The sequence below is a fragment of the Klebsiella sp. S69 genome, from assembly GCF_016516145.1.
GTDB classification, from domain to species: domain Bacteria; phylum Pseudomonadota; class Gammaproteobacteria; order Enterobacterales; family Enterobacteriaceae; genus Klebsiella; species Klebsiella oxytoca.
Genome location: NZ_JACVUU010000032.1, coordinates 1 through 56,194, shown reverse-complemented (window position 1 = coordinate 56,194; position 56,194 = coordinate 1). Strand labels below are relative to the sequence as shown.

The window sequence follows — 56,194 nt, the reverse complement described above, 5'->3', positions numbered from 1 at the left end:
CAGGCCAGCTGGCTGACCGATCGTTACAATGGCTATCAGCAGCGTGATGTGTTCACCGCGGGTTATGGTCGGCAGATCATGAACGGTCCGGTACACAGCCTGCGTTTTGAATTCGGTCCCGGCGTGCGTTACGACGAGTATACCGATGGAGATAACGATACCCAGCCGCTGGGCTACGCTTCCGGCACTTATGCCTGGCAGATGACCGATAACGCCCGATTTACCCAGGGCGTTTCGGTATTCGGCGCTGAAGATACGACGCTGAACTCGGAAAGTGCATTGAATGTGGCGATCAATGCGCATTTTGCGCTCAAAGTGGCCTATAACCTGACGTGGAACTCGGAACCGCCATCCTCGGCGCCGGAACACACCGATCGTCGTACAACGCTATCGCTCGGATATAAAATGTAATATTTTCAGGCCGGATATTCCGGCCTGTTTGTTTTAAATTTGGCATAAAGTGGCATTATTATTTTTGGTCTCTTGTTTTGTTTTTTATAAAAAGAACCGGCCTTCATAATTTCCTCATAATTGTCTTTTTGCTGACAAATATGCAGTTAATTTGACACGAAAAGATAAATATTGGGTCGGACAAAAATGTGATCTGGATCTATACTGTGGAACACAGGCGGAGATAACGATTCCGTTCTATTACCTGAAACAAATAAGAGAATGACTATCATGAGAAATAGCAAAATCGCACTCGCGGCCGTGATGCTGTGCACGCTGTCTTTTGGCGCATTTGCCGCCGCTCCCGCACCGCAGCCGGGTAATAACGATCATACGCAAGTTGGCATTGCTAAAGCCACCGATGTCGAAGCGGGTTCCAACATTGCGCCGGGTTCACAATCAACCGGGCAGTCAATGAACGATGCTTTTGATGTTCATAAACTTGTTGCCGGGGAATGGTCCTGATATTTCATCACCATTTAACATCCCCCTTTAATTATTTCGTGAAGCAGCAAACCGGGTAATGTTGTACCGGTTTTGCTTTGCGCATTTTCGGTTAAACATTCACTATTTATGTGAAATCATAAATATCCTTTATGGGTCATCCCGTCCTGCTTTGCACATCTTGTTGCGAAAGAATTACGCTGCGTTAGTCGCGCCCCCTTTTTTTTCCATCAACAATAACCATTTAGTCTCATGTGACTTTAATCACGCAGTAATGATGTGTAAACTAACCGTCGGTGTTATCAACAGGCGGCTGCAGGTGGGTACGCGTCGGTGAACGAGCGTGCACATATTTTCGCAGAGTGAAGCGGGAACTGAGCCGGAACATGTTGATAATTATGATTATATTGTTTTGTATGTGCTCTTTCGTGTGGGGCACCACTGCAAATAAGGACATGAAATGCCTGTAATTACGCTTCCTGATGGCAGCCAACGCCATTTTGATCATGCGGTGAGCCCGATGGACGTCGCTTTGGATATTGGCCCCGGTCTGGCGAAAGCCACCATTGCGGGTCGTGTCAACGGCGAGCTGGTCGACGCCTGTGACTTAATTGAAAACGACGCGACGCTCTCTATCATCACCGCGAAAGATGAAGATGGTCTTGAGATTATTCGTCACTCCTGTGCGCACCTTTTAGGACACGCAATTAAACAGCTGTGGCCAAATACCAAAATGGCGATCGGCCCGGTTGTCGACAATGGTTTTTACTATGATGTCGATCTGGACCATACCCTGACCCAGGAAGATATCGACGCGCTCGAAAAGCGTATGCACGAGCTCGCCGAGAAAAACTACGACGTCATTAAGAAGAAAGTCAGCTGGCACGAAGCGCGTGAAACCTTCGTGAAGCGCGGCGAGAGCTATAAAGTCTCCATTCTTGATGAAAACATTGCTCATGATGACAAACCCGGTTTGTATCATCATGAAGAATATGTCGATATGTGCCGTGGACCGCATGTGCCGAATATGCGTTTCTGCCATCACTTCAAACTGATGAAGACCGCTGGCGCCTACTGGCGCGGCGATAGCAACAATAAAATGCTGCAGCGCATCTACGGGACCGCATGGGCAGATAAAAAAGCCTTAAATGCCTATCTGCAGCGTCTGGAAGAAGCCGCTAAGCGCGATCACCGTAAAATCGGCAAGCAGCTCGACCTGTATCATATGCAGGAAGAGGCGCCGGGTATGGTATTCTGGCATAACGATGGCTGGACTATCTTCCGCGAACTGGAAACTTTTGTGCGTTCTAAGCTGAAAGAGTACCAGTATCAGGAAGTTAAAGGTCCGTTTATGATGGACCGTGTGCTGTGGGAAAAAACCGGCCACTGGGACAACTATAAAGATGCGATGTTCACCACGTCTTCTGAGAATCGTGAATACTGCATCAAGCCGATGAACTGCCCGGGTCACGTACAGATCTTCAACCAGGGCCTGAAATCCTACCGCGATCTGCCGTTACGTATGGCTGAATTCGGTAGCTGCCATCGTAACGAACCGTCAGGCGCGCTGCATGGCCTGATGCGCGTACGTGGCTTTACTCAGGACGACGCCCATATCTTCTGTACTGAAGATCAGGTTCGCGATGAAGTGAACGCCTGTATTCGTATGGTCTACGATATGTACAGTACCTTTGGCTTCGAGAAAATCGTCGTCAAACTGTCGACTCGCCCGGAAAAACGCATCGGTAGCGATGAGACCTGGGATCGTGCTGAAGCGGATCTGGCCGTTGCGCTGGAAGAGAACAACATCCCGTTTGAGTATCAGCTGGGTGAAGGCGCGTTCTACGGTCCGAAAATTGAATTTACCCTGTATGACTGCCTCGATCGTGCATGGCAGTGCGGTACTGTACAGCTGGACTTCTCCCTGCCGCAGCGTTTAAGCGCCTCTTATGTGGGTGAAAATAACGAACGACAGGTTCCGGTAATGATTCACCGCGCAATTCTTGGTTCGCTGGAGCGCTTCATTGGTATCCTGACCGAAGAGTTTGCGGGCTTCTTTCCGAGCTGGCTTGCGCCGGTGCAGGTTGTGGTCATGAATATTACTGATTCTCAGGCTGAATACGTTAACGAATTGACGCGTAAACTACAAAATGCGGGCATTCGCGTAAAAGCAGACTTGAGAAATGAGAAGATAGGCTTTAAAATCCGCGAGCACACTTTACGTCGTGTCCCTTACATGTTGGTCTGTGGCGACAAAGAGGTAGAAGCCGGCAAAGTCGCCGTGCGTACCCGTCGTGGCAAAGACTTGGGCAGCCTGGACGTAAATGAAGTTATCGAGAAGCTGCAACAAGAGATTCGCAGCCGCAGTCTAAAACAACTGGAGGAATAAGGTATTAAAGGCGGAAAACGAGTTCAAACGGCACGTCCGAATCGTATTAATGGCGAGATTCGCGCCCTGGAAGTTCGCTTAACTGGTCTGGAAGGCGAAGCTTTGGGTATTGTGAGTCTGAGAGAAGCAATCGAAAAAGCTGAAGAAGCTGGAGTAGATTTAGTTGAAATCAGCCCTAACGCCGAACCGCCAGTTTGTCGTATCATGGACTACGGCAAGTTCCTTTATGAAAAGAGCAAGTCTTCTAAGGAACAGAAGAAAAAGCAAAAAGTTATCCAGGTTAAGGAAATTAAGTTCCGTCCTGGCACCGACGATGGCGATTATCAGGTAAAACTCCGCAGCCTGATTCGCTTTCTGGAAGATGGCGATAAGGCCAAGATCACGCTGCGTTTTCGCGGCCGTGAGATGGCCCACCAACAGATCGGTATGGAAGTGCTTACCCGCGTCCGTGACGATCTGAGTGAACTGGCAGTAGTCGAATCCTTCCCAACGAAGATCGAAGGCCGCCAGATGATCATGGTGCTCGCTCCTAAGAAGAAACAGTAAGGCCTTCAAGTAGCAATGTCTGTGGAGCCTGCGGGTTCCACAGCCGTTGTTCGCCTATGTTTCGTTTATTAACAATGCGAAGTGGAAGTTATTAAAATGCCAAAAATTAAGACCGTACGCGGTGCTGCTAAGCGCTTCAAAAAAACCGGTAAAGGTGGTTTTAAGCACAAGCACGCTAACCTGCGTCACATTCTGACCAAAAAAGCTACCAAGCGTAAACGTCACCTGCGTCCGAAAGCCATGGTTTCCAAAGGCGATCTGGGCCTGGTCATCGCGTGCCTGCCGTACGCATAAGTCGTTAACCCTTTTAACTTTTTAATTAGAATAGATACAGGAGAGCATATATGGCTCGCGTAAAACGTGGTGTAGTTGCCCGTGCACGTCACAAGAAAATTTTGAAACAAGCTAAAGGCTACTACGGTGCGCGTTCTCGCGTATACCGCGTTGCCTTCCAGGCTGTTATCAAAGCTGGTCAGTACGCTTATCGTGACCGTCGTCAGAAAAAGCGTCAGTTCCGTCAACTGTGGATTGCGCGTATCAACGCAGCAGCACGTCAGAACGGTATTTCTTACAGCAAATTCATCAACGGCCTGAAAAAAGCCTCTGTTGAAATCGACCGTAAGATCCTGGCTGACATCGCAGTATTCGACAAATTAGCGTTCACCGCGCTGGTCGAAAAAGCGAAAGCAGCTCTGGCATAAGCCAGTTGAAAGAGGGAGCTTGTCTCCCTCTTTTCGTTTCAAGACTATCAATACATTGACTTTTATTCGCGTAAGCTTTTCAATATCGTTCTTACGTTTTTACCAGACAAGGTAATGCAAGCATGAATGCTGCTATTTTCCGCTTCTTTTTTTACTTTAGCACCTGAACTCAGGAGGCTAGCGCGTGAAAGAAGAAACGGAAAACAGCGCCAAAAAGCCTCCCACTGTGGAGGCTTTTTTTGTATCTGAACTGGCTTGTTCTATTTCAAGCCCCAGACGAGTGGCTGGCCCTGGTCATTCTGACAACGGGCGGATTGCCCGCCGTATGCGGCTCGAAATAGTGAGAGCAAAATAATAACCATAACCGGTGTCTGCACCGACATAATGAGGAAAACCATGTCACATCTCGCAGAGCTGGTTGCCAGTGCGAAGGCAGCCATTAACGAGGCATCAGATGTTGCTGCGCTGGACAACGTCCGCGTGGAATACCTGGGTAAAAAAGGTCTCCTGACCCTTCAGATGACGACCCTGCGTGAGCTGCCTGCTGAAGAGCGTCCGGCAGCCGGTGCGGTTATCAACGAAGCGAAAGAGCAGGTCCAGCAGGCGCTTAACGCGCGCAAGTCAGCGCTCGAAAGCGCAGCGCTCAACGCGCGTCTGGCCTCGGAAACCATTGATGTCTCTCTGCCGGGGCGTCGTATCGAGAACGGTGGCCTGCATCCGGTGACCCGTACCATCGACCGTATTGAAAGTTTCTTCGGTGAGCTCGGTTTTACCGTCGCGACTGGCCCGGAGATCGAAGATGATTATCACAACTTCGATGCGCTGAATATTCCAGGCCACCACCCGGCACGCGCTGACCACGACACTTTCTGGTTTGATGCCACGCGCCTGCTGCGCACGCAAACATCAGGCGTACAGATCCGCACCATGGCTAATCAGCAGCCGCCAATCCGCATTATTGCCCCCGGCCGCGTGTATCGTAACGACTACGATCAGACGCATACCCCGATGTTCCATCAGATGGAAGGTCTGATCGTTGACACTAACATCAGCTTCACCAACCTGAAGGGAACGCTGCACGATTTCCTGCGTAACTTCTTTGAAGAAGACCTGCAGATTCGTTTTCGTCCGTCCTATTTCCCGTTCACTGAGCCGTCTGCAGAAGTTGACGTGATGGGTAAAAACGGTAAATGGCTGGAAGTGCTCGGCTGCGGTATGGTGCATCCAAACGTGCTGCGTAACGTGGGCATCGATCCGGAAATCTATTCCGGCTTTGCCTTCGGCATGGGTATGGAGCGCCTGACCATGCTGCGCTATGGCGTGACCGACTTACGCGCGTTCTTCGAAAACGATCTGCGTTTCCTCAAACAGTTTAAATAAGGGCAGGACAGAACAATGAAATTCAGTGAACTGTGGTTACGCGAGTGGGTTAACCCGGCCATCGATAGCGAAGCGCTGTCGGATCAGATAACGATGGCCGGCCTTGAGGTTGACGGCGTAGAGCCGGTGGCGGGCAGCTTTAACGGCGTTGTTGTTGGCGAAGTGGTTGAGTGCGCTCAGCACCCGAATGCTGATAAACTGCGCGTCACAAAAATTAACGTCGGCGGCGAACGTCTGCTGGACATCGTCTGCGGCGCGCCAAACTGCCGTCAGGGCCTGAAGGTTGCTGTTGCTACCATCGGCGCCGTTCTGCCGGGCGATTTTAAAATTAAAGCGGCAAAGCTGCGCGGCGAACCGTCGGAAGGCATGCTGTGCTCCTTCTCCGAACTGGGAATTTCCGACGATCACAGCGGTATTATCGAACTGCCTGCCGACGCGCCGCTGGGTACCGATATTCGTGAATACCTGAAGCTTGACGATAACACTATCGAAATCAGCGTCACGCCAAACCGTGCCGACTGCCTGGGAATTGTCGGCGTGGCCCGCGATGTTGCCGTGCTCAACAAGGCGCCTTTGAATGTCCCGGAAATGGCACCGGTTGCCGCCACCATCGACGATGTTCTGCCAATCCAGGTTGACGCGCCGGAAGCGTGTCCTCGCTATCTGGGGCGTGTGGTAAAAGGCATCAATGTCAAAGCGCCGACGCCGCTATGGATGAAAGAGAAGCTGCGCCGTTGCGGTATTCGCTCCATCGATGCCGTGGTTGACGTGACCAATTACGTTCTGCTTGAGCTCGGTCAACCGATGCACGCATTCGATAAAGACCGCATTGAAGGCGGAATCATCGTACGTATGGCGCATGAAGGTGAAACGCTGGTTCTGCTCGACGGCTCCGAGGCGAAGCTGGATAGCGATACTCTGGTTATCGCTGACCACCAGAAAGCCCTCGCCATGGGCGGTATTTTTGGCGGCGAGCACTCCGGCGTAAACGATGAAACGCAAAACGTTCTGCTGGAATGCGCGTTCTTTAGTCCGCTATCCATTACCGGCCGCGCCCGCCGCCATGGCCTGCATACCGACGCTTCGCACCGCTACGAGCGCGGCGTGGACTCCGCGTTGCAGTATCAGGCAATGGAGCGTGCTACCCGCCTGCTGATGGATATTTGCGGCGGTGAAGCGGGTCCGATTATTGACGTTACCAATGAAGCGACTCTGCCGAAGCCTGCGACCATCCGTCTGCGCCGCAGCAAACTGGATCGTCTGATTGGCCATCACATTGAAGATACGCAGGTTAGCGACATTCTGCGTCGTCTGGGCTGTGAAGTTACCGAAGGACAGGATGAGTGGCATGCCGTGGCGCCGAGCTGGCGTTTCGACATGGAGATCGAAGAAGACCTGGTCGAAGAGGTTGCCCGCGTCTATGGCTATAACAATATTCCTGATGAACCGGTACAAGCGGGCCTGATTATGGGCACCCACCGCGAAGCGGATCTGTCGCTTAAGCGCGTAAAAACGTTGCTTAATGACAAAGGCTACCAGGAAGTGATTACCTATAGCTTTGTCGATCCGAAAGTACAGCAGTGGATCCACGCCGGCGAGGAAGCGCTGATTCTGCCGAGCCCGATCTCCAGCGAAATGTCGGCGATGCGCCTCTCCTTGTGGACCGGTCTGTTAGCAACGGTGGTCTACAACCAGAATCGTCAGCAGAACCGCGTACGCATCTTTGAGAGCGGTTTACGCTTTGTGCCTGATACCCAGGCTCCGCTGGGTATTCGTCAGGATCTGATGCTGGCTGGCGTTATCTGCGGCAACCGCTATGAAGAACACTGGAACCTGGCAAAAGAGACCGTCGATTTCTATGATGTAAAAGGCGATCTTGAGTCTGTACTCGACCTGACCGGTAAGCTGTCCGACATCGAATTCCGTATCGAAGCTAATAATGCGCTTCATCCGGGCCAGTCGGCAGCGATTTATCTGAAAGGTGAACGTATTGGTTTTATTGGGGTTGTTCATCCCGAGCTGGAACGTAAACTGGATCTGAACGGTCGCACTCTGGTATTTGAACTGGAGTGGAACAAGCTTGCAGACCGCGTGGTGCCTCAGGCGCGTGAAGTTTCTCGCTTCCCGGCGAACCGTCGCGACATCGCCGTCGTTGTGGCAGAAAACGTTCCCGCTGCCGATGTTTTAGCCGAGTGTAAGAAAGTTGGCGTAAATCAGGTAGTTGGCGTAAACTTATTTGACGTGTACCGCGGCAAGGGCGTAGCGGAAGGTTTCAAGAGCCTCGCTATCAGCCTTATCCTCCAGGATACCAGCCGTACACTCGAAGAAGAGGAGATTGCCGCTACCGTCGCCAAATGTGTAGAGGCATTGAAAGAGCGATTCCAGGCATCATTGAGGGATTGAACCTATGGCGCTTACAAAAGCTGAAATGTCAGAATATCTGTTTGATAAGCTTGGGCTTAGCAAGCGGGATGCCAAAGAGCTGGTAGAGTTGTTTTTCGAAGAGGTCCGTCGCGCTCTGGAAAACGGGGAGCAGGTAAAGCTCTCCGGGTTCGGCAACTTCGATTTGCGTGATAAAAACCAACGCCCGGGCCGTAACCCGAAAACGGGAGAGGATATCCCTATTACAGCCCGGCGAGTGGTGACTTTCAGACCTGGCCAGAAGCTAAAAAGCCGCGTCGAAAATGCGTCACCCAGAGACAAATAATCTGAACTAACTAAAAAGGCCGCGATGCGGCCTTTTTTCTTTTCTTCGCCGAATACCGTAAAATCAATCACATCCTTTTCCCCGATGCAGAAATCTATGCTGACCTTTGCTCAAATTCAACGGCGCCGCAGCCGGCGCTGGCTTGCCGTATTAACCTTGCTGCTGCTGGCTACGTCGACCATTAGCCTGTGCGCGGGCGACCAGTGGATTGGCCCCGGCGAATGGTTTAGCGCCAAAGGTGAGCTGTTTATCTGGCAGATACGTCTGCCGCGCACCCTGGCCGTTCTGCTGGTGGGCGCCGCGCTGGCGCTTTCCGGGGCGATTATGCAGGCGCTGTTTGAAAACCCGCTGGCGGAGCCCGGCCTGCTGGGGGTCTCAAACGGCGCTGGAGTCGGCCTGATTGCTGCCGTATTGCTGGGAAAAGGGCTGCTTCCTGGTTGGGCGCTGGGGCTGTGTGCAATCGCGGGCGCGCTGGTCATAACCTTTATTTTGCTACGTTTTGCCCGGCGACATCTGTCTACCAGCCGTCTGCTGCTGGCGGGTGTGGCGCTCGGTATTATTTGTAGCGCGCTGATGACCTGGGCAGTCTATTTCTCTACCTCTTTCGATCTCCGCCAACTGATGTACTGGATGATGGGCGGATTTGGCGGCGTAGACTGGCAGCAGCTGTGGTTGATGCTGGCGCTGCTGCCGGTACTGGCCTGGGGATGCCTGCAATCGCAGCCGCTTAATTTGCTCGCGCTGGGGGAGGTTTCAGCGCGTCAACTGGGGCTTCCGCTGTGGTTATGGCGAAAGGTGCTGGTGGTCGCGACCGGTTGGCTGGTGGGCGTCAGCGTGGCGCTGGCCGGAGCGATTGGCTTTATCGGTCTGGTTATCCCGCATATTCTGCGTTTATGTGGTTTGAGCGATCACCGCGTACTGCTTCCGGCTTGTCTGCTGGCGGGCGCCAGCGCGCTGCTGGGGGCGGATATCGTCGCGCGGCTGGCGCTATCCGCGGCGGAGCTGCCTATTGGCGTAGTGACCGCCACCCTGGGGGCGCCGGTGTTTATCTGGTTATTGCTTAAATCAGGCCGCCCGCATTAACGGGCGGCCATACAGACAGGGGCTGGCTTGTTGCCGCCTCTGTATGCGGCCGATCCATTACCAGCCCTTAATCGCATCGCCTTTATAGACTTCCGCTGCCTTGTCGGCAACGGCTTGCGTCTGGAAGGCCTCTTTCAGTTCCTGAACTTTTTTACTGTCTTTATTATCTTCGCGCGCAACAATGGCGTTGACGTACGGAGAATCGGGCCCCTCCATAAATAACCCGTCGCGAGCGGCGGACAGACCAGCCTGCGCGGAGAAATTGGTATTAATAATCGACAGGGCGACGTTCGGATCGTCAAGCGTACGGGTCAGCTGCGGCGTGTCGACTTCCACAATCTTCAGCTGCTTAGGATTATCAATAATATCCAGCGTCGTCGGCAGGTAGCCTGTCCCGTCTTTCAGCTTGATTAAGCCCTGCGCCTGTAGCAACAGCAAACTGCGGCCCAGGGTGGTGGTTTCGTTAGAAATGGAGATCGTCGCGCCGTCAGGCAGTTCGCTAATGTTTTTGATTTTCTTCGAGTAAGCGGCGATCGGGAAGACGAAGGTTTTACCGACAATCGCAAACTTATAGCCGCGTTCTTTTGATTGCGCTTCAAGGTAAGGCAGCGTCTGGAAGGCGTTAGCATCAACGTCTTTATTGTTTAACGCTTCGTTCGGCAGGACGTAATCATTAAAAGAGATGACCTCCACGTCGAGGTTGTATTTCTCTTTAGCCACCTGTTCTACGACTTTCCAGATAGCCTCATCCGGCCCGGTATTGATCGCGACTTTAACTTTATTATCTTCATCCGGCGAGCAGGCCGATAACAGCGCGACGGAGGCCGCAATTAACACGGTGCTAAACATCTTTTTCATCAACAAAACTCTCTCAAATTAACAATTAACGAAATGCTATTACATCCATTCACCACTGTACACTGAATTGCTCTGTACCGGTGTTGAGATGAATTCATGTTGCGCGGCCTGTTACATCAAGAGACACTCCAGGGCGATTCCAGGTAGAATGCCCTGGTCTGAATCCGCTACAGTAGATAGAGATCACCTGAAGCAGTCACCGGTTTTATTCACTGAGGGAAGGCTATGCAACACGATATTCTTAATACTGAAGTCACCACTATCGATGGTGAGAAAACAACGCTTGCTCCGTGGGCAGGCAAAGTGCTGTTGATCGTTAACGTTGCGTCAAAATGCGGCCTGACGCCGCAGTATGAGCAACTGGAAGCGCTGCAAAAGGATTTAGAAAGCGAAGGTTTCAGCGTGCTGGGCTTTCCCTGCAACCAGTTTTTGGGGCAAGAGCCGGGCAGCGAAGAGGAGATTAAAACGTTCTGCAGTACAACTTACGGCGTGACCTTCCCGATGTTCAGCAAAATTGACGTCAACGGCGAACATCGCGCGCCGTTGTATCAAAAGCTGATTGCGGCGGCGCCTCAGGCCGTTGCTCCAGCAGGCAGCGGTTTCTATGAACGCATGGCCAGTAAAGGCCGCGCGCCGCTGTATGTCGACGACATTCTGTGGAACTTTGAAAAATTCCTGATTGGACGCGACGGCCAGGTTATCGGTCGTTTCTCTCCGGATATGACGCCGGATGACCCGCAGCTGGTGGCCGCTATTAAAGGAGCATTAGCGAAATAATGCCGTTTTTGATGCAGCTAAAGGATGTCGAAGAGCCAGGACGGCTGGCGCCGTTTTCAGCCGATATCAGACCGGGAGAGATTATTCATCTGGTGGGGCCAAACGGGGCGGGGAAAAGCACATTGCTGGCACGTATGGCGGGGCTCTCTACCGGCCCGGGGCAGGTAAGACTGAATGAACGTCTTCTGAATGACTGGCCAGCGCAGGAGCTGGCGCGTCATCGCGCCTACTTAAGCCAGCACCAGATGCCGCCTTTCGCCATGCCGGTCTGGCATTACCTGTCGCTGCATCTGCAGAACGAGGCGCAAAACGGACTCCTGACGGCCATTGCGCAGAAGCTGGGCTTAGGCGATAAGCTTGGACGTCAGGTGAATCACATCTCCGGTGGGGAGTGGCAGCGCGTGCGCCTGGCGGCGGTGATACTGCAGATTCATCGTCAGGCTAACGCGTCCGGTCAACTGCTACTGCTGGATGAACCGATGAACAGCCTGGACGTGGCGCAGCAGGCCGCGCTCGATCGACTGCTTAGCGAACTCTGCGCATCAGGCATTGCCATCGTCATGAGCAACCACGATCTTAATCATACTCTCCGGCACGCCCACAGCTCCTGGCTTATCTGTCAGGGGCAAACTATCGCCTGCGGCAGCACCGCGGAAGTGTTAAGCGAGGAGAATTTAACCGCTGCCTATGCCATGGAGTTTCAGCGGGTTGAGGTGGCGGGTCATCTTATGCTCGTTGCGTCACAGTAGCACGCAGTCAGCTTGCCAGCGAATTGATAAACAAGGTAAATTGTTCCGATAACCGGATAGGGAACAGAGGATTCGTCTGAGATGCGTTTCTGGCTCGTTTTGTGCGTTGCGTTATTTCTCGCGGGTTGTAGCAGTCACCGTGCACCGCCGCCAAATCCGCGGCTGGCTGATTCGATTACCGTCGTTGCCAACCTGAATGAGCAGTTAAGGAACTGGCGGGGAGCGCCGTATCGCTACGGCGGAATGTCGCCGCGCGGCGTTGATTGCTCGGGGTTCGTGCTGATGACGTTTCGCGATAAATTTGCGTTACAGCTGCCGCGCGAAACCCGCGACCAGGCGGAAATCGGCACTAAAATCGATAAAAGCGAACTGCTGCCCGGCGATCTGGTCTTCTTTAAAACCGGATCCGGCGAGAGCGGTCTGCACGTCGGTATTTACGACACGGATAACCAGTTTATTCATGCTTCCACCAGCCAGGGCGTCACGCGTTCATCGCTGGATAATGTCTACTGGCATAAAAATTTCTGGCAGGCGCGCAGGATCTAACGTTAGCTAATGAGCAGGGAGCCCCTGTCTCCCTGCTCATCATGGCAAAGCGGCTGAGAGATAGCGCTCCATGCTTGCCGATTCAGCTATCCCCCCCAAATTAGACCAGCCGATCCGCGTCTCTTCCCGGTACGCTACCGGGCGATGGCAGAAGCGTGCCAAATTCTCGTGCAGCTTATTATTGCAATAACCCCGCACTCGCCCCGTGTTAATAATTTGTTGAAGGCACTACACTGAAGGCAGGAGGAAACATGACCCTGTCTTTTACTACCCACTGGCGTGATGAACTGCCGGATTTTTACACTGCATTAGCCCCCACGCCGCTGGAGAACGCGCGCCTTGTCTGGCATAACGCGCCGCTGGCGCAAGAGCTGGGCATTCCCGAGTCGTTGTTTAACCTGGACAAGGGCGCTGGCGTATGGGGCGGCGAAGCGCTGCTGCCGGGGATGTCGCCGCTAGCGCAGGTCTACAGCGGCCACCAGTTCGGCTCGTGGGCCGGACAGCTCGGCGACGGGCGCGGTATTCTGCTTGGCGAACAGCAGTTGGCCGATGGCCGCCGCGTTGACTGGCACCTGAAGGGCGCCGGGCTGACACCCTATTCGCGCATGGGGGACGGGCGGGCGGTGCTGCGCTCAACGATCCGCGAAGGGCTGGCCTCGGAAGCGATGCATGCGCTGGGTATTCCCACCACCCGCGCTCTGGCAATGGTCGCCAGCGATACGCCGGTGTACCGCGAAACCGTCGAGCAAGGGGCAATGCTGATGCGCCTGGCGGAAAGCCACGTGCGTTTTGGCCATTTTGAGCACTTTTACTATCGCCGCGAGCCGCAAAAAGTACAGCTGCTGGCGGATTATGTGATTCGCCACCACTGGCCTCATCTGCAAAATGAAGCGGATAAATACATTGTGTGGTTCAGGGATGTTGTCACCCGAACCGCGGAGATGATTGCCAGCTGGCAAACGGTCGGCTTCGCCCACGGGGTGATGAATACCGATAATATGTCGATCCTCGGACTGACGATGGATTACGGCCCGTATGGCTTTCTTGATGATTTTCAGCCTGGCTTTATCTGCAATCATTCCGACTATCAGGGGCGCTATAGCTTTGATCATCAGCCGGCGGTAGGACTATGGAATCTGCAGCGCCTGGCGCAAGCGCTCTCGCCGTTTATCAGCGCGGAAGCGCTGAACGGCGCGCTGGATGACTACCAGCACGCGCTGCTGACGGCATATGGCCGGCGTATGCGCGACAAGCTGGGATTATTGACCCAGCAAAAAGGGGATAACGAGCTGCTGGACGGCCTGTTTTCTCTGATGGAGCGCGAGGGCAGCGACTATACGCGGACCTTCCGAATGCTAAGCCTTAGCGAGCAGGAGAGCGCCGCCACGCCGCTGCGCGACGAATTTATTGATCGTGAGAGGTTCGATAGCTGGTTTGCCGCTTATCGCGCGCGCTTGCGCGATGAACAGATTGACGATGCGCAAAGGCAGGCGCAAATGCGCAGCGTGAATCCGGCTATCGTGCTGCGCAACTGGCTGGCTCAACGAGCCATTGAGCAGGCAGAGCAGGGGGATATGCGTGAACTGGAACGTCTGCATAGCGCACTTTCTCAGCCCTTTGTCGATCGCACGGATGAGTATAGCCAGCGTCCTCCGGACTGGGGAAAGCGCCTTGAAGTGAGCTGCTCGAGCTAATCACCATTCTCCCTGCCTCTTCCGGCGGGGAGCATTATTTGGTCAGGATCAGCTTGCCCGAATGAGTCTGACGCAGCAGATAGCGCTGACCGCCATGTTCAATCACTACCCGTCCTTCGCTGCCTAATAATGTCCGGCTGCTTATCTCTTTGTCCGTCGGAACGGGATACGGGGCATTGTCTTTTGTTTTTTCTGCTGTGGCAGTGTTATCCATACGCGTCATAGCACTAAAAATAAAAATCAAGGCAACAATGATAATCATTATCAATAATGTTGTTTTTGACGGCAAGCTTTATTTAACGCATTACCAGATTTAGCAGGTGTCCGGCCGGACATTGGCGAGAAAAATCTCCCCGCCGCGATCGCGACGGGGAAGGGAGCTAGAGGCGGGTGGCGGTTGCGGCGGCTAATTCATCCAGCAGCCGTTCGCTGTCTTCCCAACTCAAGCAGGGATCGGTAATCGATTGTCCCCAGGTCAGCGGCTGGCCGGCAACGACCTTTTGCGTACCTTCCTTAAGGAAGCTTTCGGCCATGATCCCGGCGATTGCGTTCGAGCCCGAGCGGATCTGCTGACATATATCGGCGCAAACTTCCAGCTGACGGCGATGCTGTTTCTGGCAATTACCGTGGCTAAAATCCACCACCAGTTGTTCCGGCAGGTCGAACTCTGCCAGCGCTTCTCCGGCGGCGGCGATGTCGGCAGCGTGGTAATTCGGTTTTTTACCACCGCGCATAATAATATGGCCGTACGGATTCCCGCTGGTCTGATAGATGGTCATCTGGCCCTGCTTATCCGGCGACAGGAACATATGGCTGGCGCGGGAAGCGCGGATGGCATCAACGGCGATACGGGTATTACCATCGGTACCGTTTTTAAAGCCCACCGGGCATGAGAGCGCAGAGGCCATTTCGCGATGGATTTGGCTCTCGGTTGTACGCGCGCCGATAGCGCCCCAGCTAATCAAATCGGCAATAAACTGTCCGGTCACCATATCGAGAAACTCGGTAGCGGTGGGGACGCCGAGCTCGTTCACCTGCAGCAGCAGGCTACGCGCCAGTTCAAGGCCGTGATTCACCCGGTAGCTGCCGTTCAGGTCGGGGTCGGAGATCAGCCCCTTCCAGCCAACCACCGTACGGGGCTTCTCAAAATAGGTGCGCATCACGATTTCCAGCTGCGGCTGATAGCGTTCGCGCATACCCTGCAGTCTGCGCGCATACTCCATCGCCGCATCAGTATCGTGAATGGAACAGGGACCGATCACTACCAGCAGGCGGCGATCTTCACCGTTGAGAATTTTTTCGATTCGGCGGCGCGAAGCAGAAACGTGGGCGGCAACATCGGGGGACACGGGGTGCCGTTGCGCCAGTTCCGCGGGCGTTACCAGGCTTTCAATGCGCGCGGTACGCAATTCGTCTGTTTTATTCATTGGGGTCTCAAAAATCTGTTTCTTCCGCGGCGAAAATGCCGGGAAGTGATGCGCATCACGATAAACCAATCCCTGCTTATTGCAAGAGCAGGGCATGATCCTGTATAGGCCACGGGTGATAGCATAAACAAATTTTTGATATCGTACTAGTGTGTTAGTACATTCTGCGGCTTAGCCCCATAATATCCATGATTTTGGTGGCGATCTCTTCAACGGAGTAATTGGTACTGTTCAGGCAAGGGATTTTATTTTTGCGATACAGCGCTTCAACTTCGGTGACTTCCATCCGGCACTGGCGCATAGAAGCATAGCGGCTGTTTTCCCGTCGCTCTTCGCGGATGGCCGCCAGCCGCTCCGGATTGATAGTTAAGCCGAATAGTTTGTGCTGGAGCGGCTTAAGCGATGCCGGCAGAATCAGATTGTCCATATCATCGGCGATAAACGGGTAGTTGGCGGCGCGGATACCGTACTGCATCGCCAGGTACAGGCTGGTAGGCGTTTTCCCGCAGCGCGAAACGCCGAGGAGGATCACCTGGGCCTGATCGAGGTTGCGCAGCGAAATCCCGTCATCATGAGCAAGGGTGTAGTCGATAGCGGCGATACGCGCGTCGTATTTGTTCAGATTACCCGGGGTCAGGCCGTGGGTGCGGTGAGCGATTGGCGTCGGGTCCAGGCGTAGCTCCTGCTGCAGGGGGGCCACCAGCGCCTGAACAATATCCTGACAAAAGCCTTCGCTTTGCACGATGATATCGCGGATCTCCGGCAGCACGATGGAATAGAACACCAGCGGTCGAATACCGGTCTGCTGGAAGATGGCGTCAATTTGTTCCTTCACGGCGCGCGCGCGGCTGATATTTTCGACAAACGGTAGGGTTACGCTGCTGGTGGCTACCGGGAATTGCGACATGACCGCATGACCCAGAACTTCCGCCGTAATAGCGGTACCGTCGGAAATATAAAATACGTGGCGATCTACAGCACTTTCCATTTTGACCATCCGGTATAAAGAGTTTAATTAGCTGAAAGCAGATATTAAATTTAAGCATATCACTCCAGGCTTTGTCTCAAATTTAAAAAGTGAAACGCTATTTTTATTTTTAATGAAAAGGTTGGTTCATTTTTCGCAACTGCGTATCTTTTGTATCAAATTTCATCAGATTTTAGAAGAATCATTGGCTTAGCTATATCCGGAAAAGAATCCTAAAAACGAAAAAATAATTTGCTTGAACGATTCACCGTTTTTTTCAACGGCATAATTATGTCAGGATAAATCCCGTAGTCGATCGTGAATTATTTATCACTGGTATTAAATCACAAAAGGATTGTCTCGATGTCCAACAATGGCTCGTCACCGCTGGTGCTTTGGTATAACCAACTCGGCATGAATGATGTAGACAGGGTTGGGGGCAAAAATGCCTCCCTTGGTGAAATGATTACAAATCTGTCAGGTATGGGTGTGTCCGTACCGAACGGGTTTGCCACCACCGCTGATGCTTTTAATCAGTTTTTGGACCAAAGCGGCGTGAACCAGCGCATCTATGAACTGCTGGATGAAACCGACATTGACGACGTTTCCGCATTAGCGAAAGCGGGCGCGCAGATCCGTCAGTGGATCATTGATACGCCTTTCCAGAGCGAACTGGAAAATGCGATTCGCGACGCGTATACCCAGCTGTCCGCCGATGACGCTGAGGCCTCCTTTGCCGTGCGCTCCTCCGCAACGGCGGAAGATATGCCGGATGCCTCCTTCGCCGGTCAGCAAGAGACATTCCTTAACGTGCAGGGCTTTGACGCCGTGCTCGTCGCGGTGAAGCACGTGTTTGCTTCGCTGTTTAACGATCGCGCCATTTCCTATCGCGTGCATCAGGGTTACGATCACCGCGGCGTGGCTCTATCCGCCGGGGTGCAGCGGATGGTGCGCTCCGATCTGGCATCATCCGGCGTAATGTTCTCCATCGATACCGAATCCGGATTCGATCAGGTGGTGTTTATCACCTCCGCCTGGGGGCTTGGCGAGATGGTGGTGCAGGGGGCGGTGAACCCCGATGAGTTCTACGTCCATAAACCGACGCTGGAAGCGGGACGGCCGGCGATTGTTCGCCGCACCATGGGGTCGAAGAAGATCCGCATGGTTTATGCTCCAACTCAGGAGCACGGCAAGCAGGTGCGTATCGAAGACGTGCCGCAGGCGCAGCGCGACGTTTTCTCGTTGACCGACGCGGAAGTGCAGGAGCTGGCCCAGCAGGCGGTGCAAATCGAGAAGCACTACAACCGCCCGATGGATATCGAATGGGCGAAAGATGGCCATACCGGTAAGCTGTTTATCGTCCAGGCGCGTCCGGAAACCGTCCGTTCGCGCGGCCAGGTGATGGAGCGTTATACCCTCCATGCGCAAGGGCAGATTATTTCTGAAGGGCGCGCGATCGGCCACCGCATCGGCGCGGGTCCGGTGAAAGTCATTCATGATATCAGCGAAATGAACCGTATCGAGCCCGGCGACGTTCTCGTGACCGACATGACCGACCCGGACTGGGAACCAATCATGAAAAAAGCGGCGGCGATCGTCACCAACCGCGGCGGGCGGACCTGTCATGCGGCGATTATCGCGCGTGAGCTGGGGATCCCGGCGGTAGTGGGCTGCGGCAACGCCACCGATCGCATCCAGGAAAACCAGAATGTAACCGTCTCCTGCGCCGAGGGCGATACCGGCTACGTCTATGCCGAAATTCTTGACTTCAGCGTCAAGAGTTCCACCGTCGGCGATATGCCGGATCTGCCGCTGAAAATTATGATGAACGTCGGTAACCCGGACCGGGCTTTCGACTTTGCCTGCCTGCCGAACGAAGGCGTGGGCCTGGCGCGTCTGGAGTTTATTATCAACCGGATGATCGGCGTTCACCCGCGCGCGCTGCTGGAGTTTGACGATCAGGAACCGGGTCTGCAGAACGAAATCCGCGAGCTGATGAAAGGTTACGACTCGCCGAGAGAGTTTTACGTCGGTCGCCTGACCGAGGGTATTTCGACGCTTGGCGCGGCATTTTTCCCGAAACGGGTCATCGTGCGCCTTTCCGACTTCAAATCTAACGAATACGCCAACCTGGTCGGCGGCGAGCGTTATGAGCCGGAAGAAGAAAACCCGATGCTGGGCTTCCGCGGGGCCGGCCGCTATGTCTCCGAAAGCTTCCGTGACTGCTTCGCGCTGGAGTGTGAAGCAGTAAAACGCGTGCGTAACGATATGGGCCTGACCAACGTCGAAATCATGGTGCCGTTTGTTCGTACCGTCGCGCAGGCAAAAGCGGTGGTTGAAGAGCTGGCGCGCCAGGGCCTCAAGCGCGGCGAGAACGGCCTCAAGCTGATTATGATGTGTGAAATCCCATCGAATGCGCTGCTGGCTGAGCAGTTCCTCGAATACTTCGACGGTTTCTCCATTGGCTCCAACGATATGACGCAACTGGCGCTGGGTCTGGATCGCGACTCCGGCGTGGTCTCCGAGCTGTTCGATGAGCGTAACGACGCGGTGAAAGCGCTGCTGTCGATGGCTATCCGCGCGGCGAAGAAACAGGGTAAATACGTCGGTATCTGCGGGCAGGGTCCGTCAGACCATGAAGATTTTGCCGCCTGGCTGATGGAAGAGGGAATCGATAGCCTTTCCCTCAATCCGGATACCGTGGTGCAAACCTGGCTTGGCCTGGCGGAGCTGAATAAGTAAGTTTTTCGCTAAACAAAATGCGCAATCCCCGTCAGCAATGGCGGGGATTTTTTGTTTCAGCCGTCAGCGTACGGGCAAAAAAAAGCCCATCGTGGGAGATGGGCAAAGACTACACACAGCAATTCGTTGTTTCACTCAGGGGATTTCCATGCTTATAAATCAAGGCATTGATTTATAACCGTGAGCTAATACTAGGCACTGAGGCTTTTTGCGTCGATCGGATTCCTCTCAATAGTTAAATTAAGGTAAAGAATCTGCGAAGCAAATGTGGTTAGTGGGCAGAGGAATGCGGACTGTTGTGAGGAATATATTAGTGTTTCTTAATATTTGAGGGCGGTGTGCCCGACAGCGGTCAAGGCGCAATGGCAAAAGGCGGGTTTCCCCGCCCGTTGACTTATTTATCCTGCGAGGCTCGGGTATTGAGCTCGCTAAGCTCCTCAAGCACCAGATCGGGATCTTTCGGCGGCGGCGGCGCTTCGTTAACCCACGCGTCGTATAGTCGCCAGGAGACCGCCAGCAGAACCGGCCCGATAAACAGGCCAATCATGCCGAACGCCACCAGACCGCCGATAACGCCGGAAAGGATCAGAATCATCGGCAGGTCGGCGCCCATACGAATCAATAGCGGGCGGATAAAATTGTCCATGGTGCCCACTACGCAGCTCCACACCAGCAGTACGGTACCCCAGGTGGTATCGCCGCTCCAGTAGAGCCAGATAATTGACGGCACCAGAACCAGTAAAGGCCCCAGCTGGACAAGACAGGTAAAAATCATCACCACGGTGAGCAGCGCCGCGTAGGGCACGCCGCTGACCGCGAGACCAATACCGCCGAGCACCGCCTGGGCCAGGGCCGTCACGACCACTCCCAGCGCCACGGCGCGAATTGCCTGACCGGCGAGGATCACCGCCGCGTCGCCGCGTTTGGCGGCCAGACGGGTAGCGAAGTGGCGGAAACCATAGGCGACCTGTTCACCGCGCCAGTACAGCAGCGCGCTAAACAGTAGCATAAGACCGCAGTAGACCAGCAGCTTGCCGATATGCGCCGCCTGACCAACAAACCAGGTGGTGGTGGTGCCGAGATAAGGGCGAATTTTAGTCATAATCGCCGTGCCCCCCATCTCCAGCAAATTATGCCAGCCGGTGTACAGCTTATCGCCGATCAGCGGAACCGTATTCAGCCACGCCAGATCCGGCGGGGTAAAGTTGCCGCTGGTCACCACTTTTATTAATGGCACGCTGTTGTCCACCAGACTATTGACCAGTAGCGCAATAGGAATAACGAAGAGTAAAAAAAGCAGCAGCGTCATTACCAGTACGGCCAGAGAGCGTTTGCCGAAAAGCAGGCTCTGCAGACGCAAAAGTACCGGCCAGGTCGCGATGACCACCGTACCGGCCCATGCAAATGACAGAATAAATGGCTGAACGACCCACAGACAGGAAATAATAATCAGGGACAAAAACAGCACCGACAGCAGAACTTGCGGTATATCCCGGGGCTGATTGGGGTTAATCATAGTGAAATTTTACCTTTGCAGTCGCGTCAAAAGGCTGACGCAGCGTAATTCCATGTACTGATAATAATATCAATAAGTTCGCGCGCCTGATTTTGCCCTTAATTCTGGCGGGCGCATATGAAAAAAATGTGATAAAAAGTTGGGTGCGTCACGCAAACGATTAATCACTTACAACACAACATAGTCAGGCAGGGTCGAGCGTCATGATCCCACAGATTTCTCAAGCGCCAGGTGTCGTTCAACTGGTGCTGAATTTTTTGCAGGTACTGGAGCAACAGGGTTTTACCGGCGATACCGCCACCAGCTATGCCGACAGGCTAACGATGGCAACTGATAACAGTGTATATCAGCTGTTGCCGGATGCGATTTTATTCCCCCGTTCCACGGCAGACGTGGCTCTGCTGGCAAGACTGGCGGCGGAAGAGCGTTTTAAAACGCTGATCTTTACCCCGCGCGGAGGCGGCACCGGCACGAATGGCCAGGCGCTGAACGCCGGGATCATCGTCGATATGTCCCGCTATATGAACCGCATTATTGAAATCAACCCCGAAGAAGGGTGGGTGCGGGTGGAGGCGGGGGTCATTAAGGACCAGCTTAATCAGTTTCTTAAACCGTACGGCTACTTTTTTGCCCCGGAACTGTCGACCAGCAACCGCGCCACGCTTGGCGGGATGATCAACACCGACGCCTCCGGGCAGGGGTCGCTGGTCTACGGTAAAACCTCCGATCACGTACTCGGGGTGCGCTCGGTGCTGATCGGCGGCGATATTCTTGACACTCAGCCAATCCCGGCGGCGCTGGCGGAAACCCTGGGCGCAGAACAGTCGGCGATCGGGCGGATCTATCGCACGGTATATCAACGCTGCAAAGCGCAGCGGCAGCTGGTTATCGATAAATTCCCGAAACTTAACCGTTTCCTCACAGGTTACGATCTGCGCCACGTGTTCAACGACGACATGAGCGAATTTGATCTGACCCGAATCCTGACCGGTTCCGAAGGCACGCTGGCGTTTATTACCGAAGCGCGGCTGGATATCACCCGTTTGCCGAAAGTGCGCCGGCTGGTCAACGTTAAGTACGATTCCTTTAACTCTGCGCTGCGCAACGCGCCGTTTATGGTGGAAGCGAAGGCGCTTTCGGTCGAAACGGTCGACTCGAAGGTGCTCAATCTGGCGCGGGAGGATATTGTCTGGCATTCGGTTAGCGAGCTCATTACCGACGTTGCGGATAAGGAAATGCTGGGGCTGAATATCGTCGAGTTCGCCGGTGATGACGCCGAACTGATTGACGGCCAGGTGACGACCCTGTGTCAGCGCCTGGATGAACTGATAGCACGCAACGAGGCGGGCGTAATCGGCTGGCAGGTTTGTCACGAGCTGGACGGCGTCGAGCGCATCTATGCGATGCGGAAAAAAGCGGTTGGGCTGCTGGGGAATGCCAAAGGGGCCGCCAAACCGATACCTTTCGCCGAAGATACCTGCGTGCCGCCGGAACACCTGGCCGATTATATTGCTGAATTCCGTGAGCTGCTCGACGGCCACGGGCTGAGCTACGGTATGTTTGGTCATGTCGATGCCGGCGTGCTGCACGTGCGGCCGGCGCTGGATATGTGTGACCCGCAGCAAGAGATGCTGATGAAACGGATCTCCGATGACGTGGTCGCGTTAACCGCTAAGTACGGCGGTCTGCTGTGGGGGGAACACGGCAAGGGTTTTCGCGCTGAATACAGTCCGGCATTCTTCGGCGAAGAGCTGTTCGGCGAACTGCGCAAAATTAAAGCCGCGTTTGACCCGGATAACCGTCTGAACCCGGGTAAAATCTGTCCTCCGGAAGGCGTTGATGCGCCGATGATGAAGGTGGATGCGGTCAAGCGCGGGACATTCGATCGGCAGATCCCCATCGCCGTGCGCAGCTCGTGGCGCGGCGCGATGGAGTGTAACGGCAATGGCCTGTGCTTCAACTTTGATGCCAAAAGCCCGATGTGCCCGTCGATGAAGGTCAGCAACCACCGTATTCACTCGCCGAAAGGGCGGGCAACGCTGGTGCGTGAATGGCTGCGCCTGCTGGCGGACCGCGGCATCGACCCCAATCAGCTGGAAAAAGATCTGCCGGAAAAACGCGCCAGCCTGCGTACTCTGGTGGAGCGTACCCGCAATAGCTGGCACGCACGTAAAGGCGAGTACGATTTCTCCCATGAGGTTAAAGAGGCGATGTCCGGCTGTCTGGCCTGTAAAGCCTGCTCGACCCAGTGTCCGATTAAAATCGACGTTCCGGAGTTCCGTTCGCGTTTCCTGCAGCTTTACCATAGCCGCTATTTGCGCCCGGTTCGCGACCATCTGGTGGCGACGGTTGAATCCTACGCGCCGCTGATGGCGCATGCGCCTAAGACCTTCAACTTCTTTATCAATCAGCCGTGGATGCGCAAGCTATCGGAAAAGCATATTGGTATGGTTGATCTTCCGCTGCTTTCCGTCCCATCGTTGAAGCAGCAGATGGTCGGCCACCGTTCGGCGAATACCACCCTGGAACAGCTGGAAGCGCTGAGTCCTGAGCAGAGGGCGAAGAGGGTGCTGGTGGTTCAGGATCCCTTCACCAGCTATTACGATGCGCAGGTGGTTGCCGACTTTGTTCGCCTGATCGAGAAAGTGGGATACCAGCCGGTGCTGCTGCCGTTCTCTCCCAACGGCAAGGCGCAGCATATTAAGGGCTTCCTGACGCGATTCGCGCGCACCGCGCAGAAAACTGCCGACTTCCTTAACCGCGTGGCCCAGCTCGGCATGCCGATGGTGGGTGTCGATCCGGCGCTGGTGCTCTGCTATCGCGATGAATACAATCAGGTGCTGGGCGACAAGCGCGGCGATTTTCGCGTGATGCTGGTGCATGAATGGTTGCCGCAGGCGTTGACGGAAACCGCAGCGCAGGATCAAGGCGGCGAGTCGTGGTATCTGTTTGGTCACTGTACTGAGGTGACGGCGCTTCCCGCTTCTACCCGGCAGTGGGCGGATATCTTCGCACGCTTTGGCGCGAAGCTGGAAAACGTTAACGTGGGCTGCTGCGGCATGGCCGGGACCTACGGTCATGAAGTGAAGAATCACGCCAATTCGCTGGCCATCTACGCGCTCTCCTGGCAGCAGGCGATGCAGCGCCTGCCGCGCAACCGCTGTCTGGTCACCGGCTACTCCTGCCGTAGCCAGGTGAAGCGTATTGAAGGCAGCGGCGTACGCCATCCGCTGCAGGCGCTACTGGAGATTATGGGATGATTTGGAAACGTTACAGCACGCTGGAGCAACTGAATGCGATGGGCGACGGGAACATGGTCGGCCTGCTGGATATACGCTTCGAGGCCATGACCGACGAGACCATCGCCGCGACCATGCCGGTAGACAGCCGTACCCATCAGCCGTTTGGCCTGCTGCACGGCGGCGCATCGGTGGTATTAGCGGAAACGTTAGGTTCGGTGGCGGGCTATCTGTGCAGCGAAGGCGAACAGAAGGTGGTCGGTCTGGAGGTCAATGCCAACCATATTCGTTCGGTGCGCAGCGGGAGGGTTCGCGGCGTGTGCCGGGCGCTGCACGTCGGCTCCCGTCACCAGGTGTGGCAGATCGACATTACTGATGAGCAGGGGCGTCTTTGCTGTTCGTCGCGGTTGACCACAGCCGTAATTTAAGTCAATTAAGGGGGAAGATTTCCCCCTTAATACTTATTACCTGCCATCCTTCATCACCGCTGAACGTACCTACGCTATATCCGCTAGCTGCCGGTTTGCACTGTTATTTGTATTGAGATTTAACCAGGCCCAATGTTAACGCTTTATAAGAAAAGTCCTGGCTTAACTTTGCTGCTCACCAGGGATTATTAGCCTTCTACCTTTTATATTTTTTGGTCGCTTATTTGTGCGACATCTTTAGCGCGTAGACCATTATCTTTGATATGACAAGCTCATCCATGTTAAATATAAATTTATCAAACATCGTTAATATTTATGCTAATATTTTTAATACCAGAATTTACAAGGTAACAAGAGGACGGAGTTAGCTATGGGTATCATTTCATGGATCATTTTTGGGCTTATTGCCGGTATTTTAGCCAAGTGGATTATGCCGGGGAAAGACGGCGGCGGGTTTATCGTTACCGTAATTCTCGGTGTCATCGGTGCAGTTGTCGGGGGTTGGATTAGTACTTTCTTCGGCTTTGGCCGGGTCGACGGTTTTAATTTCGGCAGCTTTGTCGTCGCGGTGATTGGTGCGCTGGTCGTACTCTTCATCTACCGTAAGATCAGAAGCTAACCGCACCAGCAACGCCATAAAGTGCAGAGGCTGCCGCCATTGTCGGCAGCCTTTTTAATACTTCTAAAATGTCCGAGTGTTTAATTTCCCCTCTTTCATTCTATTACCACGATACGCGCTTACAGCGCGGGCATATCGGGGACCGGCACGACTTCAACGCGCACTTCATAATGTTTAGCTTTGCTGGCTGGAATCAGCGGCGTGAGTTTATTGATCGTTTCGACCGGATTATCGGTGGCTACGGTGGCGGAGAAAATAACCGGTTTTTTCGGCGGCACAGGGAAAGGCATTGGGCCATAACCCTGAGTCAGCTCGAAGGGGGGATGGCCAGCATTATGCGCCTCAGCCGCCGGTGAGGGCGTTTCGGCTTTCTCTGCATCGGCGGCGAACGCGCTGGTGACGGTAATCGAAACGACGGCGAAGAGCGCAATGATAGTTTTTTTCATTTTTGTTACCTCATAAGTATGTCGATAAAAGCTTAGAGGCAACGCTTTTGGCAAACAATCCCACGGTGGGCGAATCCTATGAATCTCCTTATTTCTTCACGAATGTGAAAGCCTGTCCGCGACGGTGAGGCTTACGAAATTTAAGGGGGAAATGGGGTTAATCGAGCAAAACGCTAATAATTAACAGGACGACCATACACATCGACATGACATCTGTTTCTATATCCATAGTTCAGTACAACACAGGTTCCCGATCGGTCGCCGTTGCGACATTGCGTGAAAAGATGAAGGAAATTTAGCAGCGCATTCTACAGGAGCCAGCCGGCACTGAATAAATCTTTATTTCTGTGAAATGACAGCACTTATAATGAAAACGAATAGGTTTCGTTGCATGAATGGATTCGCGTTAGTGAGGGGGCAAACAGCGTCTCAATTTGGCATATTGGTCGGGTGGCGCGTCAGGCGGCGCGGGAGCCAGAGGGGCAATGGGAGGCAAATGCCATCGTCCCGCCGGATACGCACGTGAAGAAAATATTAATACTGTTTATTGGCCGCCGCGCCTCGTTATGCGCAGCGCGGCATCAACCGATGCCACGGTGGACGCCGACGCGGCGAACAGGCGGCAGGACTTCGCTGGAAGCAGGGCTCCGCTTAGTCCACGCGTTTGCCTTTGGTCGCCTCTCCGCCGCCGAGTGCGGCTTGATTAATTTTATCTTCGTGGGTATTAATCAATTGCGTGAGCGCTATTTGCTCCTGAAATTTAGTCAGCAGAAGCTCAGCGTCGGATTTAAGAATATCTTCCGATGATTCAAGCACCGAGTTAATTGCTTTGGTCACATTCCCAACCAGCTCCGCGACCCCTCCTTCCTCGCCAATGGCAAGCATCAATGCGCTTATCAGCAGCGACTGGGCCTCAACCTGCGCAGCAAGCTGCTTGTTTTCTGCATCCATCGCTGAAATTTTCGCGATGATGCTGAGAATGACATTATTCATGATAATCCTTAAATCAATGAGTTAAACGCCGAAGATCACGCTGGTTATATTCGTTGCAGGATCAGCGAAATATCCATTGAAGATAAATATGCCAGAAAATATATCATCAGTGGTAGTGGGGTATTTTCATTATCGGTTGCAGGCGATCCGTCGCTATGGCTTTATCTCAATGTGCTGTCAGATGATTTTGCTGCCGGCACGCTGGCTTGTTGCGGCCTGAAGCGTGTAACTCATTGAATGTCCAGCAAGTAGATGAAAAGTGCTTTTTCCCGCGCCTATTTTATAAATCGGTATTTTCGATACATCTTTGCCATTGCCTGCAATTAAGTGCGCCAAACGTCAATATCTTATTATTTTTCAATATATTAAAACAGAAATTCGCAGGCTGAAAACGCCGAGCGCAGGGTCTATGCTTATAAAAAGCGCAAGAAATGAGCCAGCGGGGACAATACCCCTTCTCCGGATGGGTTGAAGTGATAATCATTATCACTAACATAGTGGGTATGCCCTGATGGCGTCAACCTATGAGGTAGAGCGATGGATTCACATGCAGGAACTTTTAATCCCGAAGATTTCAGCTGGCGCGGCCTGGCGATGACCCCAGCCGCCGCCGCCCATATTCGCGCACTGGTCAGCAAACAACCCGACAAGCAGGGGCTACGCCTGGGCGTTAAAACCAGCGGCTGCGCCGGCTTTGGCTACGTTCTCGAACTCATCGCTGAACCGGCGCAGGACGATCTGCTTTTTGAGCGCGATGGCGCGAAACTGTGGGCGCCACTGCAGGCCATGCCGTTTATCGATGGCACCGAGCTCGACTACGTCCGCGAAGGTTTAAACCAGATCTTTAAATTTCATAACCCCAAAGCGCAGCACGAATGCGGCTGCGGCGAAAGTTTTGGCGTTCAGGCGGAGTAACTATGTCTCGTAATACTGAAGCAACTGACGATGTCAAAACCTGGAGCGGCGGGCCACTCAACTATAAAGAGGGCTTTTTTACCCAGCTACAGACCGATGAGCTGGCGAAAGGCATAAATGAAGAGGTGGTTCGGGCGATTTCTGCACGCCGCAATGAACCAGAATGGATGCTGGAGTTTCGTCTGAACGCCTTCAAGGCCTGGCAGGCAATGGAAGAGCCGCACTGGCTGAAAGCGCACTACGACAAGCTGAATTATCAGGATTACAGCTATTACTCAGCGCCCTCCTGCGGCAACTGCGATGACGCCTGCGCTTCTGAGCCGGGAGCTCTACAGCAAACGGGGTCCAGTGCATTTCTGACCAGCGAAGTCGAAGAGGCGTTTAACCTTCTCGGCGTACCGGTTCGCGAAGGGCGGGAGGTGGCCGTCGACGCCATTTTTGACTCGGTTTCCGTGGCGACCACCTATCGCGAAAAGCTGGCGGAGCAGGGGATTATTTTCTGCTCCTTCGGCGAAGCGATTCACGATCACCCTGAACTGGTCAGGAAATACCTCGGCACCGTGGTACCGGGCAACGACAACTTCTTTGCCGCCCTTAACGCGGCGGTAGCCTCCGACGGCACCTTTATCTATGTGCCCAAAGGCGTGCGCTGCCCGATGGAGCTGTCGACCTATTTCCGCATCAACGCCGAGAAAACCGGCCAGTTCGAACGCACCATACTGGTCGCCGACGAAGGCAGCTACGTGAGCTATATCGAAGGCTGTTCGGCGCCGGTACGCGATAGCTACCAGCTGCACGCGGCGGTGGTGGAGGTGATCATTCATAAAGATGCCGAGGTGAAATACTCCACGGTGCAAAACTGGTTCCCCGGCGACAATAATACCGGCGGGATCCTTAATTTCGTGACCAAGCGCGCCCTGTGCGAAGGCGAGAATAGCAAAATGTCGTGGACCCAGTCGGAAACCGGCTCGGCGATCACCTGGAAGTATCCGAGCTGTATTCTGCGCGGCGATAACTCCATTGGCGAGTTCTTCTCGGTAGCGCTGACCAGCGGCCACCAGCAGGCGGACACCGGCACCAAGATGATCCATATCGGCAAAAACACCCGTTCGACGATTATCTCGAAGGGGATTTCAGCCGGCCACAGCCAGAACAGCTATCGCGGCCTGGTCAAAATTATGCCCACCGCGACCAACGCGCGCAACTTCACCCAGTGCGACTCCATGCTGATTGGCCCGGACAGCGGGGCGCATACCTTCCCGTATGTAGAATGCCGTAATAACAGCGCGCAGCTTGAGCACGAAGCGACCACCTCCCGTATCGGCGAAGATCAGCTGTTCTACTGTCTGCAGCGCGGAATCAGCGAAGACGATGCCATCTCGATGATCGTTAACGGTTTCTGTAAGGATGTCTTCTCAGAGCTGCCGCTGGAGTTTGCCGTAGAAGCGCAAAAATTACTGGCGATTAGCCTTGAACACAGCGTCGGCTGATAACAAAGGAAATAAGATGTTAAGTATAAAAAATTTGCAGGTCGCCGTTGAAGACAAAGAGATCCTGCGCGGACTGAATCTGGACGTTCGCCCCGGCGAAGTGCATGCCATTATGGGCCCGAACGGTTCCGGTAAAAGTACGCTCTCCGCCACGCTTGCCGGACGTGAAGACTATGAGGTGACCGGCGGCAGCGTGGAGTTTAAAGGCAAAGATCTGCTGGAACTCTCCCCTGAAGATCGCGCCGGCGAGGGCATCTTCATGGCCTTTCAGTATCCGGTTGAAATTCCCGGCGTCAGCAATCAGTTTTTCCTGCAAACCGCGCTGAACGCCGTGCGCAGCTACCGCGGCCAGGAGCAGCTTGACCGTTTTGACTTTCAGGACCTGATGGAGGACAAAATTAAGCTGCTGAAGATGCCGGAGGATCTGCTGACCCGCTCGGTTAACGTCGGCTTCTCTGGCGGCGAGAAAAAGCGCAACGATATCCTGCAGATGGCGGTGCTGGAACCGGAGCTGTGCATCCTGGACGAGTCGGACTCCGGGCTGGATATCGACGCCCTGAAGATTGTTTCCGACGGCGTCAACTCGCTGCGCGACGGCAAGCGCTCGTTTATTATCGTCACCCACTATCAGCGCATTCTCGACTATATCAAGCCGGATTACGTCCACGTGCTGTACCAGGGGCGGATTGTTAAATCCGGCGATTTTACTCTGGTCAAACAACTGGAGGAGCAGGGCTATGGCTGGCTTACCGAACAGCAGTAACGCGCTGCAGCAGTGGCACCATCTGTTTGAAGCGCAAAGCGAGCAGCGCAGCCCGCAGGCGCATCAGCATTTGCAACAGCTTCTGCGGCTGGGGCTGCCGACGCGTAAACATGAAAACTGGAAATATACCCCGCTGGATGCGTTACTGAACCATACTTTTGTCGCTGCGGAACCGCAGACGCTGACGGCGGCCCAACGCGACGCCCTGGGGCTGGCATTGGACGCATGGCGTCTGGTTTTTGTCGACGGCCAGTTTAACGAACGCCTGAGCGACGACCTGACCGCCAGCGGCTTTGAGGTGCGGGTAGATAACGACCGTCAGCCGCTGCCTGATGCCGTTCAGCCCGAAGTTTTTCTGCATTTGACCGAAAGCCTGGCGACCAGCGTCACCCATATCCGGGTCGGGCGCCACCAGCGACCGGAAAAGCCGCTGCTGATCGTGCACATGACGCGCGGGCTGCCGGGCGATGAAATGAACACCGCCCACTATCGCCACCATCTGGAGCTGGAGAGCGGCGCGCAGGCGACTATTATCGAACACTATCTGAGCCTCAACGACGCCGCCCATTTTACCGGCGCAAGGCTGACGATGTCCGTGGCGGATAACGCCCACCTGCAGCATATCAAGCTGGCGTTTGAAAATGCGCAAAGCTACCACTTTGCCCATAACGATCTGTCCCTCGGACGCGACGCCTCCGCCTTCAGCAGCAGTTTTCTGCTCGGCGCCTCGGTACTGCGCCACCACACCAGCACGCAGTTGAACGGTGAAAACAGCAACCTGCGGATTAACTCGCTGGCGATGCCGGTTAACAACGAAGTGTGCGACAGCCGCACCTGGCTCGATCATAAGGTCGGATACTGTAACAGCCGTCAGCTGCACAAAACCATCGTCAACGATAAAGGGCGCGCGGTGTTTAATGGACTGATCAACGTCGCCCAGCATGCGATTAAAACCGATGGCCAGATGACCAACAATAATTTGCTGCTTGGCCGCCTGTCCGAAGTGGATACCAAGCCGCAGCTGGAAATCTACGCTGATGACGTGAAGTGCAGCCACGGCGCGACCATCGGGCGCATTGATGATGAACAGCTGTTTTATTTGCGTTCGCGCGGCATTACGCAGCAGGCGGCGCAGCAGATGATTCTTTACGCCTTTGCCGCGGAGCTCACGGAAGCGATCGATGATGAGGCGCTCAGGCAGCAGATACTGGCGCGTATTGGCCAGCGTTTGCCGGGAGGTAAAGCATGACATTTTCTGTGGAACGCGTGCGCGCGGATTTTCCCGTGCTTAATCGCGAGGTGAACGGTCAGCCGCTGGCCTACCTTGATAGCGCCGCCAGCGCGCAGAAGCCGGAAGCGGTGATCAACGCTGAGGCGGAGTTTTACCGCCACGGCTATGCGGCGGTACACCGCGGCATTCATACCCTTAGCGCGGAAGCCACGGCGCGGATGGAGCAGGTGCGTCAGCAGGGGGCGACGTTCCTGAATGCCCGATCGGCAGAAGAGCTGGTGTTTGTTCGCGGTACCACGGAAGGCATTAATCTGGTAGCGAACAGCTGGGGCAATGCTAACGTCGGCGCAGGGGACAATATCATCGTCAGCGCGATGGAGCATCACGCCAATATCGTGCCGTGGCAGATGCTGTGCGCCAGGGTGGGCGCCGAACTGCGGGTTATCCCGCTGAATCAGGACGGTACGCTGCAGCTCGATGCCATCCCCGGCCTGTTTGATGAGCGCACCCGGCTGCTGGCAATCACCCAGGTGTCTAACGTGCTGGGAACCGAAAACCCGGTCGCCGCCCTGGTGGCTTTAGCCCATCAGCACGGCGCCAAAGTGCTGGTGGACGGCGCGCAGGCGGTGATGCACCATCCGGTGGACGTGCAGGCTCTGGACTGTGATTTCTACGCATTTTCCGCGCATAAGCTTTACGGCCCCACCGGTATCGGCATGCTCTACGTTAAGCAGGATATCCTGCAGGATATGGCGCCTTGGGAAGGAGGCGGGTCGATGATCGCCACGGTCAGCCTGACGCAAGGCACGACCTGGACAAAAGCGCCGTGGCGCTTCGAGGCGGGAACGCCGAACACCGGCGGTATCATCGGGCTGGGGGCTGCGCTGGATTACGTCAGCGCGCTGGGTCTGACGCAGATCGCGGAATATGAACAAACCCTGATGCGCTACGCGCTGCAGGCGCTGGAGAGCGTGGCGGATTTAACCCTTTATGGTCCGCAAAATCGGCTCGGGGTGATTGCCTTTAATCTCGGCAAGCATCATGCCTACGATGTCGGCAGCTTCCTGGATAACTACGGCATTGCGGTACGTACCGGGCACCATTGCGCCATGCCGCTCATGGAGTTCTACGGCGTCCCTGCCATGTGCCGGGCGTCGCTGGCGATGTACAATACCACGGAAGAGGTGGACCGGCTGGTAGCGGGCCTGCAGCGGATCCACAAATTGTTAAGCTAAAGGAAGCAACTATGGCGGCGTTACCTGATAAAGACAAACTGCTGCGCAACTTTAGCCGTTGCGCGAACTGGGAAGAGAAATATCTCTATATCATCGAACTGGGGCAGCGCCTTGCGCCGCTGAGCGCGGAAGAGCATAGCGCGCAGAACATCATTCAGGGCTGCCAGAGCCAGGTATGGATCGTGATGACGCAGGAGCAGAGCGGCGCAATTGCGCTTCGCGGCGATAGCGATGCCGCTATTGTGAAAGGGCTTATCGCGGTGGTGTTTATTCTTTACGATCGGATGACGGCGAAGGATATCCTCGCTTTTGATGTGCGCCCGTGGTTTGAAAAAATGGCCCTCACGCAGCACCTGACGCCTTCACGGTCGCAAGGACTGGAAGCGATGATACGCGCAATCCGCGCGAAGGCGGCAAATCTTAGCTAGAATTAAACAGTAGATTTCATTCTGTTATGCGCGACGGGAGGGGAACCTCCCGTTGTGCATAACAGGCCTGGCGTTTTATCAGCGAAAGAAGGAATCTCAGTATGAAACGCGCTTCTCTCATCACCATTGCCGTTCTGAGCGCCCTCAGCGCGTCACATGCAGCCTGGGCCGTCGATTACCCTCTTCCCCCTGCCAACAGTCGTTTGATTGGTGAGAACCAGTCCTGGACGGTACAGGAGGATGACCGCAACCTGCAGGCGATTGCCCGTCGTTTCGATACCGCAGCGATGCTGATCCTCGAAGCGAACGATACGATTGCCCCGGTGCAGCCTAAACCGGGTACCCAGGTGCTGATTCCCTCCCGGATGCTGCTGCCGGACGTGCCGCGGGAAGGGATCGTCGTCAACCTGGCCGAGCTGCGCCTGTACTACTTCCCGCCGGGAATGAATCAGGTGCAGGTTTATCCCCTCGGGATTGGTCAGCAGGGGCTGGAGACCCCGGAGATGACAACGCGAATAGGGCAGAAAATTCCGAACCCGACCTGGACGCCGACGGCAGGCATTCGCGCTCGCTCGCTGGAAAAAGGAATTAAGCTGCCGCCGGTCGTGCCCGCAGGACCGAATAACCCGCTGGGGCGTTATGCGCTGCGCCTTGCATACGGCAACGGGGAATATCTTATTCATGGCACCAGTGCGCCAGATAGCGTCGGACTACGCGTCAGCTCCGGCTGTATGCGCATGAATGCGGCGGATATTCAGGCGTTATTCAATCAGGTGAAAAGCGGGACGCCGGTGCGGATTATCAATCAGCCGGTCAAGTTCGCCGTGGAGCCGGACGGTAAGCGCTATGTTGAAGTTCATCGACCGTTGACGCCGGATGAGACCAGCAACCCGCAGACGATGGCCTATACGCTTCCTGCGGAGTTCCATCAATTCTCCGGCGATAAAGCGGTGGATGAGGCCATGCTTAAACGCGCGCTGACCCGGCGAGCAGGATATCCGGTGGTGGTATCCGCGGGCAGCAGCCCGACGTCGGGCCTGTCCGTACAGAGTGCGCCGGTAGACGAAGCAAAAAGGGTGCAGTAGGCGGGGGAACGAGAGGCAAAAAAATGGCGCACAATGTGCGCCATTTTTATTACACAGATACTATTACTTACGGTATTTAGTAGCTGCGTTGTCCAGACGCTGGTTAGCGCGAGCTGCGTCATCTTTAGCAGCCTGAACGTCGGAACGCATTGCGTTCACGTCGTTGCTCAGCTGGTCAACTTTAGCGTTCAGAGTCTGAACGTCAGAAGACAGCTGATCGATTTTAGCATTGCTGGAGCAACCAGCCAGCAGAGTAGAACCCAGGATTACCGCGCCCAGTACCAGTTTAGTACGATTCATTATTAATACCCTCTAGATTGAGTTAATCTCCATGTAGCGTTACAAGTATTACACAAACTTTTTTGTGATGAGAATATTTTTTTACTTTAATACGCTTATTTTTGATCGTTCGCTCAAAGAAGCATCGAAATCATCAGGTAACCTTAAAAAGGCGAGAGAAAACAGCGCGCTTCCATCGGATTCATCTTAGATAATCTCGCGTTAAATAGTAAATTCCGATTTGCATTTTTATTAATAGCAGCTAGTGCTGGAATAAAAAAAAGCGCCTCAATGAGGCGCCTTTAAAGGAAATACTAATTAACCTGTAAATTATTACAGCACGTGCACGGAAGCGGTATTGGTGGTTCCGCTCGGGACTAATGCGCCGGAAACCATAACAACCACGTCGCCTTTGCGCGCCAGGCCGCTCTGCAGCGCCAGCTCTTTACCGAGGTGATAGAAAGCATCGGTAGAGGCGATCTCTTCAACCAGCTGCGCTACCACGCCTTTGCTCAGCACCAGCTGACGCGCGGTGGTTTCGTTGGTGGTCAGCGCCAGGATGGTTGCATCCGGGAAGTATTTACGTACGGCGCGCGCGGATTTACCGCCCTGGGTCGCGACGACGATAAGCGGCGCTTCCAGTTTTTCTGCCGTTTCAACCGCACCGCGGCAGACCGCTTCGGTGATGCGCAGCTTACGGTTATCGTTGTTGTACTCAAGACGGCTGGTCATCACGCGGTCGGTACGTTCGCAGATGGTCGCCATGATGGTGACCGCTTCCAGCGGATATTTACCTTTTGCGGATTCGCCTGAGAGCATGACAGCATCGGTGCCGTCGAGGATGGCGTTAGCCACGTCGCCCGCTTCCGCACGGGTCGGACGCGGGTTTTTGATCATGGAATCCAGCATTTGGGTCGCGGTAATAACGACTTTACGCGCGCGGATACATTTTTCGATCATCATTTTCTGCGCGAAGATAACTTCTTCAACCGGGATTTCAACGCCCAGGTCGCCACGCGCAACCATGATGCCGTCAGAAGCTTCGAGGATTTCATCGAAGTTGTTCAGGCCTTCTTGGTTTTCAATTTTAGAGATGATCTGGATCTTCTCGCCGCCGTGAGCTTTCAGGTGCTCGCGGATTTCCACGACGTCGGAACGCTTACGGATAAAGGAGGCCGCAACAAAGTCCACGCCCTGCTCGCAACCGAAGATCAGGTCCTGTTTGTCTTTCTCAGCCAGCGCCGGCAGAGCGATAGATACGCCCGGCAGGTTAACGCCTTTGTTCTCGCCGAGGTCGCCGTTGTTCAGCACTTTACAAACAACTTTGTTACCTTCGATCGCGGTGACTTCCATACCGATCAGACCATCGTCAACCAGTACGGTGTTGCCGACGCTCAGGTCGCTGGTGAAGCCTTCATAGGTCACCGCAACGATTTCGTTATTACCTACCACCGATTTGTCGGTGGTGAAGGTGAAAGTCTGGCCCGCTTTCAGGGAGACGTCGTTACCGCCTTCCAGCTTAATGGTACGGATTTCCGGACCTTTGGTATCCAGAAGGATTGCCGCTTTCTTGCCCGTTTTGCTCATCACATTGCGCAGGTTCTGGATGCGCTGGCCGTGTTCCGCATAGTCACCGTGAGAGAAGTTCAGACGCATAACGTTCATACCGGCGTCCAGCATTTTGGTCAACATCTCTTCGGATTCGGTTTTCGGACCGATGGTGCAAACAATTTTGGTCTTTTTCATGACAGTTTAATCTTTAAGTTGTGAAGGATAGGGATGGGGAATCTGACTCCGTGGGCGTACTGCCGCAGAGTTAAACCTGTATTACGAAAGTTGCTATGCCACGCTCTAAGGATAGGTGACAACAAAAGAGCGTGCAGAAGAATGTGTGCTGGCGGTTCAGCCCATGAAAAGAGGCAACGTGTTATGCGTTTAGTCATGCAATCCAATGCGCTGAAACCATTCAATAAGAATTTGCCGGGCATTATACGTTGCCCAATCCAAAAAAGAAAATGAAAACCATGTTTCATTTCTATAGTTATATACTTAACAAAATGCAAACTAAACCTACGCTTATGCGCAACACATTTTTTCATCAGCTGACAAGATAAAGCGGGCGGAAATGCGGATTTATTCACAACTTTGCCAGCAAAAATACGTCGCTGAGGCGAAATCATCGCGCTGGTTTGATTTAAGCGGGAAATATATCAATAATGATTTGATTGATAATGAAAATTTGAGAGCCAAATAGCATGGGAAACACAGCCAAAGATGAGGCGCTGTATCAGGAAATGTGCCGCGTGGTCGGTAAAGTCGTGCTTGAGATGCGCGACCTGGGTCAAGAGCCAAAGCATATCGTTATCGCCGGCGTGCTGCGTACCGCCCTGGCAAACCCGAAGGTCAAGCGCTCAGCGCTGACGCAGGAAGCGATGGAGAAGGTGGTCCATGCGCTTTCCGGCAGCTAGCCGGACCTGCGCGTTTCCCTGAGCTTTATGAAATCACAAAGCGTATCACCGCTTTGACGGCAATATCGCAGTGGTGGGCGACCATCGCTTCATCATCAATGGCCGGCATCGGGTCGTCCAGATAGAGGCTGCTAAAGGTATAAAAGTTCGACACCTGATAGAAGCTAAAGCTGCTGATCAATCGATGCACATCGCGCGCCTCCAGACCCGCCTGAAACACGCCTTGCTGCTGGCCGCGCTGCAGAATATCTTCCAGAATCGACAGAGCGGTACGGTTTAGCGGTTTCAGCTGTCCGGAGCTTTTCAGCCACTTGCCGCGCTGCATGTTTTCCATACAGATAACCCGCATATAGTCGGCGTGCGTGGCGTGATAGCGCACGCTCCACTTTACCAGCTGCACCAGCGCCTCAACCGGCGGCACGTTTTCCAGCCCAAGCTGCTGCTCGGTTTCGCGGATCCTCGCGTAGACGTGCTGGAGCACGGCCTGATAAAGCTGCTCTTTGGTCTTGAAGTAGTAGACCACCATGCGTTTAGTGGTCTGCGCTTCGGTGGCGATTTGCTCCATTCGCGCGCCCGACAAACCGTGCTCGGCGAAAACGGTAATAGCGGCGGCGAAGATCCGCTCCTTAAGCGATTGTGCTTCATCATGAGCAACGGCAGACATAACGGCTCCTTTTCTTGAGATGCAAAAAATACACATATTGATCACAATTTTGCAACCAGTCATGGCGCAATTGAACCAAATGATTCATATTCAGGTCATTAAGTCAGCTCATGACCCGAGGACACTATGTTGCGCTCCATTGCCACCGTCTCGATTTCCGGTACCTTACCCGAAAAGCTCCATGCCATCGCAGCGGCGGGCTATCAGGGCGTCGAAATTTTTGAAAACGATCTGCTCTATTATACCGGTACGCCGGCCGATATCCGCCACCTGGCGGCAGATTTAGGGCTAAAAATCACGCTTTTTCAACCGTTTCGTGATTTTGAAGGGGCCAGCCGCGCCCAGTTCACCGCTAATATGGAACGCGCCAGACGCAAATTTGCGCTCATGCATGAGCTGGGCTGCGATACCATGCTGCTGTGCAGTAACGTTCAGCCGGACTGTTCCGCCGACGTCGAACTGCAGGTGGCCGATTTACGCGCTCTGGCTGAGCTGGCGGAGCAGGAAGGCATCACCATCGGCTACGAGGCGCTGGCCTGGGGCACCCACGTTAACCGCTGGCATCAGGCATGGGCGCGGGTCAAACGCGTCGATAGCCCGGCGCTGGGTATTGTGCTCGACAGTTTCCACGTGCTGGCGCGCGGTGACACGCTGGCGCAGCTGGCGGACGTGCCGCTGGAGAAAATCACCTTTGTACAGATGGCCGACGCGCCACTGATGAAAATGGATATCCTCGAATGGAGCCGCCACTTCCGCTGCTTCCCCGGTCAGGGACAGCTGCCGCTGGTGGATTTTGCCTGCGAGATTATCCGCTGCGGCTATCGTGGCCCCTGGTCGCTGGAGATTTTTAACGACAGCTTCCGGGCTTCTCCCAACGGTGCGACGGCGAAAGATGGCTATCGCTCGCTGCTGTGGCTGGAAGAGCAGGTCCGCCACCGGCTGCCGGAAAGCCGCGCGCCGCTGTTTGCACCGGCTGAACTACCGGTCTATGCCGGGCTCGAGTTTATCGAGTTTGCCGCCACGCCATCGCAGGCGGGAGTACTCGGAGACAGGCTGGCGCAGCTCGGCTTTGCCGAAGAGGGGACGCATCGCTCAAAACGCGTCTCCCTCTGGCGCAACGGTGGGGCGCGGGTGGTGGTTAACGCCCAACCGCATAGCTGGGCCGACCATTTTCATCAGCGTCACGGAGTCTCTCTCTGCGCTATGGCGCTACGCGTCAGCCAGAGTGCGGCAATCGTCGAGCGCGCCCGCGCCTTGGGCTATGCCACCTGGCAGGGCGATGCCGGGCCCAACGAAAGCCCAATCCCGGCGGTTTGCGCCCCGGACGGTAGCCTGATTTATCTGATTGAAGTGGGCGACGATATCTACACGCGCGATTTCCATCTGCGCACGGACGTCACGCCGCGCGACGATTATTGTGGTATCGATCACCTGGCACTTGGCATGGAGCCGGATAGCCGCGATAACTGGATCATTTTTTTCCGCACCGTATTCGGCTTTATCCTTGAGCATGAACAAACGCTACCCGATCCGTACGGGCTGGTGCGCAGCCTGGCGGTAAGCAGTCCGCAGGGCGACATCCGCTTTGCGCTGAATATTTCGCAAAGCCGCGCCACGCAAATTGCCCGTTCAGTGGCCTGTTATCAGGGGGCAGGTTTACAGCACGCGGCTTTTGCCTGCCGCGATTTATCCTCCACGCTTGCAACCGTGCCCGAGGTTGCCGTCAATGCGCTGCCGATTCCGGCGAACTACTATGAAGATTTGCTGGCCCGTTATGGGAAGGGTATTCCTGTTAACCTGTTGAAGAATCATCAAATTCTTTACGATCGCGATGGCAGCGGCGGCGAATTCTTTCACCTCTACACCCGACCGATTGCGGTGGGACGCTTTTTCTTTGAACTGACTGAACGGCGCAACGGTTACGCACTTTATGGTGCTGTAAATGCAGCTGTACGCTTGTCAGCAATGCAGTACACCGAGTAATGTAGCAGATGGTTCACCACCCAACGTTGCAAACACAATAACAATATCCGGCTGTACCCTATGACAGGAAACGACTATGGACTCTTATAGCCACAATCACCCGACGGCGGCGGCCGCGTCCGGCGTGAGGCCCTCCCGGCGGCGTATCGGTATTCTTGCGCTGCTGGCCGTCGGCACCATGATCAACTATCTCGACCGTACGGTGCTGGGTATCGCCGCGCCGCAGCTGACCGCTGAGCTGGGTATTGATGCCGCAATGATGGGCATCGTGTTCTCCGCCTTTGCCTGGACCTACGCGCTGGCGCAGATCCCCGGCGGCATCTTCCTTGACCGCTTCGGCAACAAAGTGACCTATTTTCTGGCGCTGACCCTGTGGTCGCTATTCACCATGTTCCACGGCCTGGCGGTTGGCCTGAAAAGTCTGCTGTTGTGCCGCTTTGGCCTCGGCGTCAGCGAAGCGCCCTGTTTCCCGGTGAACAGTCGGGTGGTGAGCGCCTGGTTCCCGCAGCAGGAGCGGGCGAAGGCGACGGCGGTCTATACCGTCGGCGAATATCTCGGGCTGGCCTGCTTTTCGCCGCTGCTGTTCTGGATAATGGGCAGCTTCGGCTGGCGCGCGCTGTTTATTAGCGTCGGCGCAGTCGGCGTGATGTTCGCGCTGGTGTGGTGGCGCTGCTATCGCGAGCCGCATGAAGATAAACACCTCAATCAGCAGGAGCGCGAGCACATCGTCAACGGCGGCGGAATGTCCACCGGCGCAGAGCAGCATACCGCCTTTAGCTGGCCGCTGATTCGCCAGCTGCTGGCGAAAAGACAGATTCTCGGCGCCAGCATCGGGCAGTTTGCCGGTAATACGGTGCTGGTCTTCTTCCTGACCTGGTTTCCAACTTATCTGGCCACCGAACGCCATATGCCGTGGATTAAGGTCGGCTTCTTTGCCATCATGCCGTTCCTGGCGGCGGCGGGCGGCGTGATGTTCGGCGGCTGGGTCTCGGATAAGCTGCTGAAGGCCACCGGTTCGGCGAATCTCGGGCGTAAACTGCCGATCATTGCCGGTCTGCTGATGGCGAGCACGATTATCTCCGCCAACTGGCTGACCAGCGATCTGGCGGTGATTCTGGTGATGTCGTTCGCCTTTTTTGGCCAGGGGATGGTCGGCCTGGGCTGGACGTTAATTTCCGATATCGCGCCGAAAGGCCTTGGCGGTCTGACCGGCGGCTTGTTTAACTTCTGCGCTAATCTTGCCGGGATCCTGACGCCGCTGATCATCGGTTTCATCGTCGCGGCCTCCGGCAACTTCTTCTACGCGCTTGTTTATATCGGCGGCGCTGCGCTGCTGGGCGTAGCGGCATATGTGTTTATTTTGGGTGACGTCAAGCGTATCGAACTTTCGCAGTAACGTGATGCAGTCGTTGTTAAAGGAGCAAGGAATGGTGATTAGTGGAAATACGCGGCTGATAGCGCATCTTGGCTATCCGACCGCGAAGTTTAAAGCGCCGATGATTTATAACCCGTGGTTTGCCGATCGACAGGTTGACGCCAAAGTAGTGCCGATGGGCGTGAAGACTGAGGACTACGCCGCCTTTGTCCCGATGCTATTTAAAATGACCAATATTATTGGCGCGCTGGTCACCATGCCGCACAAAATTGCCACCTGCGGGCTGGTGCAGCATCTTAGCCCAACGGCGGCAATTGCGGGCGCCTGTAACGCGATTCGCCCCGAAGCCGACGGCACGCTCAGCGGTGATATGTTTGACGGAGAAGGCTTTGTTCTCGGTATCCGGCGCAAAGGGTTCGCGACGCAAGGGGCGCGGGCGCTGGTGGTGGGCAGCGGCGGCGTCGGCTCGGCCATTGCCGCATCGTTGGCGGCAGCGGGCGTCAGCGCCCTGACGCTGTACGACGTCCGCCCGCAGACGGCGGAAGCGCTGGCCGGACGTCTGCTCGAGCACTATCCTCGGCTGGATATCACTCTGATGCAGCGCGACCCGCAGGGGCACGATCTGGTGGTCAACGCTACGCCGCTGGGGATGAAAGAGGGCGATCCGCTGCCGCTGGACCCGCAGCGCCTGGCGCCGGGCACTTTTGTTGGCGAAGTGGTTATGGCCCAGGAATTTACTCCGCTACTGCAGGCCGCGCGGGCGGCGGGCTGCCCCATTCAGCGCGGCACCGACATGCTGTTTGAAATGATCCCGGCCTATCTGCGCTTCTTTAACCTGCCGGTGGCAACGCCGGAACAGCTGCGCGAACTGGCGGAAATTGGCTACTGAAATGATCTGAACCTGCGTTATTATAGCGCTGTATTTATGACTATATATCGATGGTTCTTATGACTCCCTCCCTAAAGCTGCTGGCTGCGGGAAGCCTGAAAAGCGCTTTCATTCCTCTGCTGGCGCGCTTTCAGCAACAGACCGGCATCCCGGTCGACGTCCATTTCGGTCCGGCTGGTCTGCTGCGCGAGCGCATTGAGGCCGGAGAGCCGTGCTCCGTGTTCGCCTCGGCCAATAGCCATCATCCGCAGGCGCTGCGTCAGGCGGGGCTGGCCGGAGAGTGCTATTGGTTCGCCCGGAATCAGCTGATGCTGACCGTCCGGCGCGACGCGAGAACCGAGGCGCGGGAGTGGCTGACGCTGCTCAGCGACCCGGGCTTGCGTCTGGCAACCTCAACGCCGGGCTGCGACCCTTCAGGCGACTACACCTGGCAGCTTTTCTCCCACATTGAAGAGCGCTGTCCCGGCGTCGGTGCCGCCATCATGGCGCGCGCGCGTCCGCTGGTAGGCGGTCGAGACTCCCTGCCGGTGCCTGCGGGAGAAACCGCCGGGGCGTGGCTCATTCGGCAAAATTTAACCGATCTGTTTATCGGCTATGCGCATTACGCCGCGCAGATGGCGGTGTGCGGCGATCTGCGCACGCTGGTTATTCCGCCGGCGTGGAATGTTCGCTGCGATTATCAACTGACGCAGATTGAACAGAGCGCCGGGGCGCAGCGTCTGTGCCGCTTTATCCTCGGCGCTGAGGGCCAGCATTTTCTGAAAAACGCCGGCTTTTTGGTCATCAACGGCGAATCGTAAACTGCGGGGCCAGCAGCGGCAGCGCCGAGCCCGGGTGACAGATTTTGCGTACCGCCAAACCATACGCGCGCTGAAGATTCTCTTCCGTCAGTACGGCGGTGGATTCTCCCGCCAGCCATTCACCGTCGGGGAGCAGTAGCAAAGTCTGGTTCGCTACCTGCAGAGCGTGGGTGGGATCGTGCGTGGTAAACAGCACCGTCCGCTTCTGGCGATATGCCAGGTCGCTAATCAGCTGCAGCACCAGCTGCTGATTGGCCAGATCCAGCGCCGAGCAGGGTTCATCCAGCAGGATATTCTGGCTGGCGCCCACCAGCGCCCTGGCGATGAGCACCAGTTGCTGCTGGCCGCCGGACAGCGCACGGAACACCTTGTCGGCGAGCGTCGCGATCCCCAGCTGCGCCAGCGCCTCCTGGACCTGGCGCTCGTCGTCCGCCGATGGCTGAGCGAACAGGTTAACGTGGCGCGCCCGCCCCATCAGCACCACGTCACGTACCAGCCAGCTAAAGGCTGGACGAAAATGCTGCGGCACGATGGCGATACCGCCGGTGCCGGTAAACTGGCCGCCGAGCGGCGCCAGGACGCCGGTCAGGGTATCAAGCAGGGAGCTTTTGCCGCGGCCGTTGGCGCCAAGTACCGCCCAGATATCACCGGAGCGGCACTGCAGGTTCAGCGGTGCGAATAGCGGTCGGCTATAACCGTAGAGCAGGTTGCTTAAATTCAGGGAAAGGGTCATCAGCGCGCGCCCGTGCGTCGCGACTGCACCAGCAGCCAGGTGAACAGCGGCGCGCCAAGCAGCGCGGTGATAATACCAATGGGAATTTCGGCCTGGGTTAGCGTGCGGGCAAGGTCATCGACGACGATCATAAAACCGCCGCCGAGCCAGAAGGCGATAGGGAGAAGACGCCGGTGATCGGCGCCGGTCAGCAGCCGTGCCAGATGCGGGATCACCAGCCCGACCCATGCGATGCTGCCGCTGACCGCCACCTGAGCGGCGACCAGCACCGCGCAGCATACCAGCACCCCGCGACGCAGCGCGGTCACCGAAACGCCCAGCCCGCGGGCATCTTTTTCCTCCAGCGCCAGCAGGTTAATCCGCCAGCGGAGCCTGAACAGCACCATCGAGGCGCAGGCTACCGGTAGCGCCATCAGCAGGACTTTATGCCAGCTGGCGGTGGCAAAGCTGCCGAGCAGCCAGAAGACGATATTCGGCAGCGTTTCTTCGGTATCGGCCAGATACTGCATCAGGCTCACCAGGGCGGCAAAAAAGCCGCTGAGGATAATTCCTGAGAGGATCAGTACCAGGGTACTTTCGCGCCCCTGCAGCGCGGCGATTAGATAGACCAGCATCAGCGCGGCAAGGCCGAAGAGAAAGGTCGAGGTCATCATCAGCGCGGCATTGAGTCCCAGCAGAATCGCTAGCGTCCCGCCGAAAGCGGAGCCGGAGGTGACGCCGATGATATGCGGGTCGACCAGCGGGTTCTGGAACACCCCTTGTAAGGTGGCCCCGCACAGCCCCAGCGCGCCGCCGGCCAGCAGCGCCATCACGATCCTCGGCAGTCTGACCGACCACACCACCTGACCGGCGACGCCGTCGAGGGGGGAAAGATGCGCCAGCTGGCGAAAAACCTCCGCCAGGCTTAACGGATACTGCCCGAGGCAGATAGAGGCGAGTGCAATCATGAGCGTCACCAGCGCGAGGGTACAGTGCAGCAGAGCCGGATGACGATGACTAAGCATCCGGCGACCACTTCACGCGGTAGAAACGCTGATAGTACTCCTGCGCCTTCGCATCGACATCAATGGTGTTATAGCGTGATGGATAGAGCTTTTTCGCCATCCACAGCTCGCCAATCGCCAGCGCCTCCGGCATCGGATAGCCCCAGGCCTTGGCGTACTCCGGCATCAGCCACACGCGATGGTTTTTGACCGCGTCAATGCTCTGCCACTGCGGGTCGTTTTGTATCTGTTTGACCACCTCCGGGTAGCGGTCCTGAACGAAAATTACCTGCGGATCCCACTGTAGTACCTGCTCCAGCGAGACCTGGCGCGCCCCCTTCACGCTGGCGGCGGCTACGTTCAGCGCTCCGGCGTGCTTCATCATCAGGCCGGTATATTTGCCCGAACCGTAGGTGTTGAGATCCGGATTGGCCATATACACCCGCACCCGCTCATTTTCCGGGATGTCGGCAACCGGCGCATTGGCCAGACTGCGCGCGCTGAAGGTGTAATCAATCAGCTGTTCGGCCTGATCCTGGCGACCGACCACTTCGCCAATCAGGCGGATCCCCTGTTTCAGTCCCTCATTGTAGGCCTGCTCTTCATTGGCCATTGTCGGGTTCATTTTGTTTTTCTCCCCTGCGGCATCCTGGCGCAGAGAGATCGCCACCACCGGGATCCCGGCGCTCTGGATCTGCTGGATCATCGCCTGCGGCGCATAGTTGGCAACGAAGACTACCTGCGGATGTAGCGCCAGCAGGCTCTCGATATTGACCTGGGTGAGATCGCCTGGCATCGGCAGTTTTTCAATGTTCGGCATAAAGCGCGCAAACTGCGGGCCAAGCTGTTTTTTCCAGCTGCTCAAGACGCCGACGACGTCGTCAGCAGCATTAAGTTGCACCAGCAGGTTTAAGGTCTGGTGCTGGAGCACCACGGCGCGGGTGATGTGGTCGGGGAGGGTGACTTCACGGCCCAACTGGTCGGTGAGGGTGCGATCGGCAAAGGCCTGACCGGTGAACAGGCTGGCGCTTAACAGCGCCATAGCAAAGAAAACGCGCGGATGTCTGGACATGATGGGCTCAGCGGCAAAGGAAAAATCGTTGTATATTAAAATATATAACGAGTCCGGGCGCAATGGCTGACGGGCGATTTACCCCCTATGGACAAGGTTATTGGTAAAACACCTCTTCATCGGACATCCGTTCTTCTATGCGGGTAGCGACCTTCTGCAGCGAGGCGAGATACTTTTGCGCTGCCTGGTCGATGGTCATAGCTTTGGCCATATAGACCAGGTTCAGGCAGCCGATAACCCGCTGCCGGCGGCGAACGGGAACGGCAATGGAGGCGATTTTCTCCTCCTGCTGCCAGCCGCGAAAGTTTTCACCGTAGCCGTTTTGCCGGGTGCGTTCGAGAATGGCGGCCAGTTTTTCCGGCTCGCGCGCCAGCTGATACTCCGCTTCCGGGCGGGCAGCCAGCATATCGATGATCGGGCGTCGTTCGTGTTCCGGCGCGAAAGCCAGCCAGGTTAACCCGGAGGCGGTCAGCAGCAGCGGCAGGCGGCGGCCGACCATTGCCCGGTGGAAGGAGAGGCGGCTGAAGCGGTGGGTGGTTTCGCGCACCACCATCGCATCAACGTCCAGGGTGGTGATATCGGTCGGCCATAAAACCTCGCGCAGCAGCTCGCCAAGCAGCGGCGTGGCGAGGGCAGAAATCCAATGTTCGTCACGAAATCCCTCACTTAACTGACGCACTTTAATCGTCAGGCGAAAGCTGTCATCGGAGCGGCTGCGGCGCACGTAACCCTCATCCTGCAGCGTTTCCAGCAGCCGCCTGACGGTCGTACGATGCAGACCGCTAAACTCGGCCAGGGTGCTGACCGTCGCGCCTCCGTCGAATTTATTTAACAAATTTAATAACAATAATCCGCGGCTCAATCCGCGTACCGTTTTGTATTCCGCCGACGAATTCTCGTTCATGCATCCTCAATAAAAATCAGTTTAAACAAGCTTGTGCACCAGGTGCACACCAGGTGATGTTTTGATTGTAGCGTAAATCGCCAACCCTATACTGACCTCACAATAAAAATAAATTCACATTTAGTTAACAAATTGCCTCGCTGACATTAGTGCAGTGGCGGCAATTTGTCCGAAGCGTGAGGTTTTGAAAATGACAACATCCAATCCTGATATCCAGCCCGCCGTACAGCACAGCGCGCAGGTCGCGATTGCCGGCGCCGGCCCGGTTGGCCTGACGATCGCCAACTACCTCGGGCAGATGGGCGTCAGCGTGGTGCTGATCGAGAAGCTCGAGTCGCTGATCGATTATCCCCGCGCCATCGGTATCGACGATGAGGCGCTGCGGGCGATGCAGGCCGTGGGGCTGGTAGATAACGTGCTGCCGCATACCACGCCGTGGCACGCGATGCGCTTTCTCACCCCCAAAGGGCGCTGCTTTGCCGATATTCAGCCGATGACCGACGAGTTTGGCTGGTCGCGCCGTAACGCGTTTATTCAACCGCAGGTCGATGCCGTGCTGTACGACGGACTCAGCCGCTTTCCCCACGTGCGCTGCCTGTTTTCCCGCGAAGTTGAAGCCTTTAGCCAGAATAGTGACGGTGTCACGTTAAATGTTAAAGGCAGCGGCGGCGAGCGGGAAACCGTTCGCGCCGACTGGCTGGTGGCCTGCGACGGCGGAGCCAGCTTTATTCGCCGCACGCTGAATATTCCTTTTGAAGGGAAAACCGCGCCGAATCAATGGATTGTCATCGATATTGCCAACGATCCGCTGGCGACGCCGCATGTCTATCTGTGCTGCGACCCGGTGCGCCCGTACGTCTCCGCCGCGCTACCGCACGGCGTCAGGCGTTTCGAATTTATGGTCATGCCCGGCGAAACCGAAGCCCAGCTCAGCGAGCCGCACAAGATGCGCCAGCTATTGAGCAAAGTGCTGCCGGACCCGGATAACGTCGAACTGATTCGCCAGCGCGTCTATACCCATAACGCACGCATCGCCGAACGCTTTCGCGTCGATCGCGTGCTGCTGGCGGGCGACGCGGCGCACATCATGCCGGTCTGGCAGGGACAGGGTTACAACAGCGGTATGCGCGATGCTTTTAACCTGGCCTGGAAACTGGCGCTGGTGGTGAACGGCAAAGCCGGAGAGGCGCTGCTGGACAGCTACCAGCAGGAGCGGCGCGATCACGCCAAAGCGATGATCGACCTGTCGGTCACCGCCGGCAACGTCCTGGCGCCGCCGAAACGCTGGCACGGCGCGGTGCGCGACGGAATTTCGTGGCTGCTGAATTATCTGCCGCCGGTCAAACGCTACTTCCTTGAAATGCGTTTCAAGCCGATGCCGCAGTATCGCGACGGCGCGCTGCTGGCGGAAGGCGAAGGCAAAACGTCTCCGGTTGGCAAAATGTTTATCCAGCCGAAGGTCACGCTGGAAACGGGGCAGGTGACGCTGCTCGATGAGGTGATAGGCGCCAGGTTCGCCATTATCGCCTGGGGCTGCAATCCCCGGTGGGGGCTCACCGACGAGCAGATTGCGCGCTGGCGCGCGGTCGGGGTGCAGTTCATCCAGGTCGTGCCGGAAGTACAGATTCATTGCGATCAGGACAACGTGCCCGGCGTTATCCGCGTGGGCGATACGCAAAACCGCCTGAAAAACTGGTTCGCGCAGCACGATACCGCCATCGCCGTGGTGCGTCCGGATCGCTTCGTCGCGACCGTGGCTATCCCGCAAACCCTCGGCAAAAAGCTCAACGCGCTGGCGAGCAAGATGCAGCTGGCCTCCGCGCAAGCGCCAACCGTGATTGAACAGGTGGCCTGATATGAACGCTTATCTTCATTGCCTCTCGCATACGCCGCTGGTGGGTTACGTTGACCCGGAACAGGCGGTGCTGGACGAAGTTAACGGCACCATTGCCGACGCGCGGGCGCGTATTGCCGCCTTCGATCCGGAGCTGGTGGTGCTGTTTGCCCCCGATCACTACAACGGCTTTTTCTACGATGTGATGCCGCCGTTCTGTTTAGGCATCGGCGCAACTTCTATCGGCGATTTCAGCAGCGCCAGCGGCGTTCTGCCGGTGCCGACGGCGCTGGCGGAGGCCTGCGCCCACGCGGTGATGAAGGAGGGCATCGATCTGGCGGTCTCCTACTGCATGCAGGTGGATCACGGCTTCGCGCAACCGCTGGAGTTCCTGCTCGGCGGGCTGGATACGCTGCCGGTTCTGCCGGTGTTTATCAACGGCGTCGCGTCGCCGCTGCCGGGCTTTCAGCGTACCCGCATGCTGGGCGAAGCCATCGGCCGCTTTCTGACCACCCTCAATAAACGGGTATTAATCCTCGGCTCCGGCGGCCTGTCGCATCAGCCGCCGGTACCGGAGCTGGCGAAGGCCGATGCCCATATGCGCGACCGGCTGCTGGGCAGCGGCAGGCAGCTGCCGCCGGACGAACGGGAACTGCGCCAGCAGCGCGTGATTAGCGCGGCGAAGCAGTTTATCGAGGATCAGCACTCGCTCTATCCGCTCAATCCGGTCTGGGATACCCGCTTCATGAGCCTGCTGGAGCAGGGGCGGCTGGCGGAGCTGGACGCCGTCAGTAACGAAGAGCTGTCGGCAATGGCCGGGAAATCAACGCACGAAATTAAAACCTGGGTGGCCGCCTTTGCCGCGCTATCCGCATTTGGCCGCTGGCGCTGCGAAGGTCGCTATTACCGACCAATCCCCGAGTGGATTGCCGGGTTTGGCTCGCTGAGCGCCACAGCGCAGAACTGAATTAACGGGAGAATATGATGAGCTACCAACCGCAAACCGAAGCCGCCACCAGCCGCTTTCTCAACGTGGAAGAGGGCGGAGAAACATTACGCATCCATTTTAATGACTGCGGCCAGGGTGACGAAACCGTGGTGATGCTGCACGGCTCCGGCCCCGGAGCTACCGGCTGGGCCAACTTTAGCCGCAATATCGACCCGCTGGTGGAGGCGGGCTATCGGGTCATTCTGCTGGACTGCCCCGGCTGGGGGAAAAGCGATGCTATCGTCAGTCGCGGCTCCCGCTCCGACCTGAACGCCCGGGTGCTGAAAAGCGTCATTGATCAGCTGGATATCAGCAACGTGCATTTGCTGGGCAACTCGATGGGCGGACACAGCGCGGTGGCCTTTACCCTCAGCTGGCCGGAGCGCGTCGGCAAACTGGTGCTGATGGGCGGCGGAACCGGCGGCATGAGCCTGTTTACGCCGATGCCGACGGAAGGCATCAAGCTGCTGAACGGCCTGTATCGCGAACCGACCATCGAAAACCTGAAAAAGATGATGAACATCTTTGTTTTCGATACCCGCGATCTGACTGACGCCCTGTTCGACGCGCGTCTCAACAATATGCTATCGCGCCGGGAGCATCTGGATAATTTCGTCAAAAGTCTCGAAGCCAACCCGAAGCAGTTCCCGGACTTTAGCCCGCGTCTCGGCGAAATCCGCGCGCAGACACTGATCGTCTGGGGGCGTAACGATCGCTTCGTGCCGATGGACGCCGGGCTGCGCCTGCTGGCGGGCATTAACGGTTCTGAACTGCATATCTATCGCGACTGCGGCCACTGGGCGCAGTGGGAGCACGCGGAGAGTTTTAACCAACTGGTGCTCGATTTTCTGGCACGTGCCTGAGGAAGCCGAATGACAACTTTATCTCTTGAACACCTGGCGCAACGGTTGCGTGAGGCGGAAAGTCGCGGCCAGGCGATTGAACCGCTGCGATCTCTCCTCGGCGTCGACAATGCCGAAGCGGCCTATGCTATCCAGCGGATGAACGTGCAGCACCACGTGGCGAACGGCCGCCGGGTGGTGGGACGCAAGGTGGGATTGACCCATCCTAAAGTGCAGCAGCAGCTGGGCGTTGACCAGCCGGACTTCGGCACCCTGTTTGCCGACATGTGCTACGGCGATAACGCCGATGTGCCGTTCTCCCGGGTGCTGCAGCCGAAGGTGGAAGCCGAAATCGCCCTGGTGCTGAAACAGGATCTGCCGCATGCCGATACCACTTTTGATGAACTGTACGCCGCCATCGACTGGGTGCTGCCGGCGCTGGAAGTGGTCGGCAGCCGTATCCGCGACTGGTCGATTGGCTTTGTCGATACGGTCGCCGATAACGCCTCCTGCGGCGTTTACGTTTTGGGCAGTCCGGCGCGGCGCCCGGATGGGCTGGATCTGAAACATTGCGTGATGCGCATGACCCGTAACGAGGAAGAGGTCTCCAGCGGGCGCGGCAGCGAATGCCTTGGCCATCCGCTGAACGCGGCGGTGTGGCTGGCGCGCAAAATGGCCAGCCTCGGCGAGCCGCTGCGGGCGGGCGATATCGTGCTCACCGGAGCGTTAGGCCCGATGGTGGCGATTACCGCCGGCGATCGTTTTATCGCCCATATCGACGGTTTAGGTTCAGTGGCGGCGACCTTTGTCGCCGAAGAGGAACAGCGTGATGAGTAAACGTAAAGTCGCCATTATCGGCTCCGGCAATATCGGCACCGATTTAATGATCAAAATTCTGCGCCACGGGCAGCACCTGGAGATGGCGGTGATGGTCGGCATCGACCCTGAGTCCGACGGCCTGGCCCGCGCCCGGCGTATGGGCGTCGCCACCACCCACGAGGGCGTTGGCGGGCTGATGCAGATGGCGGAATTCGCCGATATCGATGTGGTTTTTGACGCCACCAGCGCCGGGGCGCACGTGAAAAACGACGCCGCGTTGCGGGAAGCCAAACCGGGGATCCGCGTGATCGACCTGACCCCAGCGGCCATCGGCCCGTACTGCGTGCCGGTGGTCAATCTCGAGGCCAATCTTGCCGAGGGTAACGTCAATATGGTGACCTGCGGCGGCCAGGCCACGATCCCGATGGTGGCGGCGGTATCCAGAGTGGCAAAAGTGCACTATGCGGAGATCGTCGCCTCGATTGCCAGCAAATCTGCCGGACCGGGGACGCGCGCTAACATTGATGAATTTACCGAAACCACCTCGCAGGCCATTGAGAAAGTGGGCGGCGCGGCGAAAGGCAAAGCGATTATCGTGCTGAATCCGGCGGAGCCGCCGCTGATGATGCGCGATACCGTTTATGTCCTGAGCGAAGCGGCATCGCAGCAGGCGGTTGCCGCGTCGATCGCCGAGATGGCGGCGGCGGTGCAGGCCTATGTGCCGGGATATCGCCTGAAGCAGCAGGTGCAGTTTGAGGTCATCCCGGAAGATAAACCGGTGAATCTGCCTGGCGTCGGCCGCTTCTCCGGCCTGAAAACGGCGGTTTACCTCGAGGTCGAAGGGGCGGCGCACTATCTGCCCGCTTACGCGGGTAACCTCGATATTATGACGTCGGCGGCGCTGGCGACGGCGGAAAAAATGGCCCAGGCGCTGAATGACGCAGCGGGAGAGGCAGCATGAACGGCAAAAAACTCTATATCTCCGACGTGACTCTGCGCGACGGGATGCACGCGATTCGCCATCAATACTCACTCGACAATGTTCGCCAGATTGCCCGGGCGCTGGATAGCGCGGGAGTGGATTCAATCGAAGTAGCCCACGGCGACGGCCTGCAGGGTTCCAGCTTTAACTACGGCTTCGGCGCGCACAGCGACCTGCAGTGGATTGAAGCGGCGGCGGAGTCGGTCAGCCAGGCGAAGATCGCGACTTTACTGCTTCCCGGCATCGGTACCCTGCATGATCTGAAAAATGCGTATCAGGCAGGCGCGCGGGTGGTGCGCGTGGCCACCCACTGCACCGAGGCGGATGTTTCCGCGCAGCATATCGCCTTCGCCCGCGAGCTGGGCATGGACACCGTCGGCTTCCTGATGATGAGCCATATGACCACTCCGGAGCAGTTGGCGCAGCAGGCGCTGAAAATGGAATCCTACGGCGCGACCTGTATCTACGTTGTCGATTCCGGCGGGGCGATGAATATGCGCGATATTCGCGATCGTTTCCGCGCCCTCAAATCGGTGCTGAAGCCGGAAACCGCCACCGGGATGCACGCGCACCATAACCTGAGCCTCGGCGTCGCCAACTCCATCGCCGCGGTGGAAGAGGGCTGCGACCGCATCGACGCCAGCCTGGCGGGGATGGGCGCCGGTGCGGGCAACGCGCCGCTGGAGGTGTTTATCGCCGCCGCCGATAAGCTCGGCTGGAATCATGGCACCGATCTGTATGCCCTGATGAACGCCGCCGATGAGCTGGTGCGCCCGCTGCAGGATCGCCCGGTGCGGGTTGACCGCGAAACGCTGGCGCTGGGCTATGCCGGGGTTTACTCCAGCTTTCTGCGCCACAGCGAAGTGGCCGCCGAGCGCTACGGCCTGAGCGCGGTGGATATCCTCGTCGAACTGGGCAAACGGCGGATGGTGGGCGGTCAGGAGGATATGATCGTCGACGTCGCGCTGGACCTGCTCAATCGTCATCAATAAAAGCAACGCGCGGCTGGCAACGTATCAGCCGCCATTTACCTGCTCCGCTTGTCCGGATATCGCAAAGGTACCCTATGACCCAAACAACGACTGCAAGCAATTCGCGCCTGATGTTAACCGTCGGGCTCTGTTTTATGGTGGCCCTGATGGAAGGGCTGGATCTCCAGGCGGCGGGCATCGCCGCCGTCGGCATGGCGCAGGCGTTCGCGCTGGATAAAATGCAGATGGGCTGGATTTTCAGCGCCGGGATCCTCGGCCTGCTGCCCGGCGCGCTGGTGGGCGGCATGCTGGCGGATCGCTATGGCCGCAAGCGAATTCTGCTCGGCTCGGTGCTGCTCTTCGGCCTGTTCTCAATCGCCACCGCGCTGGCATGGAATTATCCGACGCTGCTGCTGGCGCGCCTGTTAACCGGCGTCGGGCTTGGCGCGGCGCTGCCGAATCTGATTGCTTTAACCTCCGAGGCTGCGGGTCCTCGTTTTCGCGGCAGGGCGGTCAGCCTGATGTACTGCGGCGTGCCCATCGGCGCGGCGCTGGCGGCGGCGCTGGGCTTTTTCGGCCTTGCCGCGGCCTGGCAAACGGTGTTCTGGGTCGGCGGTATCGTTCCGCTGCTGCTGGTGCCATTATTGATGCGCTGGCTGCCGGAATCGCAGGCGTTTCGGCGCAGCGCACAGGGCGTGCCGCTACGCACGCTCCTTGCGCCGGGCAACGCCGCCGCTACTCTGCTCCTGTGGTTGTGCTATTTCTTTACGCTGCTGGTGGTCTATATGTTGATCAACTGGCTGCCGATGCTGTTAGTTGGCCAGGGATTCAGCCCCAGCGAGGCGGCGGGGGTGATGTTTGTCCTGCAGTTCGGTGCCGCCTGCGGGACGCTGCTGCTGGGGGCGCTGATGGATAAGCTCAGTCCGCTATGGATGTCGCTGCTAATTTATATCGGCATGCTGGCGTCGCTGCTGGCCCTGGGAACCGCGTCCTCGCTGACCGCAATGCTCTTCTCCGGCTTTGTCGCCGGCCTGTTTGCCACCGGCGGCCAGAGCGTGTTGTATGCGCTGGCTCCGCTGTTCTATCGCACCGAAATCCGCGCCACGGGCGTGGGAACGGCGGTGGCGATTGGCCGTCTCGGCGCGATGAGCGGTCCGCTGCTGGCTGGCAAAATGCTGGCGCTGGGCACCGGCACCGTCGGGGTGATGGCGGCGTCCGCCCCCGGCATTCTGCTGGCGGGCGTGGCGGTGTTCTGGCTGATGAGCCGACAAAAGCGCGCTGCGATGGCCTGAGCATTTTCGTTTATTCCCGGGGACGGCGCGGTAAACCCGCGCCTTGCCCGGGCTACCGGCCCGCAGAAGTTTGTTGCTTGTAGCCCGGCTAAGCGCAGCGCGAGCCGGGGTGCTGTCCTTCGCCTTGCGCATCTCTCTACTTTGGCATAGGTTAAATCATCATCCATTGATTCTTCCGGGCATCATGTCTTTTACCTCCCGCTTACTGAGCACTATCCCCGGCATCCGGTATGCCTTTCTCGACGTCCATGAAACCGCCGCCTTTCCCTATAGCGAAATGGCGCCAGTTAAACTGGTTCACAGCAACATCGTGCATGAGTATCTGGCACCGCAGGCGGAGCGACCCCATGCCGATGCGATGTTTACCGCCGTCAGCGGGCAAAAGATAGGGGTAGTGACCGCCGACTGTCTGCCGCTGCTGATGGCGTCGCGCGATGGGCGCTATATTTGTAGCGTCCACGCAGGCTGGCGCGGCGCGGCCAGCGGAATTATTGAAAATAGCCTGGCGTTGTTTCAGCGTTATCACGTCGCCCCGCAAGATCTGGTGGTGGTGAGCGGGCCGCATATTCACGCCTGCTGCTACGAAGTCACCGCCGACTTCTATCAGGCTCTGCTGGCAATGCCCGCAGGCGAGCTGGCAAAGCGCCATCGGGAGCAGCTCTTCCTGCCCCATCAGGCGGCGTCAGTGGGGGAGCAGGCGCAAGCGACCGCTGACGACAATGTCTGGTTCGATCTGCGGGCCTTTGCCCATCTCCTGCTGCGCAGCGCGGGGGTGCCGGAAGAAAACATGGAGTGGCTGGGGAGCTGTACCTACTGCACGCCGCAGCTGCTGGGGTCGTTTCGTCGGCGCACGCATTTCCCGGCGCCGAGGTCATTTCAGTACTCATGGATCATGCGCGAACCTGATAGTGCGGGCCGATGAGACGAAATGATATTTGATGATGTGTAACATCGGCGGGCGTTTGCTATCTCTGCACTCCTTCAAACAAGGAGGATTGCAAAATGAAATTGAACCCGTTCGCTTTAACTCTTGCGCCGCTGCTGGCCGTCGGCGCGTTTTCTGCTCATGCCGGCCCGCAGGCCCACGTGGTCTGCGCTTATCACCATACGTTGGGCGATGACGCCATTATGATGTTCGGCAAACCGAATCAGGCTATGTGGCATGATTTTTTTGGCAACACCCATACTGACGCAGTGTCGACCTATCAGACGCTGCGCGACCAGCCGGAAACCACCTGCGATAACAAAGCTGACAGCTCCGCCTACTGGGCGCCATCGCTGAAGCTGCCGGACGGTCAGGTGGTCGCGCCGGCTTATCAAAAAACCTACTACCAGACCAGCAAAGTCGAACAGCATCCGCTGCATCCGTTCCCGGCCGGTCTCGAACTGCTGGCGGGCGATCATCACGGTTCTGCTCCCAGTTCGCGCATTACCTTTCTCTGCGCCAACGGCAATGGCTATACCAATAAGGCCGATCAGATTTGCGGGCTGCGCAAAGCGGGGGATGCGGTACAGTTTAATATCGGTATCCAGTTCCCCAACTGCTGGGATGGCGTCAACCTGAAACCGACGCACGGCCACAGTAACGCGACATACGACGTCAATGGCGCCTGTCCAGGCGATTACCCGGTGAAAATTCCGACCGTAAACATGAACGTGGCATACGTTCTGCCGCAGATAAAAACGCTGGATACGGCAAAAATTCAGCTTTCGATGGATCCGCTCATGGACGGCGACAAGCGTCAAGAGCGCTGGGGCAGCATCTATACGGCGCACGCGGATTTCATGAACGGCTGGACGGTTGAGGCAGCGCACTATATGACCGAGCGCTGCATGAATAAGGGGATCGACTGCGGTAGCGCGGTGCCTTATGGCTTCTCCACGGTAGAGGAGAACGCGCTGGTGGACAGCACCGAGCCGACGGTGACCCATGCCGCTCCGGAAAATCTGGTGGTCAGCGATAACTGGAAAAACGGCGGGCGCACGCATAACCCGGAAACCATGACGCTGGTGAAATTCCCGATCCCGCCGCTGCCGCAGGGTCAGGACGCTTCGCTGTTTAAATATCAGTTGCGGATCTACGGTGGAAAAGTGGAAACCAACGGCGCGGATCAGATTTTCCTCTATCCGGCGAGCAACGACTGGAGCGCAAACAGCGTGACCTGGAATCATCGTCCGTCCTGCAACTACAGCTCTGATGGGGTTTTGTATCTTAATTCAAAGCGTGAATACCGGACGATCGATGTTGATAAAGCGGTGCGCAAGGCGCTGGCTGAGGGCAAAACCGAGATCTCGTGGTATATCGGCGGAGACCGTCAGGGCAACCGCTATCATTTCGATCCCGCGGGGTCGCAGCAGGAGCCGATGCTGATGCTGATGGGCTTTAAAAATACGCCGGAGATCTGATCGCAGCTATACCCCGGGAGCAGAGTACAGCGCGGCATAATCTCCCGGAGGCGATGCTGCGC

General features: G+C 56.3%; 55 protein-coding genes, 1 other RNA gene and 1 other annotated feature (1 of these 57 cut by a window edge). Of the genes, 41 read left to right on the top strand and 15 right to left on the bottom strand.

Annotation, left to right across the window (positions count from 1 at the left end):
• From IAE27_RS26005 to btuC, 12 genes are all read left to right on the top strand, one after another.
• Positions 1-411, top strand: the 3' portion of a protein-coding gene (locus IAE27_RS26005) for a YdiY family protein (protein ID WP_024274361.1). Its footprint begins 348 nt before the window's first position; the window shows 411 of its 759 coding nt (coding positions 349-759); its start codon lies off the left edge, out of view; its stop codon occupies positions 409-411.
• 270 nt (positions 412-681) lie between these two features.
• Positions 682-915, top strand: a complete 234-nt coding sequence (locus tag IAE27_RS26000) for a hypothetical protein (protein ID WP_004103077.1) — start codon at positions 682-684, stop codon at positions 913-915.
• 439 nt (positions 916-1,354) lie between these two features.
• On the top strand, positions 1,355-3,283 hold the full coding sequence (thrS, locus tag IAE27_RS25995) for a threonine--tRNA ligase (protein ID WP_004102966.1): 1,929 nt from the start codon (positions 1,355-1,357) through the stop codon (positions 3,281-3,283).
• Between the two features lie 3 nt (positions 3,284-3,286).
• Positions 3,287-3,829, top strand: coding sequence for a translation initiation factor IF-3 (infC, locus tag IAE27_RS25990; protein WP_052746887.1), 543 nt, complete (start codon positions 3,287-3,289; stop codon positions 3,827-3,829).
• A gap of 96 nt (positions 3,830-3,925) precedes the next feature.
• A complete protein-coding gene (rpmI, locus tag IAE27_RS25985) occupies positions 3,926-4,123 on the top strand; it encodes a 50S ribosomal protein L35 (protein WP_001124225.1) in 198 nt (65 codons plus the stop codon).
• Positions 4,124-4,173: 50 nt separating this feature from the next.
• A complete protein-coding gene (gene rplT, locus IAE27_RS25980; protein WP_004102963.1) occupies positions 4,174-4,530 on the top strand; it encodes a 50S ribosomal protein L20 in 357 nt (118 codons plus the stop codon).
• A gap of 117 nt (positions 4,531-4,647) precedes the next feature.
• Positions 4,648-4,773, top strand: a sequence feature (Phe leader region).
• A complete protein-coding gene (gene pheM, locus IAE27_RS25975) occupies positions 4,653-4,697 on the top strand; it encodes a pheST operon leader peptide PheM (RefSeq protein ID WP_001386830.1) in 45 nt (14 codons plus the stop codon). (Overlaps the previous feature by 45 nt.)
• Positions 4,715-4,885, top strand: a complete 171-nt coding sequence (locus tag IAE27_RS25970; protein ID WP_200093070.1) for a hypothetical protein — start codon at positions 4,715-4,717, stop codon at positions 4,883-4,885.
• Before the next feature lie 41 nt (positions 4,886-4,926).
• Positions 4,927-5,910 carry a phenylalanine--tRNA ligase subunit alpha gene (gene pheS / locus IAE27_RS25965; RefSeq protein WP_004102962.1) on the top strand — a complete coding sequence of 328 codons (984 nt, stop codon included), beginning with the start codon at positions 4,927-4,929 and terminating at the stop codon, positions 5,908-5,910.
• A 15-nt stretch (positions 5,911-5,925) separates the two neighbouring features.
• Complete coding sequence (pheT, locus tag IAE27_RS25960; RefSeq protein ID WP_023329822.1) at positions 5,926-8,313, top strand: phenylalanine--tRNA ligase subunit beta; 2,388 nt, start codon at positions 5,926-5,928, stop codon at positions 8,311-8,313.
• A gap of 4 nt (positions 8,314-8,317) precedes the next feature.
• Positions 8,318-8,617, top strand: coding sequence for an integration host factor subunit alpha (gene ihfA / locus IAE27_RS25955; protein ID WP_004102960.1), 300 nt, complete (start codon positions 8,318-8,320; stop codon positions 8,615-8,617).
• Positions 8,618-8,713: 96 nt separating this feature from the next.
• Positions 8,714-9,700, top strand: a complete 987-nt coding sequence (gene btuC, locus IAE27_RS25950; RefSeq protein WP_029496803.1) for a vitamin B12 ABC transporter permease BtuC — start codon at positions 8,714-8,716, stop codon at positions 9,698-9,700.
• Positions 9,701-9,757: 57 nt separating this feature from the next.
• Here the strand turns inward: btuC and IAE27_RS25945 are convergent, their stop codons facing one another.
• Positions 9,758-10,558, bottom strand: a complete 801-nt coding sequence (locus IAE27_RS25945) for a MetQ/NlpA family ABC transporter substrate-binding protein (protein WP_004102954.1) — start codon at positions 10,556-10,558, stop codon at positions 9,758-9,760.
• A 225-nt stretch (positions 10,559-10,783) separates the two neighbouring features.
• Between IAE27_RS25945 and IAE27_RS25940 the strand changes: the two genes are divergently transcribed.
• From IAE27_RS25940 to selO, 4 genes are all read left to right on the top strand, one after another.
• Positions 10,784-11,335, top strand: coding sequence for a glutathione peroxidase (locus tag IAE27_RS25940; RefSeq protein WP_016808815.1), 552 nt, complete (start codon positions 10,784-10,786; stop codon positions 11,333-11,335).
• Entirely contained in the window at positions 11,335-12,084 is a 750-nt protein-coding gene (gene btuD, locus IAE27_RS25935) for a vitamin B12 ABC transporter ATP-binding protein BtuD (RefSeq protein ID WP_154022486.1), read from the top strand. The genes IAE27_RS25940 and btuD overlap by 1 nt, the downstream gene beginning before the upstream one ends.
• Before the next feature lie 81 nt (positions 12,085-12,165).
• Positions 12,166-12,630: a C40 family peptidase gene (locus IAE27_RS25930; protein WP_154022487.1), complete on the top strand. Its 465-nt coding sequence runs from the start codon at positions 12,166-12,168 to the stop codon at positions 12,628-12,630.
• A gap of 251 nt (positions 12,631-12,881) precedes the next feature.
• Positions 12,882-14,324 (top strand): protein adenylyltransferase SelO, encoded by a 1,443-nt coding sequence (selO, locus tag IAE27_RS25925; RefSeq protein WP_023321178.1) that lies wholly within the window; start codon positions 12,882-12,884, stop codon positions 14,322-14,324.
• Between the two features lie 34 nt (positions 14,325-14,358).
• On the opposite strand, the gene hemP is transcribed toward selO, so the two are convergent.
• The 3 genes from hemP to IAE27_RS25910 all read right to left on the bottom strand — a co-directional run bounded on the left by hemP (position 14,359) and on the right by IAE27_RS25910 (position 16,739).
• Positions 14,359-14,538 carry a hemin uptake protein HemP gene (gene hemP / locus IAE27_RS25920; RefSeq protein ID WP_160886036.1) on the bottom strand — a complete coding sequence of 60 codons (180 nt, stop codon included), beginning with the start codon at positions 14,536-14,538 and terminating at the stop codon, positions 14,359-14,361.
• A gap of 166 nt (positions 14,539-14,704) precedes the next feature.
• On the bottom strand, positions 14,705-15,751 hold the full coding sequence (gene aroH, locus IAE27_RS25915) for a 3-deoxy-7-phosphoheptulonate synthase AroH (protein ID WP_004102944.1): 1,047 nt from the start codon (positions 15,749-15,751) through the stop codon (positions 14,705-14,707).
• A gap of 154 nt (positions 15,752-15,905) precedes the next feature.
• Positions 15,906-16,739: a pyruvate, water dikinase regulatory protein gene (locus IAE27_RS25910; protein ID WP_004102943.1), complete on the bottom strand. Its 834-nt coding sequence runs from the start codon at positions 16,737-16,739 to the stop codon at positions 15,906-15,908.
• 342 nt (positions 16,740-17,081) lie between these two features.
• Here IAE27_RS25910 and ppsA point away from each other — a divergent pair, with 342 nt between their 5' ends.
• A complete protein-coding gene (gene ppsA / locus IAE27_RS25905) occupies positions 17,082-19,460 on the top strand; it encodes a phosphoenolpyruvate synthase (protein WP_004113595.1) in 2,379 nt (792 codons plus the stop codon).
• A 74-nt stretch (positions 19,461-19,534) separates the two neighbouring features.
• On the opposite strand, the gene rprA is transcribed toward ppsA, so the two are convergent.
• Together rprA and ydiK are read right to left on the bottom strand one after the other, a co-directional pair.
• Positions 19,535-19,642, bottom strand: an RNA gene (gene rprA, locus IAE27_RS25900) — antisense sRNA RprA.
• A 212-nt stretch (positions 19,643-19,854) separates the two neighbouring features.
• A complete protein-coding gene (ydiK, locus tag IAE27_RS25895; RefSeq protein ID WP_004113594.1) occupies positions 19,855-20,976 on the bottom strand; it encodes an AI-2E family transporter YdiK in 1,122 nt (373 codons plus the stop codon).
• A 203-nt stretch (positions 20,977-21,179) separates the two neighbouring features.
• Between ydiK and IAE27_RS25890 the strand changes: the two genes are divergently transcribed.
• The 3 genes from IAE27_RS25890 to IAE27_RS25880 all read left to right on the top strand — a co-directional run bounded on the left by IAE27_RS25890 (position 21,180) and on the right by IAE27_RS25880 (position 25,262).
• Positions 21,180-24,236 (top strand): FAD-binding and (Fe-S)-binding domain-containing protein, encoded by a 3,057-nt coding sequence (locus IAE27_RS25890; RefSeq protein ID WP_004102939.1) that lies wholly within the window; start codon positions 21,180-21,182, stop codon positions 24,234-24,236.
• Entirely contained in the window at positions 24,233-24,643 is a 411-nt protein-coding gene (gene menI, locus IAE27_RS25885; protein WP_064397646.1) for a 1,4-dihydroxy-2-naphthoyl-CoA hydrolase, read from the top strand. Before IAE27_RS25890 ends, menI begins: the two co-directional genes overlap by 4 nt.
• Before the next feature lie 370 nt (positions 24,644-25,013).
• The gene (locus IAE27_RS25880) at positions 25,014-25,262 is read left to right on the top strand and encodes a GlsB/YeaQ/YmgE family stress response membrane protein (protein WP_004102935.1); all 249 of its coding nucleotides are present in this window, start codon (positions 25,014-25,016) and stop codon (positions 25,260-25,262) included.
• A 119-nt stretch (positions 25,263-25,381) separates the two neighbouring features.
• Here IAE27_RS25880 and IAE27_RS25875 read toward each other — a convergent pair whose 3' ends face one another.
• Both IAE27_RS25875 and iraP read right to left on the bottom strand, forming a co-directional pair.
• A complete protein-coding gene (locus tag IAE27_RS25875; protein ID WP_017145693.1) occupies positions 25,382-25,708 on the bottom strand; it encodes a hypothetical protein in 327 nt (108 codons plus the stop codon).
• 651 nt (positions 25,709-26,359) lie between these two features.
• Positions 26,360-26,701 carry an anti-adapter protein IraP gene (iraP, locus tag IAE27_RS25870; RefSeq protein ID WP_004102923.1) on the bottom strand — a complete coding sequence of 114 codons (342 nt, stop codon included), beginning with the start codon at positions 26,699-26,701 and terminating at the stop codon, positions 26,360-26,362.
• A 537-nt stretch (positions 26,702-27,238) separates the two neighbouring features.
• On the opposite strand from iraP, the gene sufA reads away from it, so the two are divergent.
• From sufA to ldtE, 7 genes are all read left to right on the top strand, one after another.
• Positions 27,239-27,616, top strand: a complete 378-nt coding sequence (gene sufA, locus IAE27_RS25865) for a Fe-S cluster assembly scaffold SufA (protein WP_108704942.1) — start codon at positions 27,239-27,241, stop codon at positions 27,614-27,616.
• A 2-nt stretch (positions 27,617-27,618) separates the two neighbouring features.
• The gene (sufB, locus tag IAE27_RS25860) at positions 27,619-29,106 is read left to right on the top strand and encodes a Fe-S cluster assembly protein SufB (RefSeq protein WP_004102919.1); all 1,488 of its coding nucleotides are present in this window, start codon (positions 27,619-27,621) and stop codon (positions 29,104-29,106) included.
• A 16-nt stretch (positions 29,107-29,122) separates the two neighbouring features.
• The gene (gene sufC / locus IAE27_RS25855) at positions 29,123-29,869 is read left to right on the top strand and encodes a Fe-S cluster assembly ATPase SufC (protein ID WP_004102917.1); all 747 of its coding nucleotides are present in this window, start codon (positions 29,123-29,125) and stop codon (positions 29,867-29,869) included.
• Complete coding sequence (gene sufD, locus IAE27_RS25850; protein ID WP_200093068.1) at positions 29,844-31,118, top strand: Fe-S cluster assembly protein SufD; 1,275 nt, start codon at positions 29,844-29,846, stop codon at positions 31,116-31,118. The genes sufC and sufD overlap by 26 nt, the downstream gene beginning before the upstream one ends.
• Entirely contained in the window at positions 31,115-32,335 is a 1,221-nt protein-coding gene (sufS, locus tag IAE27_RS25845) for a cysteine desulfurase SufS (protein WP_016807788.1), read from the top strand. The genes sufD and sufS overlap by 4 nt, the downstream gene beginning before the upstream one ends.
• A gap of 11 nt (positions 32,336-32,346) precedes the next feature.
• Complete coding sequence (gene sufE / locus IAE27_RS25840; protein WP_070556818.1) at positions 32,347-32,763, top strand: cysteine desulfuration protein SufE; 417 nt, start codon at positions 32,347-32,349, stop codon at positions 32,761-32,763.
• Between the two features lie 101 nt (positions 32,764-32,864).
• Entirely contained in the window at positions 32,865-33,848 is a 984-nt protein-coding gene (ldtE, locus tag IAE27_RS25835; RefSeq protein WP_105890396.1) for a L,D-transpeptidase LdtE, read from the top strand.
• A 63-nt stretch (positions 33,849-33,911) separates the two neighbouring features.
• Here the strand turns inward: ldtE and lpp are convergent, their stop codons facing one another.
• Together lpp and pykF are read right to left on the bottom strand one after the other, a co-directional pair.
• Positions 33,912-34,148, bottom strand: a complete 237-nt coding sequence (gene lpp, locus IAE27_RS25830; protein ID WP_003029373.1) for a murein lipoprotein Lpp — start codon at positions 34,146-34,148, stop codon at positions 33,912-33,914.
• Between the two features lie 312 nt (positions 34,149-34,460).
• Positions 34,461-35,873, bottom strand: a complete 1,413-nt coding sequence (gene pykF / locus IAE27_RS25825) for a pyruvate kinase PykF (protein WP_004102909.1) — start codon at positions 35,871-35,873, stop codon at positions 34,461-34,463.
• Between the two features lie 509 nt (positions 35,874-36,382).
• Between pykF and fumD the strand changes: the two genes are divergently transcribed.
• Entirely contained in the window at positions 36,383-36,595 is a 213-nt protein-coding gene (fumD, locus tag IAE27_RS25820; RefSeq protein WP_004102907.1) for a fumarate hydratase FumD, read from the top strand.
• 25 nt (positions 36,596-36,620) lie between these two features.
• Here the strand turns inward: fumD and IAE27_RS25815 are convergent, their stop codons facing one another.
• A complete protein-coding gene (locus IAE27_RS25815; protein ID WP_004102904.1) occupies positions 36,621-37,259 on the bottom strand; it encodes a TetR/AcrR family transcriptional regulator in 639 nt (212 codons plus the stop codon).
• Positions 37,260-37,385: 126 nt separating this feature from the next.
• Between IAE27_RS25815 and IAE27_RS25810 the strand changes: the two genes are divergently transcribed.
• The 4 genes from IAE27_RS25810 to IAE27_RS25795 all read left to right on the top strand — a co-directional run bounded on the left by IAE27_RS25810 (position 37,386) and on the right by IAE27_RS25795 (position 42,306).
• A complete protein-coding gene (locus IAE27_RS25810) occupies positions 37,386-39,242 on the top strand; it encodes a bifunctional sugar phosphate isomerase/epimerase/4-hydroxyphenylpyruvate dioxygenase family protein (RefSeq protein WP_017145698.1) in 1,857 nt (618 codons plus the stop codon).
• Positions 39,243-39,318: 76 nt separating this feature from the next.
• Positions 39,319-40,638 carry an MFS transporter gene (locus tag IAE27_RS25805; protein WP_154022491.1) on the top strand — a complete coding sequence of 440 codons (1,320 nt, stop codon included), beginning with the start codon at positions 39,319-39,321 and terminating at the stop codon, positions 40,636-40,638.
• 31 nt (positions 40,639-40,669) lie between these two features.
• On the top strand, positions 40,670-41,506 hold the full coding sequence (locus tag IAE27_RS25800; RefSeq protein WP_004102898.1) for a shikimate dehydrogenase family protein: 837 nt from the start codon (positions 40,670-40,672) through the stop codon (positions 41,504-41,506).
• Positions 41,507-41,565: 59 nt separating this feature from the next.
• On the top strand, positions 41,566-42,306 hold the full coding sequence (locus IAE27_RS25795; RefSeq protein ID WP_049128459.1) for a substrate-binding domain-containing protein: 741 nt from the start codon (positions 41,566-41,568) through the stop codon (positions 42,304-42,306).
• Here IAE27_RS25795 and IAE27_RS25790 read toward each other — a convergent pair.
• The 4 genes from IAE27_RS25790 to IAE27_RS25775 form a co-directional block, all read right to left on the bottom strand.
• Positions 42,290-43,039 (bottom strand): ABC transporter ATP-binding protein, encoded by a 750-nt coding sequence (locus tag IAE27_RS25790; protein WP_004102894.1) that lies wholly within the window; start codon positions 43,037-43,039, stop codon positions 42,290-42,292. The genes IAE27_RS25795 and IAE27_RS25790 overlap by 17 nt on opposite strands.
• A complete protein-coding gene (locus tag IAE27_RS25785) occupies positions 43,039-44,043 on the bottom strand; it encodes a FecCD family ABC transporter permease (protein WP_200093066.1) in 1,005 nt (334 codons plus the stop codon). The genes IAE27_RS25790 and IAE27_RS25785 overlap by 1 nt, the downstream gene beginning before the upstream one ends.
• Positions 44,036-45,094 (bottom strand): ABC transporter substrate-binding protein, encoded by a 1,059-nt coding sequence (locus tag IAE27_RS25780; protein WP_070556824.1) that lies wholly within the window; start codon positions 45,092-45,094, stop codon positions 44,036-44,038. Before IAE27_RS25780 ends, IAE27_RS25785 begins: the two co-directional genes overlap by 8 nt.
• Positions 45,095-45,191: 97 nt before the next feature.
• Positions 45,192-45,998, bottom strand: coding sequence for a DNA-binding transcriptional regulator (locus tag IAE27_RS25775; protein ID WP_004102888.1), 807 nt, complete (start codon positions 45,996-45,998; stop codon positions 45,192-45,194).
• 190 nt (positions 45,999-46,188) lie between these two features.
• Between IAE27_RS25775 and IAE27_RS25770 the strand changes: the two genes are divergently transcribed.
• The 9 genes from IAE27_RS25770 (at position 46,189) to IAE27_RS25730 (ending at position 56,132) form a co-directional block, all read left to right on the top strand.
• Positions 46,189-47,853, top strand: coding sequence for a bifunctional 3-(3-hydroxy-phenyl)propionate/3-hydroxycinnamic acid hydroxylase (locus IAE27_RS25770; RefSeq protein ID WP_023321165.1), 1,665 nt, complete (start codon positions 46,189-46,191; stop codon positions 47,851-47,853).
• 1 nt (position 47,854) lies between these two features.
• Positions 47,855-48,799 (top strand): 2,3-dihydroxyphenylpropionate/2,3-dihydroxicinnamic acid 1,2-dioxygenase, encoded by a 945-nt coding sequence (gene mhpB / locus IAE27_RS25765; protein ID WP_023321164.1) that lies wholly within the window; start codon positions 47,855-47,857, stop codon positions 48,797-48,799.
• Between the two features lie 17 nt (positions 48,800-48,816).
• Entirely contained in the window at positions 48,817-49,683 is an 867-nt protein-coding gene (gene mhpC / locus IAE27_RS25760; RefSeq protein ID WP_023329810.1) for a 2-hydroxy-6-oxonona-2,4-dienedioate hydrolase, read from the top strand.
• A 9-nt stretch (positions 49,684-49,692) separates the two neighbouring features.
• On the top strand, positions 49,693-50,499 hold the full coding sequence (gene mhpD / locus IAE27_RS25755; RefSeq protein WP_049094434.1) for a 2-keto-4-pentenoate hydratase: 807 nt from the start codon (positions 49,693-49,695) through the stop codon (positions 50,497-50,499).
• A complete protein-coding gene (mhpF, locus tag IAE27_RS25750) occupies positions 50,492-51,442 on the top strand; it encodes an acetaldehyde dehydrogenase (RefSeq protein ID WP_023321162.1) in 951 nt (316 codons plus the stop codon). Before mhpD ends, mhpF begins: the two co-directional genes overlap by 8 nt.
• Positions 51,439-52,455 carry a 4-hydroxy-2-oxovalerate aldolase gene (gene mhpE, locus IAE27_RS25745; RefSeq protein ID WP_004102867.1) on the top strand — a complete coding sequence of 339 codons (1,017 nt, stop codon included), beginning with the start codon at positions 51,439-51,441 and terminating at the stop codon, positions 52,453-52,455. The genes mhpF and mhpE overlap by 4 nt, the downstream gene beginning before the upstream one ends.
• 74 nt (positions 52,456-52,529) lie before the next feature.
• Positions 52,530-53,726 (top strand): 3-(3-hydroxy-phenyl)propionate transporter MhpT, encoded by a 1,197-nt coding sequence (gene mhpT, locus IAE27_RS25740; protein WP_070556826.1) that lies wholly within the window; start codon positions 52,530-52,532, stop codon positions 53,724-53,726.
• Between the two features lie 184 nt (positions 53,727-53,910).
• Positions 53,911-54,648 (top strand): polyphenol oxidase family protein, encoded by a 738-nt coding sequence (locus tag IAE27_RS25735; RefSeq protein WP_200093065.1) that lies wholly within the window; start codon positions 53,911-53,913, stop codon positions 54,646-54,648.
• A gap of 80 nt (positions 54,649-54,728) precedes the next feature.
• Positions 54,729-56,132 (top strand): DUF1996 domain-containing protein, encoded by a 1,404-nt coding sequence (locus IAE27_RS25730; RefSeq protein ID WP_200093064.1) that lies wholly within the window; start codon positions 54,729-54,731, stop codon positions 56,130-56,132.
• Positions 56,133-56,194: the final 62 nt, after the last annotated feature.

What these genes read in the sequence shown, in the direction of transcription:
- IAE27_RS26000 (WP_004103077.1), top strand. Translation starts at nt 682, where the DNA reads ATGAGAAATAGCAAAATCGCACTCGCGGCCGTGATGCTGTGCACGCTG.
- thrS (WP_004102966.1), top strand. Translation starts at nt 1,355, where the DNA reads ATGCCTGTAATTACGCTTCCTGATGGCAGCCAACGCCATTTTGATCAT.
- rpmI (WP_001124225.1), top strand. Translation starts at nt 3,926, where the DNA reads ATGCCAAAAATTAAGACCGTACGCGGTGCTGCTAAGCGCTTCAAAAAA.
- rplT (WP_004102963.1), top strand. Translation starts at nt 4,174, where the DNA reads ATGGCTCGCGTAAAACGTGGTGTAGTTGCCCGTGCACGTCACAAGAAA.
- pheS (WP_004102962.1), top strand. Translation starts at nt 4,927, where the DNA reads ATGTCACATCTCGCAGAGCTGGTTGCCAGTGCGAAGGCAGCCATTAAC.
- pheT (WP_023329822.1), top strand. Translation starts at nt 5,926, where the DNA reads ATGAAATTCAGTGAACTGTGGTTACGCGAGTGGGTTAACCCGGCCATC.
- ihfA (WP_004102960.1), top strand. Translation starts at nt 8,318, where the DNA reads ATGGCGCTTACAAAAGCTGAAATGTCAGAATATCTGTTTGATAAGCTT.
- btuC (WP_029496803.1), top strand. Translation starts at nt 8,714, where the DNA reads ATGCTGACCTTTGCTCAAATTCAACGGCGCCGCAGCCGGCGCTGGCTT.
- IAE27_RS25945 (WP_004102954.1), bottom strand. Translation starts at nt 10,558, where the DNA reads ATGAAAAAGATGTTTAGCACCGTGTTAATTGCGGCCTCCGTCGCGCTG.
- IAE27_RS25940 (WP_016808815.1), top strand. Translation starts at nt 10,784, where the DNA reads ATGCAACACGATATTCTTAATACTGAAGTCACCACTATCGATGGTGAG.
- btuD (WP_154022486.1), top strand. Translation starts at nt 11,335, where the DNA reads ATGCCGTTTTTGATGCAGCTAAAGGATGTCGAAGAGCCAGGACGGCTG.
- IAE27_RS25930 (WP_154022487.1), top strand. Translation starts at nt 12,166, where the DNA reads ATGCGTTTCTGGCTCGTTTTGTGCGTTGCGTTATTTCTCGCGGGTTGT.
- selO (WP_023321178.1), top strand. Translation starts at nt 12,882, where the DNA reads ATGACCCTGTCTTTTACTACCCACTGGCGTGATGAACTGCCGGATTTT.
- hemP (WP_160886036.1), bottom strand. Translation starts at nt 14,538, where the DNA reads ATGGATAACACTGCCACAGCAGAAAAAACAAAAGACAATGCCCCGTAT.
- aroH (WP_004102944.1), bottom strand. Translation starts at nt 15,751, where the DNA reads ATGAATAAAACAGACGAATTGCGTACCGCGCGCATTGAAAGCCTGGTA.
- IAE27_RS25910 (WP_004102943.1), bottom strand. Translation starts at nt 16,739, where the DNA reads ATGGAAAGTGCTGTAGATCGCCACGTATTTTATATTTCCGACGGTACC.
- ppsA (WP_004113595.1), top strand. Translation starts at nt 17,082, where the DNA reads ATGTCCAACAATGGCTCGTCACCGCTGGTGCTTTGGTATAACCAACTC.
- ydiK (WP_004113594.1), bottom strand. Translation starts at nt 20,976, where the DNA reads ATGATTAACCCCAATCAGCCCCGGGATATACCGCAAGTTCTGCTGTCG.
- IAE27_RS25890 (WP_004102939.1), top strand. Translation starts at nt 21,180, where the DNA reads ATGATCCCACAGATTTCTCAAGCGCCAGGTGTCGTTCAACTGGTGCTG.
- menI (WP_064397646.1), top strand. Translation starts at nt 24,233, where the DNA reads ATGATTTGGAAACGTTACAGCACGCTGGAGCAACTGAATGCGATGGGC.
- IAE27_RS25880 (WP_004102935.1), top strand. Translation starts at nt 25,014, where the DNA reads ATGGGTATCATTTCATGGATCATTTTTGGGCTTATTGCCGGTATTTTA.
- IAE27_RS25875 (WP_017145693.1), bottom strand. Translation starts at nt 25,708, where the DNA reads ATGAAAAAAACTATCATTGCGCTCTTCGCCGTCGTTTCGATTACCGTC.
- iraP (WP_004102923.1), bottom strand. Translation starts at nt 26,701, where the DNA reads ATGAATAATGTCATTCTCAGCATCATCGCGAAAATTTCAGCGATGGAT.
- sufA (WP_108704942.1), top strand. Translation starts at nt 27,239, where the DNA reads ATGGATTCACATGCAGGAACTTTTAATCCCGAAGATTTCAGCTGGCGC.
- sufB (WP_004102919.1), top strand. Translation starts at nt 27,619, where the DNA reads ATGTCTCGTAATACTGAAGCAACTGACGATGTCAAAACCTGGAGCGGC.
- sufC (WP_004102917.1), top strand. Translation starts at nt 29,123, where the DNA reads ATGTTAAGTATAAAAAATTTGCAGGTCGCCGTTGAAGACAAAGAGATC.
- sufD (WP_200093068.1), top strand. Translation starts at nt 29,844, where the DNA reads ATGGCTGGCTTACCGAACAGCAGTAACGCGCTGCAGCAGTGGCACCAT.
- sufS (WP_016807788.1), top strand. Translation starts at nt 31,115, where the DNA reads ATGACATTTTCTGTGGAACGCGTGCGCGCGGATTTTCCCGTGCTTAAT.
- sufE (WP_070556818.1), top strand. Translation starts at nt 32,347, where the DNA reads ATGGCGGCGTTACCTGATAAAGACAAACTGCTGCGCAACTTTAGCCGT.
- ldtE (WP_105890396.1), top strand. Translation starts at nt 32,865, where the DNA reads ATGAAACGCGCTTCTCTCATCACCATTGCCGTTCTGAGCGCCCTCAGC.
- lpp (WP_003029373.1), bottom strand. Translation starts at nt 34,148, where the DNA reads ATGAATCGTACTAAACTGGTACTGGGCGCGGTAATCCTGGGTTCTACT.
- pykF (WP_004102909.1), bottom strand. Translation starts at nt 35,873, where the DNA reads ATGAAAAAGACCAAAATTGTTTGCACCATCGGTCCGAAAACCGAATCC.
- fumD (WP_004102907.1), top strand. Translation starts at nt 36,383, where the DNA reads ATGGGAAACACAGCCAAAGATGAGGCGCTGTATCAGGAAATGTGCCGC.
- IAE27_RS25815 (WP_004102904.1), bottom strand. Translation starts at nt 37,259, where the DNA reads ATGTCTGCCGTTGCTCATGATGAAGCACAATCGCTTAAGGAGCGGATC.
- IAE27_RS25810 (WP_017145698.1), top strand. Translation starts at nt 37,386, where the DNA reads ATGTTGCGCTCCATTGCCACCGTCTCGATTTCCGGTACCTTACCCGAA.
- IAE27_RS25805 (WP_154022491.1), top strand. Translation starts at nt 39,319, where the DNA reads ATGGACTCTTATAGCCACAATCACCCGACGGCGGCGGCCGCGTCCGGC.
- IAE27_RS25800 (WP_004102898.1), top strand. Translation starts at nt 40,670, where the DNA reads ATGGTGATTAGTGGAAATACGCGGCTGATAGCGCATCTTGGCTATCCG.
- IAE27_RS25795 (WP_049128459.1), top strand. Translation starts at nt 41,566, where the DNA reads ATGACTCCCTCCCTAAAGCTGCTGGCTGCGGGAAGCCTGAAAAGCGCT.
- IAE27_RS25790 (WP_004102894.1), bottom strand. Translation starts at nt 43,039, where the DNA reads ATGACCCTTTCCCTGAATTTAAGCAACCTGCTCTACGGTTATAGCCGA.
- IAE27_RS25785 (WP_200093066.1), bottom strand. Translation starts at nt 44,043, where the DNA reads ATGCTTAGTCATCGTCATCCGGCTCTGCTGCACTGTACCCTCGCGCTG.
- IAE27_RS25780 (WP_070556824.1), bottom strand. Translation starts at nt 45,094, where the DNA reads ATGTCCAGACATCCGCGCGTTTTCTTTGCTATGGCGCTGTTAAGCGCC.
- IAE27_RS25775 (WP_004102888.1), bottom strand. Translation starts at nt 45,998, where the DNA reads ATGAACGAGAATTCGTCGGCGGAATACAAAACGGTACGCGGATTGAGC.
- IAE27_RS25770 (WP_023321165.1), top strand. Translation starts at nt 46,189, where the DNA reads ATGACAACATCCAATCCTGATATCCAGCCCGCCGTACAGCACAGCGCG.
- mhpB (WP_023321164.1), top strand. Translation starts at nt 47,855, where the DNA reads ATGAACGCTTATCTTCATTGCCTCTCGCATACGCCGCTGGTGGGTTAC.
- mhpC (WP_023329810.1), top strand. Translation starts at nt 48,817, where the DNA reads ATGAGCTACCAACCGCAAACCGAAGCCGCCACCAGCCGCTTTCTCAAC.
- mhpD (WP_049094434.1), top strand. Translation starts at nt 49,693, where the DNA reads ATGACAACTTTATCTCTTGAACACCTGGCGCAACGGTTGCGTGAGGCG.
- mhpF (WP_023321162.1), top strand. Translation starts at nt 50,492, where the DNA reads ATGAGTAAACGTAAAGTCGCCATTATCGGCTCCGGCAATATCGGCACC.
- mhpE (WP_004102867.1), top strand. Translation starts at nt 51,439, where the DNA reads ATGAACGGCAAAAAACTCTATATCTCCGACGTGACTCTGCGCGACGGG.
- mhpT (WP_070556826.1), top strand. Translation starts at nt 52,530, where the DNA reads ATGACCCAAACAACGACTGCAAGCAATTCGCGCCTGATGTTAACCGTC.
- IAE27_RS25735 (WP_200093065.1), top strand. Translation starts at nt 53,911, where the DNA reads ATGTCTTTTACCTCCCGCTTACTGAGCACTATCCCCGGCATCCGGTAT.
- IAE27_RS25730 (WP_200093064.1), top strand. Translation starts at nt 54,729, where the DNA reads ATGAAATTGAACCCGTTCGCTTTAACTCTTGCGCCGCTGCTGGCCGTC.